This window comes from Empedobacter falsenii (genome assembly GCF_013488205.1).
Taxonomy (GTDB): domain Bacteria; phylum Bacteroidota; class Bacteroidia; order Flavobacteriales; family Weeksellaceae; genus Empedobacter; species Empedobacter falsenii_C.
This window is the reverse complement of record NZ_CP040908.1, coordinates 1,738,603-1,796,273: the sequence shown is the minus strand read 5'-3', so window position 1 is coordinate 1,796,273 and position 57,671 is coordinate 1,738,603. Positions and strand designations below refer to the sequence as shown.

Annotated in this window: 63 protein-coding genes (2 of these 63 only partly in view); 22 read left to right on the top strand and 41 right to left on the bottom strand. The window is 32.3% G+C overall.

The features are described from left to right. On the top strand, positions 1-338 hold the end of the coding sequence (locus tag FH779_RS08330; RefSeq protein WP_180906713.1) for an alkaline phosphatase. Its footprint begins 1,063 nt before the window's first position; 338 of the gene's 1,401 nt are visible here — the last part of the coding sequence; its start codon lies beyond the left edge, outside the window; its stop codon occupies positions 336-338. A 51-nt stretch (positions 339-389) separates the two neighbouring features. Here FH779_RS08330 and FH779_RS08325 read toward each other — a convergent pair whose 3' ends face one another. Genes FH779_RS08325 through FH779_RS08290 form a run of 8 tightly spaced genes read right to left on the bottom strand, consistent with a single transcriptional unit; the run spans position 390 to position 4,663 of the window. Then, positions 390-836: a VOC family protein gene (locus tag FH779_RS08325; RefSeq protein WP_135836490.1), complete on the bottom strand. Its 447-nt coding sequence runs from the start codon at positions 834-836 to the stop codon at positions 390-392. A gap of 27 nt (positions 837-863) precedes the next feature. Next, complete coding sequence (locus FH779_RS08320; RefSeq protein WP_180906712.1) at positions 864-1,520, bottom strand: DUF2461 domain-containing protein; 657 nt, start codon at positions 1,518-1,520, stop codon at positions 864-866. 3 nt (positions 1,521-1,523) lie between these two features. Beyond that, complete coding sequence (locus FH779_RS08315) at positions 1,524-1,988, bottom strand: DUF1801 domain-containing protein (RefSeq protein ID WP_180906711.1); 465 nt, start codon at positions 1,986-1,988, stop codon at positions 1,524-1,526. Beyond that, positions 1,988-2,968: a DUF1801 domain-containing protein gene (locus FH779_RS08310; RefSeq protein ID WP_180906710.1), complete on the bottom strand. Its 981-nt coding sequence runs from the start codon at positions 2,966-2,968 to the stop codon at positions 1,988-1,990. The genes FH779_RS08315 and FH779_RS08310 overlap by 1 nt, the downstream gene beginning before the upstream one ends. Further along, complete coding sequence (locus tag FH779_RS08305) at positions 2,923-3,378, bottom strand: SRPBCC domain-containing protein (protein ID WP_180906709.1); 456 nt, start codon at positions 3,376-3,378, stop codon at positions 2,923-2,925. Before FH779_RS08305 ends, FH779_RS08310 begins: the two co-directional genes overlap by 46 nt. A gap of 3 nt (positions 3,379-3,381) precedes the next feature. Then, positions 3,382-3,774, bottom strand: coding sequence for a VOC family protein (locus FH779_RS08300; RefSeq protein ID WP_180906708.1), 393 nt, complete (start codon positions 3,772-3,774; stop codon positions 3,382-3,384). A gap of 12 nt (positions 3,775-3,786) precedes the next feature. Further along, positions 3,787-4,194: an SRPBCC family protein gene (locus FH779_RS08295; protein ID WP_180906707.1), complete on the bottom strand. Its 408-nt coding sequence runs from the start codon at positions 4,192-4,194 to the stop codon at positions 3,787-3,789. Between the two features lie 22 nt (positions 4,195-4,216). Further along, positions 4,217-4,663, bottom strand: a complete 447-nt coding sequence (locus FH779_RS08290) for an SRPBCC domain-containing protein (RefSeq protein WP_180906706.1) — start codon at positions 4,661-4,663, stop codon at positions 4,217-4,219. Positions 4,664-4,836: 173 nt separating this feature from the next. Between FH779_RS08290 and FH779_RS08285 the strand changes: the two genes are divergently transcribed. Next, complete coding sequence (locus FH779_RS08285) at positions 4,837-6,687, top strand: CocE/NonD family hydrolase (RefSeq protein WP_244958047.1); 1,851 nt, start codon at positions 4,837-4,839, stop codon at positions 6,685-6,687. 53 nt (positions 6,688-6,740) lie between these two features. Here the strand turns inward: FH779_RS08285 and FH779_RS08280 are convergent, their stop codons facing one another. Both FH779_RS08280 and FH779_RS08275 read right to left on the bottom strand, forming a co-directional pair. Then, positions 6,741-7,157: an OsmC family peroxiredoxin gene (locus tag FH779_RS08280; protein WP_125350069.1), complete on the bottom strand. Its 417-nt coding sequence runs from the start codon at positions 7,155-7,157 to the stop codon at positions 6,741-6,743. A 245-nt stretch (positions 7,158-7,402) separates the two neighbouring features. Continuing rightward, positions 7,403-8,419 (bottom strand): YCF48-related protein, encoded by a 1,017-nt coding sequence (locus tag FH779_RS08275; RefSeq protein ID WP_180906705.1) that lies wholly within the window; start codon positions 8,417-8,419, stop codon positions 7,403-7,405. Positions 8,420-8,517: 98 nt separating this feature from the next. On the opposite strand from FH779_RS08275, the gene glsA reads away from it, so the two are divergent. The 5 genes from glsA to FH779_RS08250 all read left to right on the top strand — a co-directional run bounded on the left by glsA (position 8,518) and on the right by FH779_RS08250 (position 13,915). Continuing rightward, on the top strand, positions 8,518-9,546 hold the full coding sequence (gene glsA / locus FH779_RS08270) for a glutaminase A (protein ID WP_180906704.1): 1,029 nt from the start codon (positions 8,518-8,520) through the stop codon (positions 9,544-9,546). 6 nt (positions 9,547-9,552) lie between these two features. Beyond that, positions 9,553-10,446 carry a LysR family transcriptional regulator gene (locus tag FH779_RS08265; RefSeq protein ID WP_180906703.1) on the top strand — a complete coding sequence of 298 codons (894 nt, stop codon included), beginning with the start codon at positions 9,553-9,555 and terminating at the stop codon, positions 10,444-10,446. A 73-nt stretch (positions 10,447-10,519) separates the two neighbouring features. Continuing rightward, positions 10,520-11,479, top strand: a complete 960-nt coding sequence (locus FH779_RS08260; RefSeq protein ID WP_180906702.1) for a YeiH family protein — start codon at positions 10,520-10,522, stop codon at positions 11,477-11,479. Positions 11,480-11,531: 52 nt separating this feature from the next. Continuing rightward, positions 11,532-12,239, top strand: coding sequence for a peptidylprolyl isomerase (locus FH779_RS08255; RefSeq protein WP_180906701.1), 708 nt, complete (start codon positions 11,532-11,534; stop codon positions 12,237-12,239). A 29-nt stretch (positions 12,240-12,268) separates the two neighbouring features. Further along, positions 12,269-13,915 (top strand): B12-binding domain-containing radical SAM protein, encoded by a 1,647-nt coding sequence (locus FH779_RS08250; RefSeq protein WP_180906700.1) that lies wholly within the window; start codon positions 12,269-12,271, stop codon positions 13,913-13,915. A 35-nt stretch (positions 13,916-13,950) separates the two neighbouring features. Here FH779_RS08250 and FH779_RS08245 read toward each other — a convergent pair whose 3' ends face one another. Continuing rightward, positions 13,951-14,385, bottom strand: coding sequence for an FKBP-type peptidyl-prolyl cis-trans isomerase (locus FH779_RS08245; RefSeq protein ID WP_180906699.1), 435 nt, complete (start codon positions 14,383-14,385; stop codon positions 13,951-13,953). Positions 14,386-14,472: 87 nt separating this feature from the next. On the opposite strand from FH779_RS08245, the gene FH779_RS08240 reads away from it, so the two are divergent. Continuing rightward, complete coding sequence (locus tag FH779_RS08240; RefSeq protein ID WP_180906698.1) at positions 14,473-15,369, top strand: hypothetical protein; 897 nt, start codon at positions 14,473-14,475, stop codon at positions 15,367-15,369. Between the two features lie 11 nt (positions 15,370-15,380). Here the strand turns inward: FH779_RS08240 and FH779_RS08235 are convergent, their stop codons facing one another. The 18 genes from FH779_RS08235 to FH779_RS08150 all read right to left on the bottom strand — a co-directional run bounded on the left by FH779_RS08235 (position 15,381) and on the right by FH779_RS08150 (position 32,494). Then, a complete protein-coding gene (locus FH779_RS08235; protein ID WP_180906697.1) occupies positions 15,381-15,785 on the bottom strand; it encodes a hypothetical protein in 405 nt (134 codons plus the stop codon). A gap of 57 nt (positions 15,786-15,842) precedes the next feature. Next, positions 15,843-16,061 carry a hypothetical protein gene (locus tag FH779_RS08230; protein WP_180906696.1) on the bottom strand — a complete coding sequence of 73 codons (219 nt, stop codon included), beginning with the start codon at positions 16,059-16,061 and terminating at the stop codon, positions 15,843-15,845. A gap of 112 nt (positions 16,062-16,173) precedes the next feature. Next, the gene (locus tag FH779_RS08225; protein WP_180906695.1) at positions 16,174-16,929 is read right to left on the bottom strand and encodes an enoyl-CoA hydratase/isomerase family protein; all 756 of its coding nucleotides are present in this window, start codon (positions 16,927-16,929) and stop codon (positions 16,174-16,176) included. 77 nt (positions 16,930-17,006) lie between these two features. Then, positions 17,007-19,058, bottom strand: coding sequence for a phenylacetic acid degradation bifunctional protein PaaZ (gene paaZ / locus FH779_RS08220; RefSeq protein WP_180906694.1), 2,052 nt, complete (start codon positions 19,056-19,058; stop codon positions 17,007-17,009). Between the two features lie 60 nt (positions 19,059-19,118). Beyond that, on the bottom strand, positions 19,119-19,712 hold the full coding sequence (locus FH779_RS08215) for an acyltransferase (protein ID WP_180906693.1): 594 nt from the start codon (positions 19,710-19,712) through the stop codon (positions 19,119-19,121). 147 nt (positions 19,713-19,859) lie between these two features. After that, complete coding sequence (pcaF, locus tag FH779_RS08210) at positions 19,860-21,065, bottom strand: 3-oxoadipyl-CoA thiolase (protein ID WP_180906692.1); 1,206 nt, start codon at positions 21,063-21,065, stop codon at positions 19,860-19,862. A 71-nt stretch (positions 21,066-21,136) separates the two neighbouring features. Next, positions 21,137-21,550: a hydroxyphenylacetyl-CoA thioesterase PaaI gene (gene paaI / locus FH779_RS08205; RefSeq protein ID WP_180906691.1), complete on the bottom strand. Its 414-nt coding sequence runs from the start codon at positions 21,548-21,550 to the stop codon at positions 21,137-21,139. A 14-nt stretch (positions 21,551-21,564) separates the two neighbouring features. Further along, complete coding sequence (locus tag FH779_RS08200; RefSeq protein ID WP_180906690.1) at positions 21,565-22,722, bottom strand: 3-hydroxyacyl-CoA dehydrogenase NAD-binding domain-containing protein; 1,158 nt, start codon at positions 22,720-22,722, stop codon at positions 21,565-21,567. 3 nt (positions 22,723-22,725) lie between these two features. Beyond that, positions 22,726-23,511 carry an enoyl-CoA hydratase-related protein gene (locus FH779_RS08195; protein WP_180906689.1) on the bottom strand — a complete coding sequence of 262 codons (786 nt, stop codon included), beginning with the start codon at positions 23,509-23,511 and terminating at the stop codon, positions 22,726-22,728. Positions 23,512-23,517: 6 nt separating this feature from the next. Then, the gene (gene paaD, locus FH779_RS08190) at positions 23,518-24,006 is read right to left on the bottom strand and encodes a 1,2-phenylacetyl-CoA epoxidase subunit PaaD (protein ID WP_180906688.1); all 489 of its coding nucleotides are present in this window, start codon (positions 24,004-24,006) and stop codon (positions 23,518-23,520) included. After that, a complete protein-coding gene (gene paaC, locus FH779_RS08185) occupies positions 24,000-24,776 on the bottom strand; it encodes a 1,2-phenylacetyl-CoA epoxidase subunit PaaC (RefSeq protein WP_180906687.1) in 777 nt (258 codons plus the stop codon). The genes paaD and paaC overlap by 7 nt, the downstream gene beginning before the upstream one ends. 3 nt (positions 24,777-24,779) lie before the next feature. Then, positions 24,780-25,067: a 1,2-phenylacetyl-CoA epoxidase subunit PaaB gene (gene paaB, locus FH779_RS08180; protein WP_038335709.1), complete on the bottom strand. Its 288-nt coding sequence runs from the start codon at positions 25,065-25,067 to the stop codon at positions 24,780-24,782. 4 nt (positions 25,068-25,071) lie between these two features. Further along, entirely contained in the window at positions 25,072-26,037 is a 966-nt protein-coding gene (paaA, locus tag FH779_RS08175; protein ID WP_038335708.1) for a 1,2-phenylacetyl-CoA epoxidase subunit PaaA, read from the bottom strand. 22 nt (positions 26,038-26,059) lie between these two features. Continuing rightward, positions 26,060-27,142 carry a 1,2-phenylacetyl-CoA epoxidase subunit PaaE gene (gene paaE / locus FH779_RS08170; protein ID WP_180906686.1) on the bottom strand — a complete coding sequence of 361 codons (1,083 nt, stop codon included), beginning with the start codon at positions 27,140-27,142 and terminating at the stop codon, positions 26,060-26,062. Position 27,143: 1 nt separating this feature from the next. After that, positions 27,144-27,716 carry a TetR/AcrR family transcriptional regulator gene (locus FH779_RS08165; RefSeq protein WP_115000316.1) on the bottom strand — a complete coding sequence of 191 codons (573 nt, stop codon included), beginning with the start codon at positions 27,714-27,716 and terminating at the stop codon, positions 27,144-27,146. Positions 27,717-27,720: 4 nt separating this feature from the next. Further along, positions 27,721-29,058: a phenylacetate--CoA ligase family protein gene (locus FH779_RS08160; RefSeq protein WP_180906685.1), complete on the bottom strand. Its 1,338-nt coding sequence runs from the start codon at positions 29,056-29,058 to the stop codon at positions 27,721-27,723. 116 nt (positions 29,059-29,174) lie between these two features. Beyond that, positions 29,175-31,229: an alpha-ketoacid dehydrogenase subunit alpha/beta gene (locus FH779_RS08155; protein WP_180906684.1), complete on the bottom strand. Its 2,055-nt coding sequence runs from the start codon at positions 31,227-31,229 to the stop codon at positions 29,175-29,177. Positions 31,230-31,234: 5 nt separating this feature from the next. After that, entirely contained in the window at positions 31,235-32,494 is a 1,260-nt protein-coding gene (locus FH779_RS08150) for a dihydrolipoamide acetyltransferase family protein (RefSeq protein ID WP_180906683.1), read from the bottom strand. A 102-nt stretch (positions 32,495-32,596) separates the two neighbouring features. On the opposite strand from FH779_RS08150, the gene FH779_RS17715 reads away from it, so the two are divergent. Then, the gene (locus tag FH779_RS17715; RefSeq protein ID WP_115000325.1) at positions 32,597-32,800 is read left to right on the top strand and encodes a PLDc N-terminal domain-containing protein; all 204 of its coding nucleotides are present in this window, start codon (positions 32,597-32,599) and stop codon (positions 32,798-32,800) included. On the opposite strand, the gene FH779_RS08140 is transcribed toward FH779_RS17715, so the two are convergent. The 5 genes from FH779_RS08140 to FH779_RS08120 form a co-directional block, all read right to left on the bottom strand. Continuing rightward, positions 32,797-33,585, bottom strand: coding sequence for a phosphatase PAP2 family protein (locus tag FH779_RS08140; protein ID WP_244958046.1), 789 nt, complete (start codon positions 33,583-33,585; stop codon positions 32,797-32,799). The two genes, FH779_RS17715 and FH779_RS08140, sit on opposite strands and share 4 nt — an antisense overlap. A 143-nt stretch (positions 33,586-33,728) precedes the next feature. Then, a complete protein-coding gene (hppD, locus tag FH779_RS08135; protein WP_125350265.1) occupies positions 33,729-34,859 on the bottom strand; it encodes a 4-hydroxyphenylpyruvate dioxygenase in 1,131 nt (376 codons plus the stop codon). A 224-nt stretch (positions 34,860-35,083) separates the two neighbouring features. Further along, positions 35,084-36,241 (bottom strand): homogentisate 1,2-dioxygenase, encoded by a 1,158-nt coding sequence (locus FH779_RS08130; protein WP_038337326.1) that lies wholly within the window; start codon positions 36,239-36,241, stop codon positions 35,084-35,086. Between the two features lie 530 nt (positions 36,242-36,771). Beyond that, positions 36,772-38,868: a B12-binding domain-containing radical SAM protein gene (locus FH779_RS08125; RefSeq protein WP_317169026.1), complete on the bottom strand. Its 2,097-nt coding sequence runs from the start codon at positions 38,866-38,868 to the stop codon at positions 36,772-36,774. Between the two features lie 59 nt (positions 38,869-38,927). Beyond that, entirely contained in the window at positions 38,928-39,878 is a 951-nt protein-coding gene (locus FH779_RS08120; protein WP_180906681.1) for a M20/M25/M40 family metallo-hydrolase, read from the bottom strand. A 398-nt stretch (positions 39,879-40,276) separates the two neighbouring features. Here FH779_RS08120 and FH779_RS08115 point away from each other — a divergent pair, with 398 nt between their 5' ends. From FH779_RS08115 to FH779_RS08095, 5 genes are all read left to right on the top strand, one after another. Next, a complete protein-coding gene (locus tag FH779_RS08115; RefSeq protein ID WP_180906680.1) occupies positions 40,277-40,840 on the top strand; it encodes an RNA polymerase sigma factor in 564 nt (187 codons plus the stop codon). Then, entirely contained in the window at positions 40,833-41,660 is an 828-nt protein-coding gene (locus tag FH779_RS08110) for a hypothetical protein (protein ID WP_180906679.1), read from the top strand. Before FH779_RS08115 ends, FH779_RS08110 begins: the two co-directional genes overlap by 8 nt. Positions 41,661-41,681: 21 nt before the next feature. Further along, positions 41,682-42,491: a DUF4097 family beta strand repeat-containing protein gene (locus FH779_RS08105; RefSeq protein WP_180906678.1), complete on the top strand. Its 810-nt coding sequence runs from the start codon at positions 41,682-41,684 to the stop codon at positions 42,489-42,491. Continuing rightward, on the top strand, positions 42,488-43,213 hold the full coding sequence (locus FH779_RS08100; protein WP_180906677.1) for a hypothetical protein: 726 nt from the start codon (positions 42,488-42,490) through the stop codon (positions 43,211-43,213). Before FH779_RS08105 ends, FH779_RS08100 begins: the two co-directional genes overlap by 4 nt. Before the next feature lie 147 nt (positions 43,214-43,360). Beyond that, complete coding sequence (locus tag FH779_RS08095) at positions 43,361-43,774, top strand: OsmC family protein (RefSeq protein WP_180906820.1); 414 nt, start codon at positions 43,361-43,363, stop codon at positions 43,772-43,774. Positions 43,775-43,792: 18 nt separating this feature from the next. Here FH779_RS08095 and FH779_RS08090 read toward each other — a convergent pair whose 3' ends face one another. From FH779_RS08090 to FH779_RS08080, 3 genes are all read right to left on the bottom strand, one after another. Then, entirely contained in the window at positions 43,793-44,383 is a 591-nt protein-coding gene (locus tag FH779_RS08090) for a hypothetical protein (protein WP_180906676.1), read from the bottom strand. A 26-nt stretch (positions 44,384-44,409) separates the two neighbouring features. Continuing rightward, positions 44,410-47,214, bottom strand: coding sequence for an excinuclease ABC subunit UvrA (uvrA, locus tag FH779_RS08085; RefSeq protein ID WP_180906675.1), 2,805 nt, complete (start codon positions 47,212-47,214; stop codon positions 44,410-44,412). A 153-nt stretch (positions 47,215-47,367) separates the two neighbouring features. Beyond that, positions 47,368-47,706: a hypothetical protein gene (locus FH779_RS08080; RefSeq protein ID WP_180906674.1), complete on the bottom strand. Its 339-nt coding sequence runs from the start codon at positions 47,704-47,706 to the stop codon at positions 47,368-47,370. A 155-nt stretch (positions 47,707-47,861) separates the two neighbouring features. Between FH779_RS08080 and FH779_RS08075 the strand changes: the two genes are divergently transcribed. Together FH779_RS08075 and FH779_RS08070 are read left to right on the top strand one after the other, a co-directional pair. Continuing rightward, positions 47,862-48,836, top strand: a complete 975-nt coding sequence (locus FH779_RS08075; protein ID WP_180906673.1) for a bile acid:sodium symporter family protein — start codon at positions 47,862-47,864, stop codon at positions 48,834-48,836. An 85-nt stretch (positions 48,837-48,921) separates the two neighbouring features. Then, positions 48,922-49,908 carry a DUF3810 family protein gene (locus tag FH779_RS08070; protein ID WP_180906672.1) on the top strand — a complete coding sequence of 329 codons (987 nt, stop codon included), beginning with the start codon at positions 48,922-48,924 and terminating at the stop codon, positions 49,906-49,908. Between the two features lie 32 nt (positions 49,909-49,940). Here the strand turns inward: FH779_RS08070 and FH779_RS08065 are convergent, their stop codons facing one another. Next, positions 49,941-50,609, bottom strand: a complete 669-nt coding sequence (locus FH779_RS08065; RefSeq protein WP_038331627.1) for a head GIN domain-containing protein — start codon at positions 50,607-50,609, stop codon at positions 49,941-49,943. Between the two features lie 88 nt (positions 50,610-50,697). Further along, complete coding sequence (gene pepT / locus FH779_RS08060) at positions 50,698-51,939, bottom strand: peptidase T (RefSeq protein ID WP_115000674.1); 1,242 nt, start codon at positions 51,937-51,939, stop codon at positions 50,698-50,700. A gap of 64 nt (positions 51,940-52,003) precedes the next feature. On the opposite strand from pepT, the gene FH779_RS08055 reads away from it, so the two are divergent. Both FH779_RS08055 and FH779_RS08050 read left to right on the top strand, forming a co-directional pair. Then, positions 52,004-52,870, top strand: a complete 867-nt coding sequence (locus FH779_RS08055) for a beta/alpha barrel domain-containing protein (RefSeq protein WP_115000675.1) — start codon at positions 52,004-52,006, stop codon at positions 52,868-52,870. Positions 52,871-53,006: 136 nt separating this feature from the next. Then, on the top strand, positions 53,007-54,377 hold the full coding sequence (locus FH779_RS08050) for a peptidylprolyl isomerase (protein WP_244958045.1): 1,371 nt from the start codon (positions 53,007-53,009) through the stop codon (positions 54,375-54,377). A 58-nt stretch (positions 54,378-54,435) separates the two neighbouring features. Here the strand turns inward: FH779_RS08050 and FH779_RS08045 are convergent, their stop codons facing one another. Next, entirely contained in the window at positions 54,436-54,978 is a 543-nt protein-coding gene (locus FH779_RS08045) for a lipocalin family protein (RefSeq protein ID WP_038331617.1), read from the bottom strand. A gap of 125 nt (positions 54,979-55,103) precedes the next feature. Between FH779_RS08045 and FH779_RS08040 the strand changes: the two genes are divergently transcribed. From FH779_RS08040 to FH779_RS08025, 4 genes are read left to right on the top strand one after another with little or no spacing between them, the layout of a single operon-like run. Then, positions 55,104-55,376 carry a DUF2089 family protein gene (locus FH779_RS08040; RefSeq protein WP_180906671.1) on the top strand — a complete coding sequence of 91 codons (273 nt, stop codon included), beginning with the start codon at positions 55,104-55,106 and terminating at the stop codon, positions 55,374-55,376. Next, positions 55,369-55,854 carry a PH domain-containing protein gene (locus FH779_RS08035; RefSeq protein WP_180906670.1) on the top strand — a complete coding sequence of 162 codons (486 nt, stop codon included), beginning with the start codon at positions 55,369-55,371 and terminating at the stop codon, positions 55,852-55,854. Before FH779_RS08040 ends, FH779_RS08035 begins: the two co-directional genes overlap by 8 nt. Further along, positions 55,835-56,431 carry a hypothetical protein gene (locus FH779_RS08030; protein WP_180906669.1) on the top strand — a complete coding sequence of 199 codons (597 nt, stop codon included), beginning with the start codon at positions 55,835-55,837 and terminating at the stop codon, positions 56,429-56,431. Before FH779_RS08035 ends, FH779_RS08030 begins: the two co-directional genes overlap by 20 nt. Further along, positions 56,428-57,354 carry an alpha/beta hydrolase gene (locus tag FH779_RS08025; protein ID WP_180906668.1) on the top strand — a complete coding sequence of 309 codons (927 nt, stop codon included), beginning with the start codon at positions 56,428-56,430 and terminating at the stop codon, positions 57,352-57,354. The genes FH779_RS08030 and FH779_RS08025 overlap by 4 nt, the downstream gene beginning before the upstream one ends. A gap of 44 nt (positions 57,355-57,398) precedes the next feature. Here the strand turns inward: FH779_RS08025 and FH779_RS08020 are convergent, their stop codons facing one another. Beyond that, on the bottom strand, positions 57,399-57,671 hold the 3' portion of the coding sequence (locus FH779_RS08020; RefSeq protein WP_180906667.1) for a hypothetical protein. Its footprint extends 219 nt past the window's final position; 273 of the gene's 492 nt are visible here — the last part of the coding sequence; the start codon falls outside the window, past its right edge; its stop codon occupies positions 57,399-57,401.

Here is a 57,671-nt window from a genome sequence, read left to right as displayed (position 1 = left end):
TGAATGAAATTCACGAAGATTTTAACTTACAAGAAATCAAAGATTGGATTGTCGAAACAAATGGTTTTAGTTTGACAGATGATGAAGCAAAACATATGTTAGATTTTTACAAAGGTTTGGATAAAGAAGAAGGATTGTATAATTTCAAAAAACTTCCATTCAAATTTTTCTCTGAAATTCAGAAAAAACGCAACAATGTTGGTTGGATAAGTATGGATCACTCGGGCGATTACGTAGAATTGGCAATGTATGGACCTGGAAGTGATTTGTTAAAGCCATTTGTAAAAAATACAGATCTTCATCAACTTATGTTACAAGCAACAAATGTAAATGTATAAACAAAAACCTCTCAAAGTTGAGAGGTTTTTGTTATTTATCTATCTTAATAATTACATCGAATGTGCTTTATTTCCTTCAAAATGAATCATCCAAGGTGTTCCAAATTGATCAATAAAAGACGCATAAAGCTCAGCAAAAAACTGTTCTGCCAAAGGCATTTCTAATGATTTTGCATTTACCGAAAGACGATCATATAATTGATGCGCTTCTGCAGGATTATCGACATCAAGCATAATGTAATTGTTATTTCCAGCTTTGTATTGATGTCCAAATTCTTCAATAATATCAGAACCCATTAACATTGTTGTTTCATTAATAAACAATGCCACATGCGAAACTTTATCCTTTGCACTATCTGGAATCTGAAATTCTGGACTTGGCGGCATATCACCCATTTTATACATCCCAATATTTTGCGTTTCAAAAACAGTTTCATAAAACTGAAATGCCTTTTCGCAATCTCCGTTAAAATTTAAGTAAGCGTGTACTTTAGCCATAATATTGTATTTTTTGTGATTATTTTTTTAATATAATGGTTGACCATTTTCATCGGTTGTTAAAACCTCGGTCATATAATCTAAAAATGGTTGAAGAACTTGAATTGATTTTGCTACTTTTTGTGGAAAATCTTTTGCTAAAACTTCTTCATCTGTAAAATTCTTAATAAACAAATATTGCTTTTTACGCAACAACTCAATTCTTTCATGATCTTTAGAAAATCCTTTTGGCGCAGATTTCACTTCATCTCCTTGCATTTCTCCAAATTCTTTCTGAATCATTTTTGATTGCAAAATCTTTGCTAATTCATCCGAAACTTCAATATCTTTTCTAATACGAAGCAAATCTTCACGTTCTGGTCCCCAAAAACCAACACCAATAAAATTATGATTCGGTTGAATATGAAAATAATATCCACCTCTATTAAGTGGTTTTTTACGACCTGTTTGTGCAGAAAAATGAGTTTTATAAGGAGTTTTATCGTGAGAAAAACGAACATCTCTGTAAATTCTATAAATTTTGAGCGGTTCTAATTCTTTCTTTTTAGTTAATTCTTGGTAAATCGCATTGAAAATTGAATCTGCTTCAGCTTTCGCCGTATCAAATTCAACTTTGTGCTCCGTAAACCATTCGCGGTTATTATTTTTTTCTAATTTTTTTAAAAATTTAACGATTTGTGACATGATTTATTTTTTTCGAGTAAGTAGTACTTTTTCATAATTTTCTATCCATTGTTGTGGCGTAATTCTTTGCGCTAATTCTCCGATTAATTCGAATGGAATATCCTCCACTTTTTTGAAACGAATACAACTTTTTCCCATATCTAATTTACGTTTCGAGTATTTTGGATATTCGGCGACAAACCAATTCAGCAATTTGTCGTCCATATAAATTCCCATGTGATATAACGCAATAAAATTCTTTTGAGAAGCGATATTGATAAACGGCAACGGCGATTTCGGATCGCAATGATAACCATTCGGATAAAGTGAATGCGGCACAACAAACCCAAGATGACCATAGCTCAACTGCAACTCGAAACCAACGGGTAAATTATCTGCCAAAATTTTAATTAATTTCTCAATAGCTTCTTTTCTTTCTACAGGAATTGACGTTAAATATTCTTCTAAATTTGCGACTTCGTATTGCATTATTTTCGGTATTTATCATTCAAACCTTTGCCTTCCATAATCATAGGTTTTATTTTTTCGATGCGAGAAATTTTCGTTTTTTCTTGTTTTGCTTCATCAATATATTCGATGTATTCTTTTTGCTTTCCAGGACTTAAAATTTTAAATGAAGTAAATAATTTATCATCCTGATTTAGAGTTTCTTTCAAAATTCCATTAACTTCTTTTGGTACAGATTTTTGAGGCTTTATTTCCTTTCCATCTTTCAGCAATTGAATCGCTTCTAAGACATATTCTCTTACTTTTTCGACATCAATTTCATCAGCAGAATTAAATCTCCATTGACGTAAAGCTTTCGTTTTTTCCACATTTGCGTTCACCAAAACTTTGTATTGATCTTTCAAGAAAACGCCATTGTGAAACCACAACGCAAAATGATTTTTAAAACCACTAAATGCCAACACATTTTTCTTGTTGAACGTATAAATATCTCCACCCCATTTAAACTCTTTTACCAATTCTGTTTCATTTACAACTTGTTGAATTTTCTCATTCGCTTCAACCCAATTACCATTGTATTTTGTCCATTCTCCAGATTTTTGATTCTTCATCAAATTAACTTTATACAACACAATTTCCTTCAATAACTTCTTTGGTAAAGCCTTATCCAAAGGAAGTTGTATTGCTCCTTTTGATGTTTTATAATCGGTTAAATCATTTTGAAAATGTTCGATTGTTTCTGCTCCAGGATAAATTCCTACATGATTTTTGAACATCGCAAAATGAATTACATTTCCATTCAATCGGAAAGTGGGCATTTTATAATTAATCGTTTCTGTTGCTTGTGGTACAGCTTCGTGAATAATTTTTCTTACGTTTTCTAAAATATCTTGTTTGGCTTGATCAAACCCAAGAATATATTCATCAATAGTTGTAAAATTATTTGTCATCATCATTAATCCTCGCAAATCTCTTTCAGCTTGCGTAGTGCATTTATCCACATTTCTCTGACTTGAGTTTCTGGAAAAACCTGATCATCTATTTCTACCGAACAAGTTAATCGTGTATGACCTTCTACATCTTCCAATTTATACGTTTCTTCTGTATTTTTCCACACATCAATTTCTGGTCCATCAAAAATCTCTTGACCATCTTCGTTCAGCTTTCCGATATGACGCATTTTGATTGATTTTCCTACAATATTTTCATCTATTGTAGCAATCATCGCAGCCGAACCTTTTTCGGTTTCATAAGTGAAATAAACATGAGAACCTTCGGACCAATCTCCTTTGAAATCTGAAGTTTCACTAAACGGCGTTGTCCAAATTTTATACGAATCTGGTGCAATCATTACTTTATGCACATGCTTAGGCTGCGCATAAATAACTTCTGTAAACGATACTTTTTTCATATTTTAAGCATTTGCTAATCCAAAAACAGCTCCAGCAGGATCTTCTACAATTGCAAATTGAAGATTTCCTTCTTTATTTTTAATCTCATGAATAGATTTCCCTCCCATTTCCAACGCTTTTTGCAAACTTTCCGCAACATTATCTACACTAATGTACATAATCCATTGTGATGGAATTCCTTTATTCATGCCACGTTTCGTACAAACTCCACCAGCCGCATTTTCTGAAGAAGACATCATTGTATAATCATTGTATTCCTCTTCATCATCTTTCATCGCAACATTTTTGACTTCCCAACCAACAACTTCTTTGTAAAAATCTTTTAATTCAGTCGAATTTTCAACAGTTAAATCAGCCCAAACCATTTGACCAATTTTCGATTTATTTTCATCCATCTTCAACTATTTTTAGCTTTTCGATTCAACATAATTCTTGAAACTATTCAAAATAGCTTGCCAACCTTGTGTCTGCATTTCAGTAGGATTTTGACTTTCTGGTTCAAATTTTTCTGTGATTTTGGTTAAATTATTCTCTTCATGAAAATTTATTTCAACCTTGCGACCATCTGCAATGTAATAACGAATAAATTTATTTGGAATGATTTCGTCATATTTAGCTTCAAATTCGAATTGAAAACTACCATCTTTTGCAGCCATCGTACTGTTTAATTTTCCACCAACTTGCAAATCATTTTCTGCTTTAGGACAATGCCAATCATCAGAAGCTTGATTCCATTTTACAATATCTTCAGGAGAATTAAAAGCTTTCCAAACCTGATCTATTGGAGCATTTATTATTGTTTCGATTGTAATCATACGTATAGTTTTTTGTTGATTTTTAAGGTTTCATAAAATCAAAAGCACCTTTGCGCAAATTAATTCCGTATTCGAGATAAGCTTTCAGACAAGCCAAGAAATTCGCCCAACCTTCTGTTTGTCCCATCAATTGCTTAATTCCAGCTTCATCATCATTCATTTCATGTTCAATGACTTTAACAATTGTCGAATCATTTTCTCCTTTTTCGAGAAAAATCTCCACCAGCATATCATCAACTCCACCGCTCCAATCAAAAGAAATGTATTCATCTTGTTTTAAATCGCCTCCCATTACAGGAAAAATATCATCAAACTCAGGAAATTTCCATTCAACAATTTTTCCAGTTTCGATAGCTCCTGATGAAGAAGCAATAAAATATTGATTCATTTTATTTGGATTAACAATCGCATCAAAAACTTCATTTTTAGATTTCTGAATTTGAATTGTTGCTTTTGCAGTTAACTTCATTTCAATTAATTTTGGCTAACTAATTTAATCAAAAAAAGTGTTCGAATTTTCGAATTCATAAAAAATAATTAAAACTTTATCGATATTGAAATCATTTATAGAAAATAATTCGATTTGTACTTTTAAAAAATAAAAGTTTTTTACATTTATAGTATTGTAAAATTGATAAACACGTGAAAAAATTTACTCAAAAAGCAACTCTACTTAGTCTTATTTTGATGAGTGGAATTAGCTATGCGCAAGATGCAAAAGCAGATTCTGCCTATGTTAGAGAGCATTATGAAAAGACCGAACAATTGATTCCGATGCGAGATGGAACGAAATTGTTTACAGCTATTTATACGCCAAAAGATCAAACCAAGAAATATCCTGTTTTACTTAATCGAACGCCTTATACAGTGGCGCCTTACGGAGCAAATGAGTATAAAAAATCGCTTGGAAATTTCCCTGCAGAAATGCGCGAAGGATTTATATTCGTATACCAAGATGTGAGAGGAAAATGGATGAGCGAGGGTGAATTTGAAGATGTACGACCAGTTAATAAAACGAAAAATAAAAAGGCAATAGACGAAAGTACAGATACGTACGACACGTTGGAATGGTTGGCAAAAAACATGAAAAATTACAACCAAAAAGCTGGAATTTATGGAATTTCTTATCCTGGTTTTTATTCGACAATGAGTTTGGTTAATTCGCATCCAACGCTGAAAGCTGTTTCACCACAAGCACCAGTTACGAATTGGTTTTTAGGCGACGATTTTCATCACAATGGTGTTTTATTTCTAAATGATTCTTTCAAATTTATGTCATCATTTGGTGTTAAACGTCCGCAACCAATTACACCAGATAAAGGTCCGAAATCTTTAGAATATCCAATCAAAGATAATTACCGTTTTTATTTGGAAGGTGGATCTGTAAAGGAATTGAAGGATAAATATTTCCAAGATAATATCAAATTCTACAATGATTTGTTTGCACATCCTGATTATGATCAATTTTGGCAAGATCGAAACCCTTTACCACATCTTACCAATGTGAAACCTGCTGTGATGACGGTTGGTGGTTTCTTTGATGCAGAAGATGTTTATGGTGCATTTGAAACCTATAAAGCAATTGAAAAGCAAAATCCGAATGCAACAAATATTTTGGTAGCTGGACCTTGGTTTCATGGTGGTTGGGTTCGCTCTAAAGCCGATACATTTGGTGATATGCAATTTGGAACGCCAACAGGAGAATATTATCAGCAACAAATTGAGTTACCTTTTTTCAATTATTATTTAAAAGACAAAGGAAATTTCAAACCAACAGAAGCGCAAATTTTTATCACAGGTTCTAATGAATGGAAACAGTTTGATAATTGGCCTCCAAAGAATGTGACAACGCAGAAAATGTATTTACAAGCTAACGGAAAAATATCTTTTCAACAGACTAATAACGCAAGTTTTGATGAATATGTAGCAGATCCAAATAATCCAGTTCCGTATCAAGGTGGTGTTTTAGAAAGTCGTCCGCGAGAATATATGGTCGATGATCAACGATTTGCGTCAACTCGTCCTGATGTTATGGTTTATCAAACCGACATTTTAACTGAAGATATGACGATTACAGGTCCAATTATCAATCATCTATTTGTTTCATCAACGGGAACAGATGCTGATTATGTAGTAAAATTGATTGATGTTTTCCCTGAAGACACACCAAAATATAATGGAAAATTGATGGCTGGATATCAAAATTTGATTCGTGCCGAAATTATGCGAGGAAAGTACCGCAATAGTTTTGAAAAACCTGAAGCAATGGTTCCTAATCAGAAAACAAATGTGACGTATTCTATGCCAGATGTTGGACATACTTTCAAGAAAGGACATCGTATCATGATTCAAGTTCAGAATACATGGTTTCCTTTAGCCGACCGTAATCCGCAACAATTTATGAATGTTTACGAAACAACTGCGAAAGATTTCTTGAAACAAACACAACGAATTTATCACGATTCTTATATCGAAATTCCAGTTTTGAAATAACAAAAAAATCCAACAAATTACTTGTTGGATTTTTTATTTTTGGACCCAACAATTTATTCAACTAAAACTGCCGAAACCAATACTTTTTCGAAGCTAAATGAAACACTTATCGGACAAGTTTCTTCTGCTTCTTTTGCTATTTTCTGAAATTCTTCATCTGTAATCGAAGGAATTTTTGCTGTTAAACTTAATTCTGAGCGAACAACTTTCCCTCCTTCAAAAACAATTTTACAATCGGTTTCTAATTTTTCTGCTGTATATCCTGCTTCTCCTAATAAACCTGATGTTTTCATTGTAAAACAACCTGCATGAGCTGCTGCCAAAAGTTCTTCTGGGTTTGTTCCTACTCCTTCTTCAAATCGACTTTTGAACGAATATTGTGTATTATCTAATACTGTACTTTGTGTGGTTAGTGTTCCTGATCCTTCTGTAACCGAACCATTCCAAACTGCTTTTGCACTTCTTTTCATTTTGAATATTTTTTAGATTGAATTTTATTAAAGTTAAAAATTATGAAATCATTAGAGGAATTAATTCTCAACTTTATGAATAATTTTAACGAAAAAAGTTCAGATAAAATTTATCTGAACTTTTACTAAAAAAACTACTAACCACCCTTTACTATGAATTGTATTAGGTTATTCAAATTTACAAAGAAACTAGTATTTATAAAATTGAAAATCAATTTCTAATCTAATTTTAATTTTAGAAACTTTTAAAACGTAATTTTTCCAATCTTTCCTTTATTTCCCACCAAAATCACATATTTCTTATCTGGCGAAACTGTACACGTATTGTAACTATCTTGTGTAATAGTTGTCCAATTATGTCCTCCATCTGCAGAATAATCTACTCCAGAATAACCACAAACCAAGACTTTATCTTTTGAAATAATTGTTACACCAGATTTATATCCTTTTGGATATTTCCATGAATCTTGAAAATCAATTTTACCATTTGTCAACTTAAATTTATAGAAATTATAGCTCGAATCTTCTGGTTTTGTAAAATCTCCACCAACCAAGTATCCAACATTATTTGTCGCGTCATAAGCCATTCCATTAATTCCAGAAGTAGAACTTTTCGTTTTCTCCAACGCATACATTTGTCCACCTTTTGGCGTATAATAGTATAAATTCGACAACTCTCCTCCTGTAACAATCAAGGTTTGCTTCCCATCTACATACAAATTACTTCCACTTGATGCAAAAAAAGCTTCTTTCGGATTTTTCAATCGCAAAGGTTGACCGTGAAGCGATTTTGCAACTTCCCATTTAGTAGGATCAGTAATCGAAGACGTTAATACAAATGGTTTATCTGGCGACATTGGATCTCCTAAAACAGTAATTTTCTTCGAAGTTTTATCCACATAAATTACATCTAAAAAAATACCTTTTTCATTATTCTCATACAATTTATTCCACGATTTTCCGCCATCTTTCGTCTGCAAAATATAAGCAGGAGAATCAATTCCTAAAGCCAAATAATTATCTTTTCCTAAAACCTCTACATCTCTAAAATCTCTATTCTCTACAACTTTCGGATTAATCCAACTAAATGTTTTTCCTCCATCTGTCGTTCTACCAATTGTATTTTTTGAGCCAGAAACGATAAACGTTTTTGCATCCTGAAACGCCAAACCTCGGTAACTAACAGACGAATTTTCCTCATTAATCACTTGATAGGTTTGCGCAAAAGACAAACTCGATAACAATAGGACGAAATATTTCATTTTTTTTATAAATTTTAGATTCTACATTTTATATAAAACTATTTTATCTCGGCGAATCAACCAAATATTTTTTAAGTTTGTGTTTTACATCAAATAAAATGAAACGATATACATTCTCAACATTACTATTAAGCCTTACCTTAACGTGTTTTAATCCAATCAATCATACGGTTTATGGACAAAATACGTCAAAAAATAGTTCGAAAAACTTACAGATTAATGAAAAAACATTAAGCGATATTTTGGAGAAAAATAAAGCTTTTTACAAAGAAGGAAAAGTTGCCGATTATATTCCAGAATTAGGAAAAATGCAAGCAGATAAAATTACTTTTTCTGTAGTTAATGAGAATGGTAAAGTGATAAATGTTGGCGATGTCAACCAAAAATTTACGATTCAAAGTATCTCAAAAATCATTGCATTAATGATTGCTGTTACGGAAAAAGGTGAGAAAAATGTATTTTCTAAAATAGGTTATTTCGGAACGGATAAACCATTTAATCACTACGCAAATCTTGAAACGACAGGAAAACCTCTTAATCCGATGATGAATGCAGGTGCGATTTTAACAACTTCTATGATTGAGGGTGAAGGTGAAATTCCTTTCAAAAAAATCCTTGAAATGGTTCGTTACATCACCAAAAATAATTCGATAGATTATAGTAAATCGGTTTATAATTCTGAAAAAGAAACGGGAAACAAAAATCGTGGAATGTTTTATTTGATGAAAAATAATGGCTTGATTGAAGGTGATGAAGAAAAGTTGAACAACTATTTCAAACAATGTTCTATCGAAGTAACTGCCGAAGATTTAGCTAAAATTGGTTATTTCTTTGCTCATCAATGCACACGTTTTGATGGTGATACAACGTATAAAAATGCGGAAGTTTCACAATTAATTCAATCTCAAATGTTGACTGCCGGAATGTACGAATTTAGTGGCGAATATTCTCGCACCGTTGGATTACCAAGCAAATCTGGCGTTGGTGGCGGAATTACCGTTTCCGTTCCAAACAAAATTGGTATTGGCGTTTTCAGTCCTGCACTCGACAAACACGGAAATTCTGCGGCTGGTTATCACATGATTTTGGATTTGGTAAAGCAATACAATTTAAGTTTATTTCAATAATTTTTTATGTTCGATTTTAGATTAAAAGTTTTTGATACGGTTGCTAAACGCTTGAATTTCACAAAAGCAGCAAACGAATTAAATATAACACAACCAGCTGTTACAAAACATATTAAAGAAATCGAATTAAATCTTAACATTAAGTTATTCGAGAGAAATGGAACGAAAATAAAATTGACCAAAGCTGGCGAAATTCTATTAAAATATACAGAAGAAATTTTTTCTGTTTATCAAAAAATGGAATTTGAAATTGGTCAATTGCAAGAAAAACAAAAAGGAACTTTGCGTTTGGGTGCGAGCACTACAATTGCGCAATATGTGTTACCTCCTATTTTAGCAGAATTTCGAAAAAGATTTCCTGAAATTCAGTTGAGTTTGGTGATTCAAAATTCGGAAAAAATTGAAGATTTATTAGCAGATCATAAAATTGATGTCGGTTTAATTGAAGCTCAAATCAAAAATAGAACGTTTCATTATTTTCCGTTTATGAAAGATGAAATTGTGTTAGTTTCTCGTCAAAATCATTCTATTTCGACTAAAAACAATATCAAATTAGATGATTTAAAGAATATTCCGTTGGTTTTTCGGGAACCTGGTTCTGGAACTTTAGAAACTATTGATTTGGCTCTAAAATCGAAAAATATAAAGCTAAATGAGCTCAATATAGAAATTCAATTGGGAAGTACTGAAAGTATAAAATCGTATGTACTACATTCTGATGCATTGGCTTTTTTATCGATTCAATCTATTTTACAAGAACTTAAAAATCAAACTTTAACCATAATTGACATTAAAAACCTTGTAATAGAGCGTAATTTCAATTTTATCATTCCAGAAGGTGAACAATCTAAATTGGTGAATTTATTTATTGATTTCTGTAATCGTTATAACTTAAAGTAATAATAGATTACTTTTTATCATTTCTTTTTGAATAATAAGTACAAGAAATTTGTACCATAAAATTATTCAAATCATGAAAATTATACATTCAGAAAAAGGTTTATTTCAACAATTCACTACGCAAAAAGTTATCTTTTTAATATGTGCATTTCTATGTTTAATGCCTTTTATAAGCTCTCCTATCGCATTAGTTTTAGGATTTGCTGTTGCTCAAATATTTGGAAATCCATACGAAATACAATCACGAAAAGTATCAAGCACTTTATTGAAAGTTGCTGTGGTAGGTTTAGGATTCGGAATGAATATCTTTTCGGCTATACAAGCTGGAAAAGAAGGAATTGTATTCACCGTTGTAAGTATTTCTACGTTGATGATTTTAGGATTTTTATTTACCAAACTCTTCAAAATTGAAAAAGCTACAGGATACTTAATATCAGCGGGAACAGCAATTTGCGGTGGAAGTGCAATCGCAGCAATCGCGCCGATTACAAAAGCAAAACCCAATCAAATTTCGGTTGCTTTAGCAGTGGTTTTCACTTTAAATTCAATTGCCTTATTGATTTTTCCACCACTTGGACATTTATTCAACTTATCTCAACACGAATTCGGTTTGTGGTGCGCCATCGCCATTCACGATACAAGTTCAGTCGTTGGAGCAGCAAGTAAATACGGAGAAGAAGCTTTACAAGTCGCTACAACAGTGAAATTAGCGCGTGCACTTTGGATTATTCCATTGTCGTTTTTAACCTTATTGTTTTTCAAAAACACCACATCAAAAATTAATATTCCGTGGTTTATTGGTTTATTTTTAATCGCCATTTGTGTCAATACCTATGTACCTTTTGTTCATCAATTTAGCCCAATTATTATTGATTTATCAAAAGCTGCACTTACGCTTACATTATTCTTAATCGGAACAAGTTTATCATTCAAAATGATAAAAAATATCGGTTACAAACCACTATTAATGGCTATTATTTTATGGGTAATTATTGGAGTTGGAAGTTTAATTATGATTATGAATTTAGCTTAAAATCGTTCTGATTTCTATATTTGTTGCTATCTTTAGAACAAGAAAATTTATAATGAATCATAGATTATTAAAAAATATTGCACTCGGAATTGGATTTTCAATTTCGAGTTTTGTTTCTGCACAAACCTATACTTTAAAATTCAAAACGAATTACGGAAAATTTGATGTGATGTTATACGATTTCACACCAAAACATCGCGATTTGATTTTGAGTGAAATTAATAAAGGAACTTATACAAATGCGCAATTTAACAGAATTGTGAAAGATTTTGTGATTCAAGGAGGAGAATTAGATGACCCTATTTTGGCACGAGAAGCCGAACATCCAGAACAAAAACCGATTCGTTTAGCACCAGAATTTAATCCGAAAGCTTTTCATAAAATGGGTGCTCTAGGCGCTGGTCGAGATGGAAATAAAGAGAAAGCATCGTATTACAATCAAATTTATTTTGTTGTTGGAAAGAGAATTACAGAAGAAGAATTAGATAACTTAGAAGCTAAAAAAGGAATCAAATTTACAGCAGAACAACGCGCTGAGTATTTGAAAAATGGTGGTCAGCCTCGTTTAGATCATGATTTTACAGTTTTTGGAGAAATTACAAAAGGCTTAGACAAAGTCATGAAAATTAGTAATGTTGAAACGAAAAACGAATTACCATTAGAACCTGTTATTTTTTCAATCAAAGTGAAAAAGAAAAAAACGCCTACGAAATATAACAAAACAAGTGTTTCTTTGGGCGGTACAGCGATTGGTTTTTAATTATTATTTTTGTACCTCAATTATAAATTATGCAACCATCAATTTTATTAACGACTTTAAACGCAAAATATATTCATCTCAATTTGGCGATTCGTATTTTGTACGATTTGAATCATCATCGAGGAAATATTTTTTGGAAAGAATTCACGATTAAATCTGACTTTGATGAAGTTGCAGAAAAATGTGCTAAATACGATATTATCTGTTTTAGTTGCTACATTTGGAATATTACGCAGACGTTAGAAGTTTGTAAACGTATCAAACAAATTTCTCCTGAAACTAAAATTTTGTTGGGAGGACCAGAAGTTAGTTACGAATATGATGATGTGATTGCAAATAATTATATCGACTATATTATTGTAGGTGAAGGAGAAATTCCGTTCGAAGAATTTGTTGCTAACTATCCATCAATAGAAAATGTACCGAATTTAGTTTACAAGAAAGAGAACAAAGTTGTTTTCAATGCGCAAAATATTCAGTTTGATATCAAACGATTAAAAGGTAGAAATCCTTATCAATACGATAATCCAGCGGATTTGGAAAAGAAGGTTTGTTACATCGAAACTTCTCGTGGATGTCCTTATAAATGTGAGTTTTGCTTGGCAAGTTTAGACAATAAAATGCGCTATTTGCCGATGGAAACCATCAAAGAAAATTTGTTGTATTTGATGAAACATGGGAAAACTATCAAATTTTTGGATCGTACATTTAACATAAAACGTGATTTTACAATTGAATTGTTTCAATTTATTTTGGATCATTATCGTGAAGGAAATGTTTTTCAGTTCGAGATTACAGCCGATATTGTTCATCCAGATATTATTAAATTCATCAACGAAAAAGTTCCGAAAAATCTTTTTCGTTTCGAAATTGGGATTCAAACCGTTAATCAACAAAGTAATCGAGAGGTTTCGCGCAAACAAAATTTTGAGAAAACATCAAATGTCATCAATCAATTAAAAGACAGAATTGAAATGCATTTGGATTTGATTGTTGGTTTGCCTTTAGAGTATATTGATGATTTGAAGTTTAGTTTCGAAGAAACTTTCAAGCTTTATCCACCCGAATTACAATTAGGTTTTTTGAAATTTTTGAAAGGAACGCCAGTTCGTCAAAAATACGAGAATTATGGCTATCATTTTGATCAATTACCTCCGTATCAAATTATAAAAAGTGATTTTTTAAGTGAAAAAGATTTAGAAAATATTACGGCTTTAGAAAATGCTTTGGAGATTTATTGGAACAAACCAAGAACACCCGAAACGTTGAAATATATTGCACAAAAGTATTCTATTTTTGATTTTTTAATGGGATTAGGACAATATTTTGAGCAACATCATTTGTTCCACAAACATACATTGAATGATGTTTTTCAGACGATATTTGATTTTGCAAAAACATTTACAAACGATAAAATTGTGTTAGAATTGATCGCGATTGATTATTATAGTTTTCATAAATCAAAGCCAAAAGATTTGTTTGAAATGGAACAAAAAATAGAAGAAGATTTGAGTGAACTTGCCTCGCATCCGAAAAGTAAATTCGTTTCGATTCCGATTTCATTTGATTATCAAATTTGGAAAGACGAAGATCGTATCGAAAAAACAACAGAAAATTGGTTAATCGAATTTGTAGGAACTTCACATAATATTATTCATTGCGAAGTGTTTGAATAACAAAAAAGATGTCTTTGCAGACATCTTTTTGATTTTTATAAAATCCCCATCAATTCTACTTCGAAAATCATAGTAGAATAAGGTCCTAATTCTTTAGAAATTTCACGATCTTTGTAACCTATTTCTGGTTTAACAACGAACCTAAATTTGCTTCCGACAGGCATTAATTGCACTCCTTCTGCCCAACCTTTTATTACATTTTCCAAAGGAAAAGCAGCAGGTTTCTTGCGTAGAACCGAACTATCAAAAACTTCTCCATTGATATTTGTTCCATGATAATGACACAAAACGGTATCTGACAAAGTTGGTTTCACTCCTTCTCCCATTGTGATTACTTCGTACAATAATCCACTTTCGGTTTCGGTTACACCTTCTTTCAATTTATACTCTTCTCGAAAAGCTAAACCTTCAGTTTTGTTCTTTTCAATCAATTCTTGTTTACGTTTTAATAATAATTCAGCTACTCCCATAGCGCAAATTTAAAAGGAAAATTTTTAATTATAGTATATTAATCGTTACTACAAATTAGTTTACTTTTAAAGAAACAATACAACTAAATGAAAAAGACAATTTTCACATTACTTTTTACTATTATTTCAATTGTAATTTTCGGGCAGAATATGGTAAAAGAGATTCCATTTCAATTAACAAAATACAATAATATTTTAGTGCCAGTTATCATCAATCAAAAAGATACGGTGCAATTGATGTTACATACAGGTTCTGATTATATTACGATTATTGAAGATTCATATAAAAAAATGAAATCGATTTCGATTTCTGATACTTTAAACAATGTGACATCTTGGGTGGGATATTCGGATATGAAAATGAGTCAAAACAATGTAATTAAATTTGGTAATGAAGGGTTTAGCAAAATTCCGATTTTTATCGATAAACAATCTGGACATGAGAGTGATGGGAAAATTGGTTTGAAGTTTTTCGAAGGAAAATATTTAGAAATCAATTTTGATGTGAATAAATTATTTGTCTATGATATAGCTCCTAGCAAACTAAAAAAGTATACAAAATTAAATTCGAGATATTCTCAAGAAACGCTGTATATAAAAGCTTTTCCATTCATTGACAAAAAACCGGTTGAAACAGAATTTATGATACACACAGGTTTTTCTGGTGCTTTGATGATTTCAGATGATTTTGCAAAAGAATATAAATTATTAGAAAAATTTGAAATTATTGGAGACTCTAAACTAAGTGATGCTGCTGGAAATGTAATTCTTTCCAAAAAATCAATTTTACCAAATTTCGAATTAGCAAATCAAACATTCAAAAATGTACCTATGTCATTTTTTGATAGCACAATAAAAATTCAACACAAAAATATTATGGGAGGCGATTTGATCAAACGTTTCAATCTAATTCTCAATTCAGAAAAAGATATTTTATATGTAAAGAAAAGTAAATATTATAAAGATGAGTATTTTAAATTGTAAAACTATAAAAATTAATTCTTAATCTCAATGTAGCCCTCGTCAATTAATAAAGAATTGTCATCAATTTGCTTAAAATTCAATAATGAGATTGGTAAAGAATCTACCAAAACAATATTTTTAGCACTGACTTTATATAAATCTGAACCCAATGGTAATTCAGCCCATTCTTTGGTAAGATGATAACCACTTTGTATTATTTTATCTTTTACTTCAATTATCATTAAATCATGAAAGTCCTTGAATTTTCCAGTAAATGATTCTCCTTTAAATTGAGCAACAAAATGATAAACAGTATTTTTTCCTTTCTTTACTTTTAATTTATTATCTTGAAAATCATTATAACATTCAAAATTCATTGAATTCAAACATTTTATTGAAGCAAAATCAATTTCCGAATTATCTTCTTTTGCAATCAATTTATAAACCTTTGTTTTTGGAGTATATTTAATCTTTACAGTTGCATTAAGTTTATTTTAATGCAAATCTTTTGAATTAATGAAAAGAACTTCTTCAATTAAATCTGGATTTTCATCTAAATAATTAAAAACTTCACTTACATAAATACTATCACTCTTAGAAAAGTATTTATCATTTATAATAAACTTCCCGTAATTCGTACTAAGATGTTTTAAGTCATTCTGACTAAATCCATATATACTTAAAAATAAACTAAGAAGTAATAAATATTTCATGAGTTTTCATTTTTAACTAATTTATAGAAAATTTATAAATCATTAGTGATCTTTACTATAAAAAAATCCACTTCAAATGAAGTGGATTTCTTATATAAACTACAGTTGTCTTTTATTTTGCTTTGAATTTGTTAATCGCGTTAATCGTAAATTCCGATAAAACTAATTCACCCGAAATTTTTGCACGATCAATTAATAATTCGTCCCAATTTTCTGTTCCTTCCCACGCAACACGTTTTAAATATTTCATAGCTTCTGGATTTGAATTGGCTAATTTTTTAGCTAAAATATCGATTCCTTCGTCCATTTCAACTGCATTTGCAAAAACTTCTGCATACAAACCTTTTTCTTTCGCCCAATCAGCTGATTGAAATTCAGTTGCATTAATCGCCATTTGTGTAAAAGCAGAATTTCCAACTTTACGTTCTACTGCTGGTCCAACTACAAATGGTCCGATACCTACAGCCAATTCTGATAATTTTACAGATGCAAATTCTGTTGCAAAAGTATAATCTGCTGCCGATGCAATTCCAACACCACCGCCAACTGCTTTTCCCTGAATACGAGCTAAAACAAATTTTGGTGCTTTGCGAATCGCATTAATAACGTGTGCAAATCCAGAGAAAAATTCTAATCCTGTTTCACGATCTTTGATTGAAATTAATTCGTCAAAAGATGCACCAGCACAAAATGTTCTATCTCCAGCACTTCTCAAAACAATAACTTTTACTTCGTCATCGTTTCCTAATTTTTCAATTTCAGTTGCTAAATTTCTTAATTGAGAACCTGGCATTGAATTACTTTGTGGATGAAAGAATTCAATTGTACCAATTCCGTTTTGTATATCTGATTTTACGTAAGCTTTCATAGTAATTTGAATATATGTTAATGTGATAATTTGAAAATTATTAGCTAATTAACAAATTATCACATTATCTAAATAAATTAATCTTGATTTAATTTTTTAACCATTGTTAAGATCGTTGCAATACCAACTGTTTCTCCTGTTTCGTCGTAAATATCAACCAACCAACGAACAATTCCTTTTGCCACATCGTTTTCGTCTTTTTTCTCTTGATCGATTTTTTCTTTACATGTAAAACGAACTCCAATTGTAGAACCTGGATAAACAGGCTTCACAAAACGACATTCATCTAAACCATAGTTTAACAAAACAGGACCTTTTTTAGCTAAAACGAATAAACCAGCTGCTTTAGATAATAAATAGTATCCGTGTGCAACATTACGTTCAAAAATAGTTCCTTCCAAAGAAGTTGCATCAACGTGAGCATAGAAATTATCGCCAGATAAAGCTGCAAATGCATTAATATCTGATTGTTGAATCGTATGTTTCGCTGTGATTAATGTATCACCAACTTTTACTTCTTCAAAATATTTCGCGAATGGATGTTTATCTTCTTCGATATAATCTGCTCCGTATTGGTATTGTTGCGTAACTGCCGTCAATTTATTTGGAGAACCTTGGATTGCTGTACGTTGCATATAGTGTAATACACCACGCTTCCCTCCCATTTCTTCTCCTCCACCTGCACGACCTGGACCTCCGTGAACTAATAATGGAAGTGGTGATCCGTGACCTGTTGATTCTTTGATACATTCAGCATCTAAAATTACGATACGCCCGTGTAAAGAACCTGCATTTAATACAAATTCTGTAGCGATATCATTATCAGCAGTAACAATCGAACAAACTAAAGATCCTTTCCCCATACGAACTAACTCAATTGCTTCAGCAGTTCCGTGGTAAGGAATAATTGTAGAAACTGGTCCAAAAGCTTCGATGTTGTGAACATCAGTTTTATTGAATGGATCGTTGTTTAAAAATAAAATTGGAGAAATGAAAGAACCTTTGTTTTTATCAGCACCTTTCACTTCGAAATTATCTAAGTTTCCAAAAATAATTTCTTGCGAGTTAGCTAATTCTTCTACTTTCTCACGAACTTCTTTAACTTGCGCTGCTCCCGCCAAAGCTCCCATACGAACACCTTCCACATTTGGGTCTCCAATTGTAGTCGTTGCCAAACGTTGTCCTAAAGCAATTTGTACATCCTCAACCAAATGAGCTGGAACCAACGCACGACGAACCGCAGTACACTTTTGCCCTGCTTTTGTTGTCATTTCACGCGTAACCTCTTTAATGAAAATATCAAACTCTGCTGATCCAACTTGTACATCTTCTCCTAAAACACAAGCGTTCAAAGAGTCAGCTTCTAAATTGAATGGTACACCTTCTGAAGTAATTCTTGGATGCGCTTTTAACATTTGTCCTGTCCAAGCAGAACCTGTAAATGTTACAACATCTTCTGACTCAACATTATCTAAAATTCCGTTTGCAGAACCTGTGATTAATTGTAAAGCACCGTCAGGTAAAATTCCAGATTCGATGATTGCACGAACAACAGTTTCCGTTAAGAAAGATGTGATTGTCGCAGGTTTTACGATAGCGGGAACTCCAGCCAATAAGTTAACCGCAACTTTTTCTAACATTCCCCAAACTGGAAAATTGAATGCATTAATATGAATTGCAACACCTCGTTTTGGTGTTAAAATATGTGTACCTAAGAATGTTCCATTTTTTGATAATTTATGCGTTTCACCTTCCACATAAAATGGTTGATCTCCGAATTGACGGCGTAAAGATGCATTGGCAAATAAGTTCCCAATTCCTCCTTCAATATCAACCCAAGAATCTGCACGTGTTGCTCCTGTTGCCCAAGATACTGTGTAAAATTCTTCTTTACGATCCATTAAGTATAAGGCTAATTTTTTCAACATTAAACCTCTTTCTTGGAACGTCATTTTACGTAAAACTGGTCCACCAACTGTACGTGCATAATCCATCATCGCACCGAAATCTAATCCAGCTGATGATGCAGTTCCTATTTCTTCGCCATTGATGGCGTTATATAACATTTGCCCTTCAGACGAACCTTTTGTCCATTGTCCTAAAGCATAATTTTCCAATTGTTTAGCCATTTTTATGTTGTTTGTGTATTTTATTATACGTTCAACGAAATTCGAATTTCGAAATCCGTTTTACTTTGTTTCGTTCCAAGTCTTGTAATTACTTGCCATTGACTCGTAATAATAATCTGGAACTTCTGTTAATGGTTCACAAGCTTTCAAACTCTCATGACAATCACTTGGTAATTGCATATATTGTTGAGTACCTTGATCTTTCCATTCTATCATTTGATCCGAAACTTGTTTTACGATTTTGGCAGGATTTCCAACCACAACACTTCTTGTCGGAATATGCGTATCAGCTTTTATAAATGTTAAAGCACCAACGATACATTCGTCCTCCACTACAACATTATCCATTACAACGGCATTCATCCCTACCATACAATTACGACCAATTGTTGCGCCGTGAATAATTGCTCCGTGACCAATATGTGCTTTTTCTTTTAATCGAACAGTAGTTCCCGGAAACATATGAATCGTACAATTTTCTTGTACATTACAATTATCTTCGATAATAATTTGTCCCCAATCACCACGTAATGCACAACCTGGACCGATATATACATCTTTCCCGATAATCACATTTCCTGTTACCACTGCCTGTGGATGAATAAAAGCTGTTGGATGAACAACGGGTTTATATCCTTTGAATTCGTAAATCATAATTTATAGATTTGAGATAGTAGTATTGAGTAATGAGATTTTGTTTAATTGTCATCCTGAATTCATTTCAGAATCTCATTAAATTGATATGATGATGAAACAAGTTCAACATTTCTAAGATCTAATTTCTCAATACTAAAATCTATTTTATGCTCTTTCAATAATTACGGCATAACCTTGCCCTAAACCGATACACATTGTAACTAATGCATAACGTTTTCCTGTTGCTTGTAATTCGTAAGCTGCAGAATTTAAGATACGAGCTCCAGACATTCCAAGTGGATGTCCTAAAGCAATTGCTCCACCATTTGGATTAATACGAGAATCGTTATCCGCTAAACCTAAGGCACGCGTACATGCTAAAGACTGTGCTGCGAAAGCTTCGTTTAATTCGATAATATCAATATCATTCATTGTTAAACCAGCTTTTTCTAACGCAATTTTCGTTGCATTAACTGGACCAATCCCCATGATACGAGGCTCAACACCTGCAACACCAGAAGAAACAATACGAGCCATTGGTGTTAAACCAAAATCTTTAATCGCTTGTTCTGAAGCTAAAATATTAGCAGCTGCACCATCATTAAGACCAGATGCATTACCAGCAGTTACTGTACCATCTGCTTTGAAAGCTGGACGTAACTTTGATAAAATCTCCATAGTTGTATTATTCTTTGGGAATTCATCAGTATCAAAAATGATTGCATCACCTTTACGTTGTGGAATAATAACAGGAACAATCTCTTTCGCTAAACGTCCATTAGCTTGTGCAGCAGCCGTTTTTTGTTGCGACCAAACGGCAAATAAATCTTGATCTTCACGCGAAATATTATCACGCTCCGCCAAATTTTCTGCTGTATTTCCCATTCCATCAACACCCCACATTTCTTTCATTTTAGGGTTGATAAAACGCCAACCAAAAGTTGAATCATAAATTTGCGCATCACCACCAAATGGAGAAGCTGATTTAGAAACTACTAAAGGGGCACGTGTCATCGATTCTGCTCCACCAGAAATCATTAATTGTGCATCACCAACTTGAATTGCTCTTGATGCAGCAATTGCAGCCGATAATCCAGAAGAACATAAACGGTTTACCGTTTCACCCGGAACTGTATAAGGTAATCCTGATAACAAAGCCGACATACGTGCAATATTACGGTTATCCTCTCCTGCTTGATTTGCATTTCCTAAAATTACATCGTAAAATGCAGCAGGATCGATTGATGGATTTCTTTTTAATAATTCGGCGATTACCATTGCGCCCATATCGTCTGGACGAACAGCTGATAATCCACCTTTTAATTTACCAATTGGAGTTCTAACTCCATCTATAATATATGTTTGGTTCATTTTTATACGTTTTACGTGATACGTTTTACGCTTAACGTTCAAAGAACTTATAACGTAGAACTTATAACATTTTACTCTTCAATCAAAGGTTTACCTGTTCTGAAACAAGTTCCTTTAAATAAAGCAATTAACTCATTGTTTTGATTCGTAACTTTGATATCGTAAATACCTGTTCTTTTTGTCGAAGAAACTTCTTGCGATTCGATTGTAAATACATCACCTTCGTGTCCAGCTTTCGTAAATGAAATATGAACATCTAAAGCAACTGAAATATTATTGTACATATTGCACGAAAAAGCAAACGCAGAATCTGCCATCGCAAAAGTAACGCCTCCGTGAACAGAACCTACTCCGTTCATCATTTCTGGACGAATTGCTGCTTGTAATTTTGCATATCCTTCTCTAACTTCAATTACTTCTAAACCTAACCATTCACTAAATTTATCGTGATCAAGCATTGCATTTAATAACTTTTGTGGTTCCATGTTTTGATATTTTTTTAGTAGAATGTTTTGTTTTCTTTGACGTAATTTCTGATAATTGGACTTAAACGATAACGGTCTTCGTGGTAATAATTGTACAATTCATCTAAATCGTCTTGTACTTTTTCCAAACCATATTCATCCGCCCATTTCAATAATCCTTTTGGATAATTTACACCTTTTGTCATCGCTGTATCTAAATCTTCACGGTTTGCAATGTTTAAAAATAAAGCATCAGCTGCTTCGTTGATTAACATCACTAAAACGCGTTTGTAGATTTTTTCTAATAAAGCTTGATCTTGAGATGGTGCTTTTTTCTCCACTCCTTCTGCATAATTGTAGAATCCACGACCAGATTTACGTCCGTAATATCCCGCTTCGAATAAACGTTTTTGAGAAAAAGATGGTTTGAAACGAGGATCATAAAAGAATGATTCGAAAACAGATTCGGTTACACGATAATTCACATCATGACCGATAAAATCCATTAATTCGAAAGGTCCCATACGGAAACCTCCAACAGAAGTCATTGCAAAATCGATTGTTTCTGCATCGGCTACGCCTTCTTCTAATAAACGAATCGATTCGCTGTAGAATGGACGAGCCACACGATTTACAATAAATCCTGGTGTATCTTTTGTGATGACTGGTAATTTACCAACAGATTGAATTAATGCTTTTACTTCGTCTGCTAATCCTTCGCGTGTTTGCACAGCTGGAATAATTTCTACCAAAGCCATTAATGGTGCTGGATTGAAAAAGTGAATTCCGATTACACGTTCTGGTTTTGAACACGCAGATGCAATTGATGCAATTGATAAAGAAGAAGTGTTTGACGCTAAAATACATTCGTCAGAAACGATTTCTTCCACTTGTTTGAAAACTGATTTTTTGATATCTAAGTTTTCAATAATTGCTTCAATCATTAAATCGATTGATGCAAAAGCTGTTAAACTATCTGCATATTCGATCTTGTTTTGAATTTCTTGTGCTTTTTCAGCAGTATATTTTTCTTTCGCCACTAACTTCTCGAAAGTCTTCGCTAAGTTTTGTTTAGAACGATCTAAAGCTTCTTTATTTGTGTCATATAAAACAACAGAATGACCAGATTGAGCAAAAACTTGCGCAATTCCAGAACCCATTGCTCCACCACCAATAATTCCTATTTTTTTCATTTCTTACTCGCCTTTAAAAACTGGATTTCTTTTCTCGATAAATGCGTCTACACCTTCTTGATAATCCGATGTATTCCCTGATTTAGCTTGAAATAATCCTTCTTGAATTAATTGTTCTTCGATTGAATTATTAAATGTTTGATTCAATAATTTCTTTGTATAAGCCAAACCTTTTGTTGGAAGATTGGCTAATTTATCTGCAATCTTTGCAACTTCAGTATCGAAAATATCATCAGCAAAAAACTCATAAATCATTCCGATTTCTTTAGCTTGAGCCGCCGAAACTTTATCCGCCAGCATCATTAAAGCAGTTGCTTTTTGAAGTCCAATTAAACGAGGTAAGAAATAAGTTCCTCCACAATCTGGAATTAAACCAATTTTAGAAAAAGCTTGAATAAAATTTGTCGATTCTTTCGCGACAACAATGTCACAAGCCAAAGCTAAATTTGCTCCTGCACCGGCAGCAACACCGTTTACAGCAGCAACAACTGGTTTGTCCATGTTTCTAATTTTAAGAACCAATGGATTGTAATTTTCTTGAACGATTTTATTGAAGTCGATTTCTTTTTCTTCTAAAACTTCGCCTAAATCTTGACCAGCGCAGAATGCTTTCCCCGTTCCAGTTAAAACCACTGCACGAACAGAAACATCTTGAGCTGCAACATCCAAGTGATGTTGAAGAGATTTAATCATTTCCTGATTAAAACTGTTAAAAACAGAAGGACGATTCAACGTAATCGTAGCAATTCCTCCCTCTTGTGTGTATAGGATTGATGTTGAATTTTCCATAATTTTTTAGTGATGACATTTGAAATAATCAAATGGTTCGTGGCAGCTATTGCATTGATACATAGCTTTGCAGGCCGTAGAACCAAATTGACTGATAAGTCTGGTATCTGTAGAGCCACATTGTGGACATTCTACATTTTGTTCATCCGAAAAAAGCGCATCAGACGAAGGATTTTTGGTTGGCGGTGCAATTCCATAAGCCTTCATTTTTTGCTTTCCTTCTTCTGTCATCCAATCAGTTGACCATGAAGGGCTCAACTGATTAATGACATTGATATTTTTGAATCCTTTTTCGATTAATTTTAAACGAACAGAAATTGAAATTGCACTCATAGCAGGACATCCTGAATATGTTGGCGTAATTGTAACATTGACACTTTGTTCGTCAATTAATTCAATTTTACGCACAACACCAAGATCGATTACACTAATCACAGGAATTTCTGGATCAGCGACTTCCTCCATGTATTGCCAAATTTCTTTTTCGGTTACCATTGCGAATTAGGATAAGTTCTTTGTAAATATTGTAAATCTGTTAAGATAAATCCTAAATGCTCTGTATGAACACCTTCTTTACCTCCTTTTTGTACAAATGCATTTTCTACATCAGCTTCGATTGTAGCTTCGTCTAAAATTGCTTTTACATTTGCGAACCAAGTTGTTTGAAATTCTTCTGGACTTGAAATTAATCCTTCTTCAACTAAAGCTTTTTGGTAAGGCGCTAATAAAAACGCTTCTTTTACATAAGGTAAAATATTGTTTACAGCTTCCTGAATTTTATCGTGAGATTCTTGTGTTCCATCACCTAAACGAATCATCCATTCTGATGACCATTTTAAGTGATATTTTACTTCTTTCAATGATTTTTCAGCGATGGCTTGTAATTTAAGATCTTTTACTTTCAAGAATTGTTCTAACAATAACGCATGGTAAGAATCATAAAAGAATTGACGTGCAACCGTATCTCCGAAATGTCCGTTTGGTAATTCAACCAACAATAAGTTTTTATATTCACGCTCTTCACGTAACATTGCTAACGTATCTTCAGTTGCTCCATTCCCGATCATTTCCGCAGCATAGTCATAATAATTAGAAGTTTGACCTAATAGATCCAACGCCATATTAGACATTGCAATGTCTTGTTCTAAAATTGGACCATGACCACACCATTCGCATAAACGTTGCGCCAAAATTAGATTTGTATCCGCTAAATGCAAGATAAAATCGATGTAATTTTGATTGTTTTGATAAACTGTACTTGTCATAAATTACATGTTTTTAATTTCTTCTGGTACATCATAAAAAGTTGGATGACGGTAAACTTTGTCTTCTGCAGGGTCAAAAAATTGTTCTGCTTCATCAGGATTAGAAGCATGGATATTAGCAGATTCTACCACCCAAATACTTACACCTTCTAAACGACGTGTATATACATCGCGTGCATTTTCTAGTGCCATTGTAGCATCAGCAGCATGTAAGCTCCCAACGTGTTTATGGTCTAACCCTTGTTTACTTCTAATGAATACTTCCCATAAAGGCCAATCTCTATTTTCCATCTTTTTATGCGTTTTTGCGTTGTTCTTTTTCTAATTCTCTTTGTTTTCTTTTTTCGTGGTAAGCTGTTGCTGCATCACGAACCCAAGCTCCTTCGTTGTGTGCGTTACGGCGAGCATCCAAACGTTGTTTGTTACATTTACCGTTTCCTTTCACAACATTCCAGAATTCTTCCCAATCAATTTCTCCGAATTCGTAGTGCCCTGTTTCTTCGTTGAATTTTAGATCTGGATCTGGAATAGTTAATCCTAAATATTCGGCTTGAGGAATAGAAATATCTACGAAACGTTGACGTAATTCGTCATTCGAGAAACGTTTGATTCTCCATTTCATTGATAATTCTGAGTTTGATGATTCTTCGTCTTTTGGTCCAAACATCATTAATGTAGGCCACCACCAACGATTCATTGCATCTTGCAACATCGCTTTTTGTTCTGGTGTTCCTTTTGATAATACCACTAATGCTTCATAACCTTGTCTTTGGTGGAAAGATTCTTCTTTACAAACACGCACCATTGCACGAGCATAAGGTCCGTAAGAAGTTCTACATAATGGAACTTGATTCAGAATCGCAGCTCCATCTACCAACCAACCAATCATTCCGATATCTGCCCAAGTAAGGGTTGGATAATTGAAGATTGATGAATATTTTGCTTTACCTGAATGTAAGTCATTTAATGTTTGAATACGAGAAACACCTAACGTTTCAGCAGCACAGTATAAATATAATCCGTGACCAGCTTCGTCTTGAACTTTCGCTAACAAAATTTTCTTTCTATTTAACGAAGGCGCTCTTGTAATCCAGTTTGCTTCTGGTAACATTCCAACAATTTCTGAGTGAGCATGTTGAGAGATTTGTCTGATTAATGTTTTACGGTATGCATCTGGCATCCAGTCTTTTGGTTCGATACGAACTTCATTTTCAATCTTATTATCGAAGATTTCTTGAAAATCAATTTCTTTTGCACTCATTTCTAAACGTTTTTAAAGTTGATTATTTGGCATCAAAATCTACCACTACTTCTGCAGAACGAGGATGCGCTTGACACGCTAATACAAATCCTCTTTCTAATTCATCTGGCTCAAGTGAGTAGTTGATGTCCATTTCTACCTCACCCTTCTCTACTTTACACTTACAAGTTGCGCAAACACCACCTTTACAAGCATAAGGTAAATCAGCTCCGTTTTGTAAAGCCGCATCTAAGATTGTGTCGCCATTGTAACCCAAATCAATCTGTAAAGCTGTTGCATCTAATTTGATGGTAACTTTACTCATTGTGTCATCTGATTGTTTTACAGCTTTTTGACGCTCTACCTTTTTCGCTTCTGCAGATGCACTATAGAATAACTCGAAATGCAAATGTTTTGCATCAACTCCTGCTTCTACAAAAGCGTCACGACCGCTTAAAATCATTTCTTCTGGTCCACAAAGGAAAACTTCGCTTACTTCTTTTGGATCGATGATATTTTGCAAGAAATATTCAATTTTTGCTTTATCAATACGACCACTCAAAATCTCAGCATCAGCCGTTTCGCGACTCAAGATATTGTAAACGCTAATGCGTTCCATGTATCTATTTTTTAATGCTTCAATTTCTTCTTTAAAAATAATCGAACCTTTGTTTCTGTTTCCATATAACAGCACAAATTGACTGTTAGGTTCTGTTTGTAGAACTGTTTTGATAATCGAAAGTACTGGTGTAATTCCTGATCCCGCCACAATTCCTACATATAATTTTTTGTTGTCTTCGTGTACTTCTGTAAAGAAATTTCCTTGTGGAGTCATTACATCAAGAACATCGCCAACTTTGATTGTATCGTTAACAAATGTCGAGAAAATTCCATCCTCAATTTTCTTTACAGCAACTCTTAATTCATTATCCAAAGGACTTGAACAAATTGAGTAAGAACGTCTAATTTCTTCGTTATTGTGAAGATTTTTGAACGTTAAATATTGACCATGTTTGAATTTGAATTCTTGGTTTAATTCTTCTGGCACTTCAAATGTAACGGATACACAATCTGGTGTTTCCTTTTTTACATTTTTAACGCGTAATTGGTGAAAATTTATAGCCATATTATTTTTGAAATCCGTTAATTAATAGTGTCATTAAGTCATTTTCTAATTGCTCTGGTGAGATATCTCGTCCAGGTTTGTACCACAATTCTATCCAACGTAATGATGATAATAAAGTAAATAAAGCAACCGAAACATTCAAGTCTTTAAATTCGCCTGCTGCAATTCCTGCTTTAATAAGATTAGCGATTCTTTTTTCGTATCCTTTTCGAATTGTTTTGTACAATTCTTTTTTCGTATCCGAAAGATTTTTCCAATCATTATTTGCAACAGAAACTTCGTTTGGCTCATCAATAATCATTCTGACGTGTAATTGAATTAAATCTCTCAATTTCTGAACATTTGATTCGTCAGTATCTTCAATCGAACTAATGTGAGAAACATATTGATTGGCAACTTTAAAACAAATCTCTTCTAAAATTTCGTCTTTCGAACGAATGTGATTGTATAAACTTGCCGCTTCCATTCCAACTTTTTCAGCCAGTTCGCGCATTGATGTAGCCGAATATCCTTTTTGTTTAAAGATTAATGCAGCTTCTTGAATAATCAGTTCTTTTTTACTTTGTTTAGGCATATATTTATAAATGTCTGTTATCGATGATTCGGTTTAATTTTCCTCCTTCACTTTTCGGAAGTCCATCAACTTGATACAATTTAACATTCATTCCTAATCCAATATTGTCTCTAATCTTTTTGTGAATGTTAGAGATTAATTTGCAACATGCATGATTAGATTCGTCGTTCAAATTATCACAAGTGAAACCTTGGCTTGCAAAATAGTCAGGATTAATTTCAAATCCAACTTCTACAGCATCCATATTTTTAGGTTTTGTTAAAACTACTTGATAATTTGGTGATAATTCTGGGAATTCTGGAATAAAATCAGCGATTTGCGTGTGAAAGAAATTTACACCTCTAATAATCATCATATCATCTGCACGACCAATAATCGGTCCCATTTTGATATGTGTTCTTTTCTTAGAATGTTCGTACGTAAGGGTTGTAATATCTCCAGTCCAATAACGCACCAATGGTAAAGCTTCTTTTGTTAACGTTGTAATCACTAAAACTCCAGGTTGTCCGTAAGGTACAGGCTCACCTGTTTTCTCGTCTACAATTTCTGGAAAGAAATGATCTTCCCAAATGTAAGATCCTGTTCCTTGCTCTTCGTAATCTTCGTTAGACACACCAGGTCCGATAATTTCGCTCAATCCATAGATATTAGACGCTTTGATGTTTAAACTTCCTTCTACTTCTTGACGTAATGCTTCTGACCAAGGTTCTGATCCTAAAATCGCAAACTTAAGGTTTAAGCTTTCTAACGATTCTCCTCTTTTTTTGATTTCCTCTGCTACTGTTAATGCATACGATGGTGTTGCACAAATAGCATCAGCTTGAAAATCTTTCAACAACATGATTTGTTTTTCAGTATTTCCACCAGAAATAGGAACAACTGTCATTCCTAATTTTTCTGCTCCATAATGTAATCCCAAACCTCCTGTAAACAAACCATAACCATAGGCATTTTGTAATGTCATTCCTGGTTCGCATCCAGAAGCTGCTAAAGAACGTGCTACTACTTCTGAAAATAATTCGATGTCGTTTTTGGTATAACCTACAACAGTTGGTTTTCCTGTTGTGCCGCTTGAACAATGTAAACGGATTACGTTGCTCTTTGGTTCTGCAAATAATCCGAACGGATAGTTCTCTCTTAAATGTGTTTTTTTGGTGAAAGGTAATTTGTGTAGATCTTCAACACCTTTGATGTCTTCTGGCTTTATTCCAGCTGCATCAAATGCTTCTTTGTAAAAAGGTACTCTGTTATACACTTTTTGTAACATGTTTTGAAGTCTTTCGTTTTGAAGAACGCGCAATTTTTCAATTGGCATTTGTTCTATCTCGGGATTAAATATCATAATTTTTGCAGATTTTGATTTTTGATAATAACAAATTTAATCAAAAAAAACAAAAAAACTAACAAACGTTAGTTTTTTTAGTGTAAAAAATACAATTATTATTAATTATTGCCTTTTTAATAGGATAAAATACTATTAATCAATGTTTTTAATTTTTCAGCATTTGGTAACATTTCTGCTTCTAAAGTGGAATTTAATGGAATTGCTGGCATATCTTGTGCTCCTAACACACGAATTGGAGCATCTAAGTACTCAAAACATTCTTCATTAATTAAGCCTGCAATGCTCTGTGCAAAAGAGTTTTGCTTCGCTTCTTCTGTCAAAACAATACAACGATTGTGTTTTTTTACACTATTAAAGATTGACTCCTCGTCTAACGGAACTAAAGTTCTTAAATCAATAATTTCGACTTGATTAGGAAAATCTTTTGCCGCTTGTTTCGCCCAATACACTCCCATTCCGTATGTAATAATTGAAACAGAATTATGATTTTGAGAAGATTCAGCTGTTAAAACTTCACGTGCTTTACCAAAAGGCAATACATAATCTTCGTCTGGCTCAACAGTCGCCGCATCTTCTGTTCCTTTTATTTTACTCCAATACAACCCTTTGTGTTCTAACATTACCACAGGATTTGGATCATAATATGCTGCTTTCATCAAGCCTTTCAAATCCGCTCCAGTAGATGGATATGCAATTTTAATTCCTTTGATATTCGTCAAAACACTTTCTACTGAACTTGAATGATAAGGACCTCCGCTTCCGTACGCACCAATTGGTACACGTAAAATCATCGAAACTGGCCATTTACCGTTTGATAAATAATTAGAACGCGCCACTTCTGTAAACAATTGATTAAGACCTGGCCAAATATAATCTGCAAATTGCACCTCAACAATTGGTTTTAAGCCAGCTGCAGACATTCCAACTGTAGATCCAATTATAAACGCTTCTTGAATTGGTGTGTTAAATACACGATTTTTACCATATTGTTTTGCTAAAGTTGCCGCTTCACGAAAAACTCCACCTAAACGCAACCCAACATCTTGTCCATATAATAAAGCTTCTGGATGCTCTGCCATTAATTCACGAATCGCAAACAATGCAGAATCTACCATTACTGTTTTTTCTTTTCCTTCTGGAGAACGATTTCCTTTTTCTTCTGTAATCGGTGTTGACGCAAAAACATGCGTATATAAATCTTCAGGACGAGGATCTTCTGCTTTTAAGGCTTCTTGATATTCAGTCTGTACTTGTTCTCTTATCTTATTCTCAATTTCGATTAAATCATTTTCATCGAAACCTTCATTTAATAACGTATTTTTTAATTTATCATAAGGATCACGAGATTGTGCTTCCTCCAAATCATCTCTGTACCATTCTTTACGAACGCCAGATGTATGATGATTCAATAAAGGAACTTTTGCATGAACTAAAATCGGACGACGTTCTGTACGAATAATTTCAATTGCACGTTGAACCGTTTCATAAGAAGCCAAGAAATCTGTTCCATCAACCACAAAAACTTCCAAACCATTGAAACCTTTCGCATAATGAGAAATATCCTGCGCACGAATTTCATCTGCCGATGCCGAAATATCCCATTCATTATCTTGAACCAAATATAAAATTGGTAATTGTTTCAAAGCTGCCATTTGGAAAGCTTCTGCCACTTCGCCTTCTGTACAAGACGCATCTCCTAACGAACAAACCGAAATTGGTTTTACTTTTTCGTCACAAAGACCTTCTAACTCTTTGTATTGCATTCCCATCGCAATTCCTGTTGTTGGAATCGCTTGCATTCCAGTTGCACTACTTTGATGCGGAATTTTTGGCATATTATCACGACGCAAACTAGGATGAGAATAATACGTTCTTCCTCCAGAAAAAATATCATCACGTTTTGCCAATAATTGCAACATCAATTCATAAGGTGTTATTCCTATTGATAATAACATTGCATCGTCTCGGTAATATGCACTTAAGTAATCTTGTGGTAATAATTGTAATCCTGTTGCAATTTGAATTGCTTCGTGTCCACGCGCAGTTGCGTGTACATATTTGCTTGTTACAGCTTTATTTTCTTCGTATAATTCGGTTAAAGATTTTGCAGTAACCAATAATTCGTATGCTTTTTTAAGTAATATTGTTGTTGATAATATGGTTTCCATTCTGATTAAATTTGCGTGTTAACATCCCAATTCTCCATATAATCTGAAATTCGTTTCAAGAAAACGCCTCCCAAAGATCCGTCTATCACACGATGATCAAACGAAAGTGACAAATACATAAATTGTCTTGCCACGATAATATCTCCAAATTCAGTTTCCAAAACCGCAGGTTTTTTCTTGATCACACCAGTCGCTAAAATTGCCACTTCTGGTTGATTGATGATTGGCGTTCCCATTAAATTACCAAAAGTTCCCACGTTACTTATTGTGAACGTTCCTCCACGAACATCATCTGGCGAAAGTTTGTTGTTTCTCGCTTTATCTACAATAGAATTTACAGCTTTTGCTAAACCTTCTAAATTCAATTCATTAGCTTGATGAATAACAGGAACAATCAAATTATTACTTGGCAAAGCAGTTGCAATTCCAATATTTATCTCATTGTGTTTGATGATTTTAGTCTCAGTTTCATCAACCGATACATTAACCATTGGAAAATTTTTTATTGCACGAACAACACAATCTACAATTAACGGCGTAAACGTTAATTTTTGTTTATATTTTGCTTCAAAAGCAGCCTTATTTTCTTCGCGCCATTTCACAAAATTAGTAACATCAGGTTCTACATAAGCCGTCACATGAGGCGAAGTTTGTTTACTCTTTTTCATGTGTTTCGAAATCAATTGACGCATTTTATCCATCTCAATGATTTCATCTTTCGCTCCAAAAGAAGAGCTTGAAACTACATTATTCTCAATTAAAGTATTGCTTGAATTATTAGATGTAAATAGTTTATTTTGGATATAATTCAATACATCATTCTTCGAAATTCTCCCATCACGACCAGAACCTTTTATTTGTAAAATATCAGATGATTGAAGATTTTCTTTTTGCATGATACTTTTTACCAAAGGTGATAAAAATTGATTTGTATCGATTGAATTTATAGTTTGTGAAGTTGTAACAGTCTCAATCTTTTTTTCTTCAACATTTTCAGTTTTTTGAGCTGATTGTTGTTGATTTTCTGAAGGCTCAATTAAAGCGAAAACTTCTCCGATTTTTATTTCATCTCCTTCATTAAATCTAAACTCAATAATCTTTCCAGTAATTGTAGAAGGCACATCAGAATCTACTTTATCCGTCGAAACTTCGGCAATTACTTCATCCTCTTGAATGAAATCACCAATGTTTTTTGTAAAACGAACCAATTGTACAGACTCAACACTTTCTCCCAATTTTGGAATCGTTAGTTCTATATTCTTCATTTTATTTGTTTGCAGTTTTGAGCGTTGAAGATAATGATTTTTTATAAAAACTAATGAATGTTAGTTGAAATATTCATTAGTTTTATGCAAATTAATTAAACAATGGAAGATATTTTTGTTGGGATATGGTTTCTTTTTGCATTAACAATGGCCTTTTTACCAATAATGTGTTTAATACATATTATTACACATCAGTTTAGAAATTTAAAAACAAAATTTCTATGGATTTTTGTTGTAGTATTAATTCCGTATTTAGGTTCTATTTTATATTATTTAAAAGGTCGAAATATGGTTATAAATAACTAAAATCTCATCACCAAACCAATTCCCGCTTGATTATTTTGATAAACAGGAAAAACCATTGTTGCGACTTTAGATTCTTTATTTTTTGGAGAAAACCAATTGTTAATCGTAGGAAATAACCAATACGCCAATTCCGTCGATAAAATTCCTATTCCCGCTCCAGCAACAACATCTCCAACCCAATGACGATTGTTGATAACACGATAAACACCCGTAAAAGCAGCCAAAGGAAATCCAGCTAAACTCAACCAAAAATTAGAATCTTGATATTCTCGAAACATAAATTGAGCCGTAGAAAACGCATTTGCCGTATGTCCAGAGGGAAAAGAAAGATTGTTTGTACCATCGGGTCTTTCTTCTTGTACAGTGTGCTTTAATCCCATCACCAAACCTGTATTAATGATTTGAGAAGTTGCAAAAATTATTGTCCGATCTCGTAAATTATGTTTCCCTTGAACGCCAGCTAAGTTCAATCCATAGACCGCTGCAGCAGGTAAATATTGTGTATAATTATCAAATTTATTTCCTTTTGTTTTATCTTCTAAAATTTCATTTTGAGTAGATTTATTCAAATTATCCAACGCTGGAATTGCCAAACTCAAACTTCCATATGTAATTAAAGTCGCAGGAATAATCAACTTTTTGGCGTTAAAATGATAAACTTTATCTTCTGGATTAAATGTTTGCTTTGGAATAGAATCAAGTTGAATTGAATCCGTTTTAGTTTGCTGAATTGTATCTTGTGCATTTCCTTTTATCGAAAATATTGAAAGTAATACACAATTCATTAGTATCGTTTTTGTTTTAATTTGGTTCATTTTCACATTCATTTTATTGAACAAATGTATTTGAAACCTGCTTACGCAAAACTTAAGATTTGATTAAGAAAAAAGCCATTAGAAATAATCCAATGGCTTTTAAAAATATCTATTTATAAATTTCCTCGACGTTCTTGTTCTCTTTCTAAGGCTTCAAACAATGCTTTGAAATTTCCTGCTCCAAACGATTGCGCTCCATGACGCTCGATAATTTCGTAGAATAATGTTGGACGATCTTCGACTGGTTTTGTAAAAATTTGTAACAAATAACCTTCTTCATCACAATCAACCAAAATTCCTAAATCTTGTAACTTCTTGATATCCTCATCAATTTCACCCACACGTTCTGGAATCATATCGTAATAAGCCTCTGGTGGCGCAGATAAAAACTCAACTCCGCGAGATTTAAGCTCTGTAACAGTTTTTACAATATCCTTAGTTGCAACTGCAATATGCTGCACACCTTCTCCTTCGTAAAAATCTAAATATTCTTCAACTTGAGATTTCTTTTGACCTTCTGCAGGCTCATTAATAGGGAATTTTGAATAACCATTTCCGTTACTCATCACTTTCGACATTAATGCTGAATATTCTGTATTGATTTGTTTGTCATCAAATGATAAAATATTTACAAATCCCATTACATCTTGATACCAAGCAACTGCCTCGTTCATGCGATTCCAACCTACATTACCAACGCAATGATCCACATACAATAAACCACAATCTGTTGGTTGATATGTTGATTCAGATTTCACATAACCGGGCATAAAAGGACCTTCATAATTTTTACGCTCAATAAACATATGAATCGTTTCACCATATGTATAAATTCCAGACATTTTTACTTCACCAAACTCATCTGTAATCGTAGTTGGCTCCATATACGGTTTTCCTCCACGTTTCGTTGTTTGTTCAAAAGCATCGTATGCATCATCCACCCAAAGTGCCAAAATTTTAACCCCATCGCCATGTTTCATTGCATGTTGACAAATTGGAGAATCTGATTTTAAACCAGAAGTTAATACCAAACGAATCTTCCCTTGTTGTAAAACATAAGAAGCTCTATCTCTCACTCCTGTTTCTGGCCCTGCATACGCAACTTCCTGAAATCCGAAAGCTGTTTTGTAATAATGTGCAGATTGTTTTGCATTACCAACATAAAACTCGATATAATCTGTTCCATTAATTGGAAGAAAATCTTGTGCTAATGCTATTTTTTCTGCAAATGTTTGTGTACTCATTTTTATTGTGTTTTTATTTTTATGTATTATGTAAAAAGTAAAATGTATTAAGTTTTACTGTATATGATTTATTCAGCTTCTATTTATTTAAAATATTTGATTTTGAATCAAGTTCATAATGACTTTTATTAAATCCTGTCTTAGATTCTTCGACAAGCTCAGAATAACAACGAACTTAGAACTTAGAACTTAGAACTTAGAACTTAGAACAAAATTAAAATCTCTTAATAAAGCCAAGATTTATAATAATCTGGATCTTCTATTTCTAACGCTTGTTCAGTTAACATCAATGGACGAAAAGGATCAATCATCACTGCTAATTCGTGTGTTTCTTTCGCTCCAATTGATTTTTCAACTGTTCCAGGATGTGGTCCATGTGGAATCCCAGCTGGATGTAATGTAATTTGCCCTTTCTCAACCGATTTTCTAGACATAAAATCTCCATCCACATAATATAAAATCTCATCAGAGTCTACGTTACTGTGATTATAAGGCGCTGGAATCGCATTCGGATGATAATCAAAAAGACGTGGAACAAAACTACAAATTACAAAACCTGCACCTTCGAAAGTTTGATGAACAGGTGGCGGTTGATGAATACGTCCTGTAATTGGCTCGAAATTATGAATAGAAAAAGCCCATGGATAATGATAACCATCCCAACCTACAAAATCAAAAGGATGGGTTCCATAAACATATGGATAAATTAATCCTTCTTTTTTGATCATAATCTTGAAATCTCCGTGTTCATCATTGGTTTCAAGATTTTGAGGACGTTTAATATCGCGCTCACAAAAAGGCGAATGTTCCATTAATTGACCAAAATGATTGCGATAACGACGAGGTGTTTCAACTGGACTAAATGATTCTGTAATAAACAATCGGTTATTAGAATCATTAAAATGAAGCTGATAAATGATTCCGCGTGGAATCACTAAATAATCTCCATATTCAAATTCAATTTGTCCATAACCAGTTTTCAGAACTCCAGAACCTTCGTGTATAAAAATTACTTCATCCGCCATCGAATTTTTATAGAAATAATCAGTCATTGATTCTTGTGGCGCAGCCAATGAAATATGCAAATCATTGTTAACCAAAACTGGCACACGAGATTCTAAATAATCTTTCGTTGGTTTTACTTTGAAACCTTTTAAAGATGTATGTTTTAAATGTTTTGCGCGAGCAATCTTAGGTTCTACCGAATAAGGTTCGCTAATCGCTTTTACCAAAGTTGGCGGATAACAGTGGTAAACATTGGAATACGTACTCGAAAATCCATGCGTAGAAACTAATTCTTCTGCATATAATTCTCCATTTGGTTTTCGGAATACCGTATGTCGCTTTTGTGGGAATTCTCCCAAATGATGATAAAGTGGCATATCGTATTTTGTTTGTTATTTTGATGAAAAGGTAGATAGATGACGAGATTCGTCAACAAATAATCTGCAATATTCTAGTGTGAATATTGAGCAAATACAATTTTGGAAAGTAAAGCAGAAGTTTGCTTATTCATTCCAACAAATAAAGGTTTAATATTTTCCTTAATTTTTTGCATTTCTTTTCTGTGGTTATCTCAAAGATAGAAACATTTTTTGATTGTACAAAATACACTTTAAATATATTATCAACTTTAAGGCACAATACAAATTAAACAAACTCCCTATTTTCAGTGATTGTATAACGTTATTTAGCAAATTAGATTTGTAAGTATAAAAACACAAACATATGGTTCTTTAAAATCATTTGATCAAAATTAATACAAATTCATATTTACCAAAAAAACCTTGAATAATTCAAGGTTTTTTTTATGTTTATACAATTAGTAAAACTGTTTCTTTTAATTTTTCGGCTTGTTTTGAATAGATAAAAATCTCAAAATCAGTTTGTATTTTTTCTTCAAAACTTTGTTTCATTTGTAGTACGAAACTGCTTTTGGACTTTCTTTTAGATGTTGTACAAAATCAACCAACCATTCTCCAATCTCTTTGTCCACAACAATTTCAAGACAATCTTGTTTGGTATGAAATTGTAAAACAGTATTCTCAAAAGTCTTCCCTTTTTTGGTTTTCGTAACAAATTCTATTTGAGGCTTCCCTCCTAACCAAACTACTTTTTGCGTTGGTTTATGCGTTATGAAAGTTTCATTATTTAAAACTGTTTCAATATAATTTGGTTGAATTGACGTTCTCGGAACTTTAAAATCAAACCATTCATTCAGCGACAACTCAAAACCAACACCGTGCATATAGTTAAACAATGATTTCTTTAATCCATACGAAAATTGATCATGAATTAAGCCTGATTTTTCTTCGTGAATCATATCATTATTCGCAAAAGTTCCTAATTCAGTACTGTGATTAATCACTTGATATTTCTCTGGATTCAATCCAACTGGACTATGTGCTGTCATCGCAAATTGATGCCAAAATCCTGATTGAAGAATTCCCAATTCGAACATTTGACGAACCATTTCCAAACTATCAATAGTTTCTTGCTTCGTTTGCGTTGGAAAACCATACATCAAATACGCATGAACCATAATTCCAGCTTCTGTAAAATTGCGATTTACAATGGCAACTTGTTCCACCGTTACACCTTTATCAATCAGTTTTAACAATCGATCCGAAGCCACTTCCAAACCTCCAGAAACCGCAATACAGCCCGAAGCTTTTAGTAATCGACACAAATCGTATGTAAAACTTTTCTCGAATCTTATATTTGTCCACCACGTTACGGTCAATTTTCTTCGAAGAATTTCTAACGCAACTTCTCGCATTAATGCTGGTGGAGCAGCTTCATCCACAAAATGAAAACCTGTATTTTGAGTTCTTTCAATCAACTCTTCCATTCTGTCCACAATTTGTTTTGCTGCAATTGGTTCATAAATTTTGATATAATCTAACGAAATATCACAAAACGTACATTTTCCCCAATAACAACCATGCGCCATCGTCAGCTTATTCCAACGTCCATCACTCCACAAACGATGCATTGGATTAACCACTTCGATGACAGAAATATATTGATCTAATTTGATATCCGTATAATCTGGCGTTCCAACTTCGCTAAATTTATAATCGCGAACAGTTTGATTGTTGATATAAGAAACTTGTTGATTTTGAAGGGCAAAAGTTCTTTTCAAATCAGAAATTTCAACTTCTTGATTGATGTATTTTAACAATTGTTCAGTTGGTGCTTCACCATCATCTAATGTAATAAAATCGAAAAACTCAAATACTCGTAGATCGCTTAAAGAACGTAATTCCGTATTCGGAAAACCACCTCCCATATCCACCACAATTTCAGGATAATTTGCTTTAATATATTGTGCACAACGGAAAGCCGAATATAAATTTCCAGGAAAAGGAACCGAAAAACCAATCATTTTTGGATTCGTTTTCTGAATTAATTTCTCTAATTCCGAAAGTGTTATTTTATCAATATAAGTTGGATCTTTCGCTAATTCTTGATACAATTCATCAAAAGAATTTGCTGATCTTCCCAAACGTTCAGCATAACGAGAAAAACCAAAATTTTCGTCAACCGCTTCAATAATTAAATCGGATAAATCTTCTAAATATAAAGTTGCCAAATGCTTCGCTTTATCTTGAAAAGACATCGAACCAAAGGCCCATTCCAAATCTTCAACCTCAGCAAAACGAGAAGCTTCTGGTAAATATCCATCTTGAACAATAGAATCAGCTAAAGTCGAATTTTTACCTTGTAGAAATCGAATAACAGGATCAATAGTTGCGATATATTCATCGCTTAACATCACCATTCTTTTACTATTATCACCTAATTCAATTTCTTGATTTTGAATAAATTGAAATAAATCAATTAAACCTTTTCTTGAGAATAATTGTAAGATGACATCTAAACCTAAATCAGCTTGAAAAGTTGAATATGAAAGTGTGTTTAGAAATCCTTTTAAATAAACTGTTCCAGGATATGGTGTATTTAATTGCGTAAAAGGTGGTGTGATTAATAAAAGATCCGTTTTCAATCGTTGAAATTTGTTGCAAAAATACGGATTGAAAAAAAATAATTTTAGATTTTTATCAATTATTTTTCAGTTTTATCAGTGCTTCTAAATGGCATTGTTTCAATTTTGAAACTTCCTTCAATCACAGCTTTTTCGAGATTAAGAATTCCTTTCAACGATTCATAATCTACTTTATCTGCATCATCTGTTGGTTTGTGATAATCGTCGTGGCCGCCTGTATGAAAAAATAAAACTGGAATATCTTTCTCATAAAACGAAGTTTGATCCGAGCCGCCTCTACCTTCATAACCTGTATAAAATTTGACAAAATCAGTCGGATTAATTTCGTTAAAAATCGTTTCAAAAGCTGGAGAAGTTCCATAACCTATAATAGAAACACCAGATTCTTTGTTCAAACGACCAATCATATCCATGTTTAACATCCAATGTACTTTCGATAAATCATACGTTGGGTGTTTCACAAAATAACGTGAACCGACCAAACCTAATTCCTCAGCACCAAAAGCAATAAATAAAAAATTAACAGGTTCTGTCACTTTATTTTTACTGTAAAATCTTGCCAATTCTAACAAGCCTGCAACGCCAGAAGCGTTATCATCAGCACCATTGTGAATCATTCCATAGCTATCTTTCGCCAAAGAACTTCCTTGCTTTCCTTCTCCCAAATGATCGTAATGTGCACCAATCACAATCGTTTTATCCGCTTTATTATCTAAAAAAGCAATCACATTTTTTGCAGAACGAATACTGTCAACAACTTTCACTTTTTTCACTTTCGCCTCAAATCCCTGAAAATAACCATCTTCTCCTAAAGGTTGAAGTTTATATTTTTTAAATTCTTTCGCAATATATTTTGCAGCTTTCAAATTTTCTTCACTTCCGGTTCCTCTCCCTTTCATTTTGTCATCTGCCAAAAAATAAACGTGTTTTTTAAGGTTTTTGACTTCAATTTCTTGCGCAAAAGACTTGGTTCCTACAACCAAAGATAAGATGATAACTATTTTTTTCATATTCAATTTCGACTAAGTATACGTCTAACAAAAATAGAAAAATAATCAAGAATATAGTATTGTGCATTTTGAATTAAAATTCGTCAATTCGAGTGATTTTCAGGAATGAAATGAATAAAAATTGTATCGAGAATAGAATTTTATCAACTAAAACCTTTTTCTCGATACAAAATTCTAAACGAATTTCACTCGAAATGACGGTTTTATTATAAGCAAATTAAAAATATACAATAAAGACCATTTTAAAATTTATATTCAAAATTTCGTTTATTATCACTGAAAATCAGGGTGAATAATTCAATAATTGTTAAATTTCAAAAACTTTTTTAAAAATTGATGCAACATTCAAAAACTTACTGCGTCTATACAATAGAAACAACAATGAAACCTTGAAAATTTTGGAGAAAGAAAATTTTTCAATAAATGATAAACAACTATTAGATTGGTGCGAATCTGGTGTAGAGGCTGGTTATACTCAGCTCTATCATCGCTATTCGAAATCAGTTTACAATTCTGTTTATCGTTTGGTGACAGAAGTTTCTGATGCGGAAGATTTGACACAAGAAATTTTTATTTCACTTTTTTCTGATATTCAAAAGTTGAAAAACATCGAGAATTTAGGAGCTTGGTTCAGTAGAGTTGCGATTAATAAATCGATTTCACATTTACGAAAAAACAAAGTTTATTTTTCGGATGTTGAAGGAGCAAATATTATTGATGACAGTGAAGAAAGTTTGGAAGAAAAACAAATGTTGGATGGTAAAATTGAAGAATTGCAACAAACGATTGAAGAATTACCAACGGATACAAGAACAATTGTGAATCTATTTCTGTTCGAAGACATGCCGCAAGAAGACATTGCTCAACTTTTAGGATTGAGCCACAACACGGTGAGAAGTAAATATCATCGTGCAAAAAAGAAAATTTACGAAACCTTACAACAAACCGTTTGCAATGAATGATTCTTTAAAAAAACATATTGATAATAACAGAGAAGCCTTTGAAAACAAAGAACCTTCTGCAGAATTATGGAAAAGAATTCAGGCTGAGATTCCTAAACAGGAAGAAAAAACTTTGGTAATTGAACAACCTAAGAAATGGAGAATTCAGAATTGGAGTATTGCTGCTTCTGCGCTTGTTCTATTGAGTGTTGGTGGATATTTTTTCTTGAAAAATGATGAAGTAAATTCGCCTAAAACAATTGAAGTTGTTAAGGAAAAACAGGTTAAAAAAGTAGAAGAAATTCAGCCAGAAATTATTCATCCAACTGATATTAATACTGAACAAAATGAAAAAGAAATTCAGTTTGTAAGAGTTCAGAAAGAGAAAAATTTCGAAAAAATTGTTCAACCAAAAGAAGAACTAATTGGTATAGATGAAAACCTTAAAAATGAAATTTTAAGTTCATTAAACGATCAAGAATCAACAAGTAATCGTATTAATGCAATTGCAAAAATAGCTGATTTACCAAGTATTGATCACAATTTAAAAGAGAGTTTATACAATTTAGCTTTAAATGACAACAATACAATTGTGCGACTAAATGCACTCGAAGCGCTTGCTTCAAAATTACCTAAATCAGACGTTTCAAAAGAGTTAACAGACATTTTTATGAAGCAAGATGATCCGATGGTACAAATGGAATTAATAGGAATGATTGCGCATATCAATAACGATCAAATCGATTTGAAATTAACAAATAAATTACAAGAAATGGTTTTGGATCCTACAACAAAAACGTTTGTGAAAGACGAAGCGTACGCGGTTCTTTTTAGAAAATAATAATTAACAAAAAATCAAAAAATGATAAGAAAAATATTTTTGGTAGCTACATCTGTTATGATGATGTCTACGTACACTTTTGCACAAAATGAATCGAAAAGTGCGAATGAAGATAATTCGAAAACGTACAAATTAGCTGTAAATAAAGGAAAACTGAACCTTGATCTTGGACGTGTAACAGTCGAAGGTTACAACGGAAACGAAATTGTTTTTTCTACAAAAACAAGATCGCGAGATAATGACGAAAGAGCAAAAGGATTGCGATCAATCAACTCATTAGGGCTTGAGGATAACACAGATTTAGGAATAAATGTTGTAGAAAAAAATGGTGTAATTGAGGTAAAACAACTTCAACAAATGACACCTCCAAATGTCAAAATATTAGTTCCAAAAGGTGTGAAAATTTCATTTAACCATCAATCTCAATTTGGAAGTACCATTACATTCAAAAATATCGAAAACGAACTTGAAGCAACTGCAAGTTACAACAATGTAGTGTTAGAAAATGTAACGGGACCTGCAACAATCAACACGATTTATGGTTCTATCGATGCGAAATTTAGTCAAAATGTAAAAGGTCCTTTGTCACTTGTGTCGATCTATGGTCACGTGGATGCTTCAATTCCGAAATCATCTAAGGCAAATGTAAAATTAACGACTTCGTTTGGTGATATTTTGATTGCACCTGAATTATCATTGAAATTAGAAGCGAATAATAGTTCGTCTGATATGATAAAAATTAACAACCAAGCAACTGGTACGTTAAATGGCGGTGGAACAAGTTTCCTTTTCAGATCAGATTATAGTAAAATTTATTTGAGAGCGTTATGAGAACAGTAGTTTTATCCTTAGCAATGGGCTTATTGGCAAATTTATCAATCGCTCAAACAAAAATTCAGAAGAGTTTTTCAGTTGAGAAAGGTCAAGAATTAACATTAAAATTTGATTATCCGCAAATCGTTAAAATCACCACTTGGAAACAAAACGAAGTGAGTATTTCTGGAAATGTAAATATCAATAATGGTAAAAATGACTCGAATTTCAGCTTAACTGAAAGCAAAAACGGTCAAGGAAAAACGATCGAAGGCAAAGTTGTTAACCTAAAAGATATTCCGCATCAAGTGACAGCGACTTTTGGAAGTGAAAAAAAACAATTTCAAACCAAAGAGGATTATCAGAAATATGTTGATGCAAATGACATCAAATCTTCTTCGGTTTCTACAGGAGTACAAATGGATATTGTATTGGAAATTAAAGTTCCTGAACATATGAAAACAACTATCGAATCAACGTATGGAACAATTGAAGTTATTAATTTTGAAGCACCAATTATCGCACAATCAACATATGGAAGTGTGGATGCAACAATGAATGCAAAACAAATTGGAGAAATAAAAGTGGAAACTTTTTTTGGGAAGATGTACACGAATTTAGATTTTGCAATCAAAACTATAAAATCAGATAATTTTCATTCAGTAATTGCGGCAAACGTAGGTAAACAGCCATTGCAAGAATTTTCTTCTAAATATGGAAATATCTATTTGAGAAAATAAATAGTAGATAAATTATAACATTTTTTGAAAGCACAATTGAGGATTCTCAGTTGTGTTTTTCTTTTAGAAAAGATTATTTTTGATAAAAATTAAGCCTTGAATCATTTATTTAAAGTTGCGCTAAATTGGATAAAGAAAGAATCGAAAATGGATTCTTCAACCAGAATTTATACAAAAAGTCATCACATTTCGATTGAAAGAAAACCTGATTTAGAGGTTTCTGCTGCGAAAGCTTTCAAAGGTGATCCAAATTTATACAATCCAGAAGATTTACTTTTGAGTAGTTTGACTTCTTGTCACATGATGTCGTATTTATATTGTTGTATACAACATAAAATTGATGTAATTTCTTACGAAGATCATTCAGAAGCTACACTGCAAGTGAATCCTGATGGAAGCGGAAAGATTATAAAAGTAGATTTATTTCCTAAAATTGTAATTGCAGATTCATCACAAATTGAGTTGGCACTTTCGCTACACAAAAAGGCAAACGAATTGTGCTTTATTGCGAATTCGTGCAATTTTCTTGTATATCATCACGCAAAATGTAGCGCAAAATAAAACGAGCTAAACTCGGTTTTAATAATTTATTATATTTCTAAAAATATCTGAAAAATTATTAATAAAATAATTTTCCTCATAAGACGTAATAAATTCTGGAGATTTAGTTAATGTTGTATTATTTAACTCAAAATTTCTTTGCTGAGAAAATAATAACTCTCTATTTTTTAAATTAAGAACCTGTAAAGCAATGTTATATCTACTTTTACCTTCTTCAGGTAATTTCGCTTTATTAAGACTTAGATAATGAGCTACTTGAATATACGGTTCTACTTTTAACTCTACAATAAATGCATAATCATAGTAAGTATCATGATTTATAAAATTCATAAATTCATCCGACTTATAGTATTTATCGTAAAACTCTAATGAATTAACAATCGTATTTTCATCATTGAATAATCCTTTTACAGATTGGTCAATTTTTTCATGAAGTTTATCTGACCCCTCAGGAAAATCATTTTTTATAATGACATAATTTTTTCGTTCCTCTAAATTAAGCTGAACAGTATTATTTTCATTTAAAGAAACATTTTTTTCGAGACGATTTACATTATACGAATTACACGAAGTAAAAATAATTATTAAAAGTAAAAAGCTATATTTCATAAACATAAATATAGCTTTTTTTATTATTATTTCAATTTCTCTTTCAAGAATTGAGCAGTATACGATTCTTTTACTTTGATAATCTCTTCTGGCGTACCTTCGGCAACCAAATAACCGCCTTTCTTCCCTCCTTCTGGACCAAGATCTATCACCCAATCTGCTACTTTGATAATATCCATATTATGTTCGATCACAAAAACCGAATGTCCCAAATCAATCAAAGCACGTAATGCTTTAATCAATTTCTGAATATCGTGGAAATGCAGACCAGTAGAAGGCTCATCGAAAATAAACAAGGTTTTGTTAGTCGTTTCTCCTTTCGTCAAAAAGAAAGCTAACTTCACACGCTGCGCCTCTCCACCAGAAAGTGTATTCGACGATTGCCCAAGTTTTACATAACCCAAACCAACATCTTGCAATGGTTTTAGTTTTTCGACAATTTTATTTTGTTGATGAGTTGTAAAAAAGTCAATTGCTTCATCAATTGTTAGATTTAAAATATCTGAAATAGATTTTCCTTCGAACTTAACTTCTAAGATTTCTTTCTTGAAACGTTCTCCATGACAATCTTCACAAACCAGCTCAACATCAGCCATAAACTGCATTTCGATGGTAATCGTTCCTTCTCCTTTACATGTATCACAACGTCCTCCATCTACGTTAAACGAAAAATGTTTTGGTTGAAATCCCATCACTTTACTCGCTTTTTGATTAGCAAATAAATTTCGTATATCATCGTAGGCTTTTACGTAAGTCACAGGATTAGAACGCGAAGATTTTCCAATTGGATTTTGATCGATTAACTCAACACCTTCTAATTGTTTCAAATCACCAACTAACTCATCAAAATCACCGATTTTATTTCCAAAAATCTCGAAATGACGCTGAACGGCTGGTGCTAAAATATCTTTCATCAACGTCGATTTTCCTGAACCCGAAACTCCTGTAATCACAGTTAATTCGTTCAAAGGAAATTTAACATCAATATTTTTTAGATTATTTTCTCTTGCTCCAATAATTTTTAGATAATTAGGAGATTTTAGACGTTTTTTAGGAACTTCAATTTCTAATTTTCCGTTCAAATATTTAGATGTTAATGTATCACCTTTTAATAATTCATCATAGGTTCCTTCAAAAACTACTTCACCTCCATTTGTTCCTGCTTCAGGACCAATATCGATGATATAATCGGCAGCTTTCATAATATCTTCATCATGTTCTACCACAATCACTGTATTGCCTAAATCGCGTAAACGATGTAAAATCGTAATAAATTTCGCTGTATCACGCGAATGTAAACCAATCGAAGGCTCGTCTAACACATACATCGAACCAACCAAACTACTTCCCAAAGAAGTTGCTAAATTGATACGTTGTGATTCTCCACCAGACAACGTATTCGAAGCACGATTTAGCGTTAAATATTCTAAACCAACATCTAACAAAAACGTTAAACGCGACTTAATTTCGTATATAATTCGACCCGCTATTTGCTGGTCATATTCATTAAATGTAATACTTGTGAAGAAATCATTCAACTCATTCAAAGGTAAATCAACCAAATCATTAATTGATTTATCTGCAATTTTCACGTAATTTGTTTCTTTACGCAAACGCTTTCCTTTACAAGTCGGACAAGTTGTTTTACCACGATAACGCGACAACATTACACGATATTGAATTTTGTATGTATTCTCCTCAACCATTTTGAAGAAACCATCCAATCCTTCCCAATCATTATCTCCGTGCCACAAATAATCTTTTTGCTCTTCGGATAACTCAAAATAAGGTTTATGAATTGGAAAATCTACTTTTTGAGAAAGTTTGATAAAATGATTTTTCCACTCACCCATTTTCTCACCTTTCCAAGCTACAACTGCATCTTCGTAGATTGACAACGATTTATTTGGAACGACAAGATTTTCCTCAACTCCGATTACTTTCCCATAACCTTCGCAAGTTGGACAAGCCCCATAAGGATTATTGAAACTAAAGAAATGAATCGTTGGTTCATTGAAAATCAGACCATCTGATTCGAATTTATTAGAAAAATATTTTACCGAATTATCTTCTGCATTTACAATCGCTATTTCTCCTTTTCCTTCGAAAAAAGCTGTCTCGATAGAATCTGCCAAACGATGATAAAAAGATTCTTCATCTTCTGTTGGCAAAGCGATACGATCAATGACAAGATGAACATCATTTTCGGGTTGAGGTTCGAAATTAAATGAAATTAAATCTTCAATTTTCACTTGATTTCCATCGACACTCAAACGTGTAAACCCCTGTTGTTGAAGAATATTCAAATGCTCTGCAAACGAACGTTCCTCTGGCACAACCAATTTTATTTGAAGAATAAATTTAGTTTCAGCCCCAAAAGTTTGTAAATAATCAATCGCATCCGTTACCGAATCTTTTTGAACTAATTCTCCTGTAATCGGCGAATATGTTTTTCCAATTCGTGCGTACAACAACTTTAGATAATCATAAACTTCTGTTGTTGTCCCAACTGTAGAACGTGGATTTGTTGAATTTACTTTTTGCTGAATCGCTATTGCTGGTGCTATTCCTTTGATATAATCAACTTGCGGTTTATCTAATTTTCCTAAAAACTGACGTGCATAAGACGACAAACTTTCGACATAACGACGCTGACCTTCCGCATACAGCGTATCAAAAGCCAAAGTAGATTTGCCAGAACCAGACATCCCAGTAATCACGACCAATTTATTTTTTGGAATCGCTAAATCAATGTTTTTTAAGTTGTGCAATTTTGCACCTTTAATCAGAATAAATTCTTTCGGATCAAGTTGATTGATATCTTTTTTCATCGTGGCGCAAAGTTAAGTTATTTTAGAAAGTTAAACTTAATTACCACAGAAATTAGTCATATAAAATATAACGAATAAAAAAGAATAGATTTAGTTAAAATATAAAAGCGCATCAACATGTTGACGCGCTTTTTTCAATAAAAAAATAAAAATTTATTCCTGAAATAATAAATAATTTTCTTCGTTTAACTCTTGGTATCCAACATCGTACACATAAAAAATCGTGCCGTTTTTTGATTCATCTACATTTGTAATGTACTTAAAATCAAAGTTTCTCAAACTCAATTCGGTTTTATTTACCGAACGAATTCCTTCATCTAATAAAGTTTTCAATATACGATTATTCTTTCTTAATCTGTTATTAATATTACGAACAATTTCAACTTTATCTCGATTAAGATTATTATTATAAGAATTACGACAAAAATCATTGCAGAACTTTTTGTCTTTTCGACCAAATAGTGTTTGGTTGCACTGTAGGCATGTATTCATAAGTTAGTTTTAAGGTATGTAAGTACAAATATAAAAAAAAGTTATTGAATTTACAAATAGTTAACGTTATACAGTTACTGTGTTTAAGTAAAGTCATAAATATTTAATAAATGTTTATAATCTTATTTATTATTTTTGTTTAAATTTTATTGATTTTGAAAATTTTAAACAAATTACCCGACCCTTTTATTCTATTTTTATTTCTAGCCATTGTTGTTGCCTATTTTTTCCCTGATATTAGTTTGTGGTCTTACAAAGATTTTAATCTGAACACAGTAATTGATATTGGCGTTATTCTAGTATTCTTTTTTTATGGGTTAAAACTTAATTGGAAAGAAGTTTTCAAGGATTTAGCAAATTGGAAAATGCATGTCTTGATTCAATCTATTACATTTATCTTTTTCCCATTATTAGTCTTGTGTTTTTATCCGTTGGTAAAAAGTTACCCAGTTTATTTTACACTTTATGTCGCAATATTTTATTTAGCCGCGTTACCAAGTACCGTTTCTTCGTCAGTTGTAATGGTTTCGATTGCAAAAGGAAACATACCAAGTGCTATTTTTAATGCAAGTATTTCTGGATTAATAGGTATTGTTGTTACACCACTTTGGATGAGTTTGTTTTTATCAAAAAATAATGGTGAATTTGATTTATTAGCTACTTTTTTGGATTTGGTTCTTAAAATTATTTTACCTGTTTTTGTTGGCGCACTTTTACAACCTTATTTAGGATTCTTTTATAATAAATATAAAAAGCAATTCGGGAATTTAGATAAACTTACCATTGTACTTATTGTTTACAACAGTTTTAGTCATACTTTTTTAGATGGATTATTTACAAAATTAGGCGTTCTTCCGTTGTTGGCTGTTTTCATAATTGTAGTTGCGTTGTTCTTTTTCTTTTTTAATCTTTCAAAATGGATTGCTAAGAAAATGAATTTTAATCGAGAAGATGATATCACCATTCAATTTTGTTCGACAAAAAAATCATTGGTTCATGGCTCGGTAATTGCAGCAGTTATTTTCACGGGAGATATCGGTATTTATTTGATTCCGATTATGCTTTACCACACTTTTCAGTTAATTTATATCAGTTATATCGCCAATCAATATGCTAAAGAAGTTGAATAAAACTTATCGAAGTATCCTTATCTTTCTATTTCAAATTATTTTATTTTCGGTACTATTTTCAATAGAAAGCGTTGAAGATTTTATCGTGAATCATCTTACATTTCCAATTTCAGGATTTATTGCAAAAATCACGAATTCAGTTCATTTTCCTGTTGGAGAATTATTTTATTTAATCATTGGAATAATCGGCTTTGTACTGATTTTTAAATTGATTCGAAGTTTTTTTAAATCAAAAGAAAAAGTTTCGCATTCAATTTATTACATTATGATTTTTGTAAATTGTATTTACTTTATTTACACGTTTGCTTGGGGCGTGATGTACAAAAAAGAAACATTAACAATTGACAAAGAAAAAATCGTTATTCAACCTAAAATTCTGAAAGAAATCTATTGCTACGAACTTGATAAAGCAATATCAGCAAGAAATTTAATCGAACACAATGATTCGACAACCACTATAAAATTCAAATCAGATTTAGAAGAATATAACCAAGAGTTTTTTGCTTTACAATCTCAAGTAAAAAATGTAAAATGGTTGAAAAATTATCGATTATTAAGTGATACACATTACAAATTATCTTGGATTTCGGAAATGCAAAATTATATGGGAATTTTGGGATACTATAATCCTTTTACGGTAGAAGCAAATCTGAATCGATACAATACAAATTTAAAACAACCTGCTACACTTTTTCACGAATATGGGCATCAAATGGGATTTGCATCAGAAAGTGAAGCTAATTTTTTGGCTTATTATTTAGGCACAAAATCTAAAAATCCTGAAATTAATTATTCAGTTTATTACAAAAGTATTTACACACTTTTAGGCGCTATTTACAAATCTGATCCGTATTTTGTAAAAATGGAATTGGATAATATGCATTCTAAAATAAAGCAAGACAGAAAAGCCGAATTAAAACATTATTTGAAATATGAAGGCGCTACGAGCGATACTTTTTCTGAATTAAATAATCAGTTTTTGAAGGCAAATAACCAAGAAGGAACGATAAGTTATAGCAAATATGTCGAATTGATTTACTTGTTATATCAAACAAAAAAAGCAACGAATTAATCGTTGCTTTTCTATTATTGTTAAAGTTCTAATTATTTAAAATTAATTTTTCCGCCAGCTAATTTTTTCTGATTACGCTGCGTAGGATTACCATAAATATCAATCACTCCACCTGCTCTAGTTTTTGCATCTACAGATTTCTCTGCTCTCGCTTCTATTACTCCTCCAGCATTTGTTGTTAAACTTGCTGTATCAGAATTTAATGTTTTCGAATAATATTTTCCTCCAGAATTTGCAATTACAGTCTGAAATTCAGTATCACCAGTTAAAATTACTTCTGCACCAGAATTTATTTTGACTTCTAATTTTGAGGTTTCGATTGGTAATTTGATAGATGAACCTTCGTTAGATGTCAAATACAATGCTTGTGATTTTACGACATCATCAGAATAAATACGAGAACCTTGACTTGCCTGAATTTCGTATAACGATTTGTAATAAACCTTAACCGTTGCTTCTCCTCCTTGCATCAATTTGGTTCCTGTCATTTTCAATTTCAGTTCACCTTTGTTATTTTCAACTTGAACATCGCTCGCATTAACTCCATCTATTTTTACTAAGTTTTCGTTCGAAGAAATTAACTCAACCGGAATTTTATCATAAACTTTTAAGATATTAAAATCTCCAACATTTATCTCTTCTTGCGCAAACGCAAAAGTTGAACAAAATATAGCGGCTGCTGACAATACGATATTTTTCATAAAAAAAGTTTTCTAATTTGATTTGAAATTACACAAAATTTAAACCAAAAAAGAAAACTTAAGTTATTTTTAAGATATATTGTAAGAATTATTTCGCTCCTTCAGCTGTTAATTCTGCAATACGTACAATAATTTCTGTCGCTTTTTCCATAGATTCTACTGGAACATATTCGTAAGGTCCGTGGAAATTGTGACCTCCAGCAAAGATATTAGGACAAGGTAATCCCATAAAAGATAAACGAGCTCCGTCTGTACCACCACGAATTGGTTTGATATTTGGCGTAACTCCACAATCTTTCAAAGCTTGTTCTGCGATTTCAACTGATTGAAATTTCTCTTTTACTTTCTCAATCATATTAAAATATTGATCAGAAACTTCTGCTGTAATTACTTCATGATCAAAACGCTCTTGAATATCAGCAGCAATTTGTAAAAATAAAGCTTTACGCGCTTCATATTGCTCCATATCGTGATCACGGATAATGTACACCATTTTTGCTTCAGATACATTTCCTGTAATTTTAGCTAAATGGAAAAATCCTTCGCGACCATCAGTTAATTCAGGAACTTCGTCGTTTGGTAATTGTGCAGCAAACTCCATTGCAATATTAGATGCATTAATCATCTTATCTTTCGCATAACCTGGGTGAACAGATTTACCTTTGATTGTAACAATACCAGATGCAGCATTAAAGTTTTCGTACTCTAATTCTCCAATTTCAGAACCATCCATTGTATACCCCCATTCAGCTCCAAATTTCTCTACATTAAAAAAATCTGCTCCACGACCAACTTCTTCGTCAGGTGTAAATCCAATAGCGATACGTCCATGTTTAATTTCTGGATGAGCAATCAAATATTCTGCAGCTGTTACAATTTCAGCAACACCAGCTTTATCATCAGCACCTAATAATGTTGTACCATCAGTTGTAATGATTGTTTGACCTTTATATTGAGATAATTCAGGGAATTCGTTTGGTGATAAAATCATTGATTCGTTCAATTTGATATCTCCACCATCGTAATTTTCCCAAATTTGAGGTTGTACATTTTCTCCAGAAAAATCTGGCGATGTATCCATATGAGAAACAAAACCAATAGTAGGCACTTCGTGATCAACTGTAGAAGGAACATATCCAAAAACATACCCGTTTTCATCTATTGAAACATCTTCTAAACCGATTTGTTTTAACTCTTCAACCAAATAATTTGCTAAATCCCATTGACGGTCTGTACTTGGAAATTTATCTAAAAAAGCTTCACTTTCAGTGTAAGTTTTAACATATTTCAAAAAGCGTGTTACCAACTTTTCTCTCCATTCTGTTTGCATTGCGTTTTAATTTTTGTCAAAATTACTAAATTATCTACCTTTAAGGCGCAAATAAACCAAAAAAATGAGTGAGCTAACTTTTAAAATTATTGAATGTCCACGTGATGCGATGCAAGGACGCAAAGATTTTATACCAACTGACAAGAAAATTGATTACTTAAATCGTTTATTGACTGTTGGTTTTGAAGCGATAGATTGTGGAAGTTTTGTTTCGCCAAAAGCGATTCCACAGATGGCGGATACGAAAGAAGTTTTAGATAATATTGATAAAACCAATTCAAAATCGAAATTGTCTGTTGTTGTTGCCAATAAAAGTGGCGCAATAAAAGCTGCTGAACACGAAAAAGTTGATATTATTGGATTTCCTTTTTCTATTTCAGAGAATTTTCAGCAATTCAACACGAATAAAAGTCGTGAAGAAGCATTTGAAATGGTGAAAGAAATCAACCAAATTGCAAATGATAATGGTAAACATATGTTAATTTATTTATCGATGGCGTTTGGAAATCCTTATGGAGAAACTTGGAATGAAGAAATCGTAAAAGAATGGTCGAAAAAAATGGCTGATATCGGAATTTCTTCAATCAATTTATCAGATACAATTGGCGTTGCAGACGAAAAAACAATTGTTGATTTGTTTCAAAATTTGATTCCTCATTATCCAGAAATTGAATTTGGTGCACATTTTCATACCGTTTATACCGAATGGCATTCTAAAGTACAAGCCGCTTATGATAATGGTTGTCGTCGTTTTGATGGTGCTATAAAAGGTTTGGGCGGTTGTCCAATGTCAAAAAGTGATATGGTCGGAAATATGCCAACCGAAAAGTTAATTAGTTTCGCAAATGAGCACAAAGAAAAACATGGTTTGAATCTTTTTGATTTCGAATCTGCTTGGAATGTTTCTTTGCGTACATTTGGCTTAGTTTAATCTTAACAATAAACTAAAAAATCAATTCTTTTGTTAAAGGAAATTAAAATATGTTGGACTTTAACAAAAAAAGTTAAATTTGCTCATCGGTAAGTTTTTTTATCGAGCTTAGAATATTAAAATGAAATTAAAGTATATGAAATTTAAATCGAGTATGATGTTGCTAATTGCAGCATTATTTACGGTAAATACTTTTGCACAAACAGCAAAACCAACACCAAAACGTCTTGCTAAAGTAGATGGTATAGCTGCTGTTGTCGGAGATCAGATTGTTTTAGAGTCTGATGTAGATCGAGATTATTTAATGTCAAAACAACAAGGGATGCAAGTCGAAGACAAATGTGATTTCCTAAACGACATTATGTTAGACAAAATGTTGGTTGATCGTGCAAAACAAGATACTTTAATCAAAGTGACACAAGATGAGGTAACTCGTCAATTAAATAGCCAAATCGAAGGTTGGATTGCTCAAGCTGGAGGAGAAAAACAAATTTTAGACTATTTCGGATTCCGTACAATGGCGGAAATGAAAAACGAAACTAAATATATCGTTGAAGATAATATTTATGCGCGTAACAAAAGAGAAATGGTTGTAAAAGGTGCTGATGCAACACCAGAAGAAGTTCGTATGTTTTTCGAAAAACACCAAGGTGAATTACCAGACGTGAAAGACGAAGTTTCGATTAGCCATATTGTAACTTATCCTGAAGTTTCACAAGAAAATCAACAAAAGATTATCGATCAATTAAAAGAAATCAAAAAAGAAATTGAAGAAGGTGCCTCTTTTGCAACGAAAGCAATTTTATATTCAGAAGATCCAGGTTCCGCAAGTAACGGAGGTGAATACAAAAAAGTTTCTCGTGGTAAAATGGTAAAAGAGTTTGATGCGGTTGCGTTTAACTTACAAGAAGGTGAAATTTCTGATCCATTCAAAACTGATTTTGGATATCATATTATTAAGTTAGAAAAACGTCGTGGACAAGAATTAGATTTGCGTCATATCTTGATTACGTTGAAACCAACGGAAGAAGAAATAAAAAAGGCTTATAATAAATTAGATTCGATTCGAGTTTTAATTAACGACGGAAAAATGACATTTAAAGATGCTGCATTAAGATTTTCTGATGATAAATACACAAAATTTAACTCAGGAAATATCATGAACCAAAATTCTGGTGACGATCGTTTCGAGAAAATGGCTTTACCTCTACCAATGTTTACAGCGATTGCAACATTGAATGAAGGAGATATTTCTCAAGTTTTCGAAGATGATTTTGATAACAGAAAAGCTTTAAGAATCTTAAAAATCAATAAATTTTATCCAGAGCATAAAATCAATTACCAAGATGATTACTATAGAATTCAAAAATTTGCAGTTCAAGATAAAGAACGTACATTGTTGATGGATTGGGTAAAACGTCAAGTTGGTGATGCTTACATTAAAATTGGAAAAGAATACCAAAGTTGTAATTTCCCGATCGATTGGGAAAAGAAAAACCAAAAATAATAGAACAAAAAACCTCGAGAATTTCTCGAGGTTTTTTTATGTCTAAAAATAAATAATCTTATTTCGCAATCGGAACTTGAGAAGGCCAAATTAATTTACTTGGATCAAACCCTACTTTCTTTGCCGAATCAGAAAATCTGTCTTTTACCTTATCCGAAATCTCTTTCTTACGTGATAGAATCCATAACTTTTTATAATCTTCACTTGCAACTAATACATTATTGTAATCTTTATCAAAATCGATAACATATAATTTCTTTGCAAAAATTGGTAAAAACGTAGTCGAGAACAACCCAACATTTTCGATGTCTTGCGTTGCAATTCCTTCAATCTTTTCCCACCCTTTTTTCTTTGCATTATATCCTCGCACAATTACTTCTAACTGTCCATTTTCTTCGTTCAAATTAAAACGATGCGTCACATTTGTTTGTCCTTTTTGCGCTTTATTTTCTAAACGTGCAATTTCGTACCAACGTCCTAAAAATCCACCTAAATCAAAATTTTGAGCAGGTTTGTATTTTACATTTTTCTTATTGTGATTAACGATATATGCTGTTGTCCCTAACGCCAATGCTGCAAGGGCTAATTTCTTAAAATTCATTTTACTAAAACTTAGGTTGCAAATGTATCAATAATATTAAAGTTGAAAAAATATGATTTTACATTTTGAATTAATTAAAGTTTTATTTAATTTTATTAAAACTAATTTTAATATTATTTAATCTAATGAAAAAACTTCCTGTTATATGCCCCAGTTGTACCGAAGAATTAGCTGTCGAAAAATTAATTTGCAACCATTGCGAAACACAAGTTGTAGGAAACTATGAACTTCCTTTATTTCTGAAACTTACAAATGAAGAACAAGCATTTATTATGCAATTCTTTGTCAATTCAGGAAGTTTAAAAGACATGGCAAAAGAATTTGAAGTCAGCTATCCAACGATGAGAAATAAAGTAGATGATTTGATTAATAAAATAAAAACAATGTCCGATGAATAAAGAATTTTCAGTATCGATGTCGCCATTTTTTAAGGTAACTACATATATATTAATTGTATTTCTAATTTTAATCGGTTTATCTGTAACATATAATGAAAAAAATTTTAACCCTACATTACTTCTCTATTGGGGAATTGTAATTCCAATAATTATTGGATGTTATCTTTTTTCGTTAAATAAAATTAAAGTTGATTTGAATAATATTTATCTTGTTTCAAAAATTAAAACGATAACTATTCCGATAAATGAAGTAAAAATTATTACAAGAAAATCTCAAAATAATTTGATTATTATAGGTGCACGAGGCATTTATGGATTGATGGGAATTTCTATGGATAATTATCGATGCAATATAAAAAATCGTACAAAACTTATTGCGATAGAATTAGAAAATGTAAAATATTTGGTGAGCTGCGACGAGCCTGATGAATTTGTTAACACAATAAATACACTAAAAAATGATAAAGAAACTCCTTAATCCATTTGCATATTTCGATGAAAAAATCTTGTTCATTATTGGGCTATTTTCCCATTTCTTTTTCACATACATCGCTAAAATAACGGAATCTTTTTTCCCTGATTTTTTAAGCATCAAGAAAAATGGAATTTCTTATTCTTATCTCGATTTGTTGTATCAAAACACAAGAAATTTAGCAATTGCAATCCTCCTATTTTACATTTTAGGAAAAATCATCAATAACAGAACACGAATTATAGACATTGTAAACGTCGTTCTAATCTCAAGAATCGCTTATTACATTGTATTCATCACCGATTTTATTCCAATTGTAAACAAAAGTATGGACAAGGTTTTGAAAGGAATTACAGCAAATAATCTCGAAGTTTTGCACGAAGCTTCTACAATGATTGTCATTGTAATTGTAGCTTTTATCGCAATATTTTTCTTGTGTATGATGTTCTATTATTTATACATCGGTTTCAAAACGGTTACAAACATGAAAAGCATCAAACAAGTTCTTGCTTTCATTGCTGTCTTATTATTCATCATTATTTCAACCTCAATATTATCATTATTAATACCACAAAAAATATGAAAAAAGTTTTATTTGTTTTTATAATTATTTGTTCTACAGTTTTTGGTCAATCAACAAATAATTTCACAGAATCAGATATTCAACTTAACGAAAATCAAATTAAATTATTTGGAACATTATGTTTACCTCAAAACGTAAAATCTAAAACAACAATTGTTTTATTAATTTCTGGCTCTGGACCAACGGATAGAAATGGAAATAATAATATGATGATTAATAACTCTTTGAAATATTTAGCTCATAGTTTAGCTGAAAAAGGAATTGCATCTATTCGCTATGACAAAAGAGGAATTGGAGAAAGTTCTATTGCTAATTTGGACGAATCTAAACTTACATTTGATGATTACGTTGAAGACGCAAGTAATTGGGTAACTTTCTTAAAAAAAGATAAAAGATTTAGTTCTATTTCAATAGCTGGACATAGCGAAGGTTCATTAATTGGAATGCTTGCTTCAACAAAAAATGTCGACAAATTCATCTCAGTTTCTGGTCCTGGAGAACCTATCGACCAAATACTTAAGAAACAATTAACTCAACTTCCTGAAAAATTAAAAACTGAATCGTATGCTATTATAGATTCTTTGAAAAATGGAAATACTGTAAATAATATTAATCCTAATTTATCAGCATTATTTCGTAAAAGTGTACAACCTTATTTAATTTCTTGGATTAAATATAATCCTGTAAATGAAATCAATAAATTAACTATTCCTTTTTTAGTGATTCAAGGTGATATGGATATACAAGTTGATACGGACAATGCTAAAAACCTTTCTCCTAAATCTGCTGTTATTATCAAAGGGATGAATCACGTTTTAAAAAACGTTACTTCAAAAGATGATTTATCTTCTTACAATAACCCAAAACTTCCAATAAATACAGAATTAGTCGAAGTCATTTCTAATTTTATCTTCAAAAAATAATCATAAAAGACAAAGCAAATTGCTTTGTCTTTTATAGTTAGTGACTAACAAGCAGTTCCTCCTTCAAAGTTTATAGTTGTAGTTTCTTTATCCGATTTTCGAGTGATTGTCATTGTTCCATTAGCTAAAGCTGAATCAGATTCAATATTTTGTTCTCCAATTTTTGCATGAATTTCGATTATATAATCATCATTTTCTAAACGCAACGTATATCCATTGTCATTTTCAGTAGATTTGGTATCATCATTTTTAGAAGAAAAAACTTCTCTTTTTCCATTAATCGAAATATAATTTACCCAAGTTAACTCGTCTTTAGA

Bases quoted from the DNA above. Each gene is read 5' to 3' on its own strand.
- FH779_RS08325 (WP_135836490.1), bottom strand. From the start codon at position 836: ATGGCTAAAGTACACGCTTACTTAAATTTTAACGGAGATTGCGAAAAG.
- FH779_RS08320 (WP_180906712.1), bottom strand. From the start codon at position 1,520: ATGTCACAAATCGTTAAATTTTTAAAAAAATTAGAAAAAAATAATAAC.
- FH779_RS08315 (WP_180906711.1), bottom strand. From the start codon at position 1,988: ATGCAATACGAAGTCGCAAATTTAGAAGAATATTTAACGTCAATTCCT.
- FH779_RS08305 (WP_180906709.1), bottom strand. From the start codon at position 3,378: ATGAAAAAAGTATCGTTTACAGAAGTTATTTATGCGCAGCCTAAGCAT.
- FH779_RS08300 (WP_180906708.1), bottom strand. From the start codon at position 3,774: ATGGATGAAAATAAATCGAAAATTGGTCAAATGGTTTGGGCTGATTTA.
- FH779_RS08295 (WP_180906707.1), bottom strand. From the start codon at position 4,194: ATGATTACAATCGAAACAATAATAAATGCTCCAATAGATCAGGTTTGG.
- FH779_RS08290 (WP_180906706.1), bottom strand. From the start codon at position 4,663: ATGAAGTTAACTGCAAAAGCAACAATTCAAATTCAGAAATCTAAAAAT.
- FH779_RS08280 (WP_125350069.1), bottom strand. From the start codon at position 7,157: ATGAAAAGAAGTGCAAAAGCAGTTTGGAATGGTTCGGTTACAGAAGGA.
- FH779_RS08275 (WP_180906705.1), bottom strand. From the start codon at position 8,419: ATGAAATATTTCGTCCTATTGTTATCGAGTTTGTCTTTTGCGCAAACC.
- glsA (WP_180906704.1), top strand. From the start codon at position 8,518: ATGAAACGATATACATTCTCAACATTACTATTAAGCCTTACCTTAACG.
- FH779_RS08265 (WP_180906703.1), top strand. From the start codon at position 9,553: ATGTTCGATTTTAGATTAAAAGTTTTTGATACGGTTGCTAAACGCTTG.
- FH779_RS08260 (WP_180906702.1), top strand. From the start codon at position 10,520: ATGAAAATTATACATTCAGAAAAAGGTTTATTTCAACAATTCACTACG.
- FH779_RS08255 (WP_180906701.1), top strand. From the start codon at position 11,532: ATGAATCATAGATTATTAAAAAATATTGCACTCGGAATTGGATTTTCA.
- FH779_RS08250 (WP_180906700.1), top strand. From the start codon at position 12,269: ATGCAACCATCAATTTTATTAACGACTTTAAACGCAAAATATATTCAT.
- FH779_RS08245 (WP_180906699.1), bottom strand. From the start codon at position 14,385: ATGGGAGTAGCTGAATTATTATTAAAACGTAAACAAGAATTGATTGAA.
- FH779_RS08240 (WP_180906698.1), top strand. From the start codon at position 14,473: ATGAAAAAGACAATTTTCACATTACTTTTTACTATTATTTCAATTGTA.
- FH779_RS08230 (WP_180906696.1), bottom strand. From the start codon at position 16,061: ATGAAATATTTATTACTTCTTAGTTTATTTTTAAGTATATATGGATTT.
- FH779_RS08225 (WP_180906695.1), bottom strand. From the start codon at position 16,929: ATGAAAGCTTACGTAAAATCAGATATACAAAACGGAATTGGTACAATT.
- paaZ (WP_180906694.1), bottom strand. From the start codon at position 19,058: ATGGCTAAACAATTGGAAAATTATGCTTTAGGACAATGGACAAAAGGT.
- FH779_RS08215 (WP_180906693.1), bottom strand. From the start codon at position 19,712: ATGATTTACGAATTCAAAGGATATAAACCCGTTGTTCATCCAACAGCT.
- pcaF (WP_180906692.1), bottom strand. From the start codon at position 21,065: ATGAACCAAACATATATTATAGATGGAGTTAGAACTCCAATTGGTAAA.
- paaI (WP_180906691.1), bottom strand. From the start codon at position 21,550: ATGGAACCACAAAAGTTATTAAATGCAATGCTTGATCACGATAAATTT.
- FH779_RS08200 (WP_180906690.1), bottom strand. From the start codon at position 22,722: ATGAAAAAAATAGGAATTATTGGTGGTGGAGCAATGGGTTCTGGAATT.
- FH779_RS08195 (WP_180906689.1), bottom strand. From the start codon at position 23,511: ATGGAAAATTCAACATCAATCCTATACACACAAGAGGGAGGAATTGCT.
- paaD (WP_180906688.1), bottom strand. From the start codon at position 24,006: ATGGTAACCGAAAAAGAAATTTGGCAATACATGGAGGAAGTCGCTGAT.
- paaC (WP_180906687.1), bottom strand. From the start codon at position 24,776: ATGACAAGTACAGTTTATCAAAACAATCAAAATTACATCGATTTTATC.
- paaB (WP_038335709.1), bottom strand. From the start codon at position 25,067: ATGGAAAATAGAGATTGGCCTTTATGGGAAGTATTCATTAGAAGTAAA.
- paaA (WP_038335708.1), bottom strand. From the start codon at position 26,037: ATGAGTGCAAAAGAAATTGATTTTCAAGAAATCTTCGATAATAAGATT.
- paaE (WP_180906686.1), bottom strand. From the start codon at position 27,142: ATGGCTATAAATTTTCACCAATTACGCGTTAAAAATGTAAAAAAGGAA.
- FH779_RS08165 (WP_115000316.1), bottom strand. From the start codon at position 27,716: ATGCCTAAACAAAGTAAAAAAGAACTGATTATTCAAGAAGCTGCATTA.
- FH779_RS08160 (WP_180906685.1), bottom strand. From the start codon at position 29,058: ATGATATTTAATCCCGAGATAGAACAAATGCCAATTGAAAAATTGCGC.
- FH779_RS08155 (WP_180906684.1), bottom strand. From the start codon at position 31,229: ATGGAAACCATATTATCAACAACAATATTACTTAAAAAAGCATACGAA.
- FH779_RS08150 (WP_180906683.1), bottom strand. From the start codon at position 32,494: ATGAAGAATATAGAACTAACGATTCCAAAATTGGGAGAAAGTGTTGAG.
- FH779_RS17715 (WP_115000325.1), top strand. From the start codon at position 32,597: ATGGAAGATATTTTTGTTGGGATATGGTTTCTTTTTGCATTAACAATG.
- FH779_RS08140 (WP_244958046.1), bottom strand. From the start codon at position 33,585: ATGAATTGTGTATTACTTTCAATATTTTCGATAAAAGGAAATGCACAA.
- hppD (WP_125350265.1), bottom strand. From the start codon at position 34,859: ATGAGTACACAAACATTTGCAGAAAAAATAGCATTAGCACAAGATTTT.
- FH779_RS08130 (WP_038337326.1), bottom strand. From the start codon at position 36,241: ATGCCACTTTATCATCATTTGGGAGAATTCCCACAAAAGCGACATACG.
- FH779_RS08120 (WP_180906681.1), bottom strand. From the start codon at position 39,878: ATGAAAAAAATAGTTATCATCTTATCTTTGGTTGTAGGAACCAAGTCT.
- FH779_RS08110 (WP_180906679.1), top strand. From the start codon at position 40,833: ATGAATGATTCTTTAAAAAAACATATTGATAATAACAGAGAAGCCTTT.
- FH779_RS08105 (WP_180906678.1), top strand. From the start codon at position 41,682: ATGATAAGAAAAATATTTTTGGTAGCTACATCTGTTATGATGATGTCT.
- FH779_RS08100 (WP_180906677.1), top strand. From the start codon at position 42,488: ATGAGAACAGTAGTTTTATCCTTAGCAATGGGCTTATTGGCAAATTTA.
- FH779_RS08095 (WP_180906820.1), top strand. From the start codon at position 43,361: ATGGATTCTTCAACCAGAATTTATACAAAAAGTCATCACATTTCGATT.
- FH779_RS08090 (WP_180906676.1), bottom strand. From the start codon at position 44,383: ATGAAATATAGCTTTTTACTTTTAATAATTATTTTTACTTCGTGTAAT.
- uvrA (WP_180906675.1), bottom strand. From the start codon at position 47,214: ATGAAAAAAGATATCAATCAACTTGATCCGAAAGAATTTATTCTGATT.
- FH779_RS08080 (WP_180906674.1), bottom strand. From the start codon at position 47,706: ATGAATACATGCCTACAGTGCAACCAAACACTATTTGGTCGAAAAGAC.
- FH779_RS08065 (WP_038331627.1), bottom strand. From the start codon at position 50,609: ATGAAAAATATCGTATTGTCAGCAGCCGCTATATTTTGTTCAACTTTT.
- pepT (WP_115000674.1), bottom strand. From the start codon at position 51,939: ATGCAAACAGAATGGAGAGAAAAGTTGGTAACACGCTTTTTGAAATAT.
- FH779_RS08055 (WP_115000675.1), top strand. From the start codon at position 52,004: ATGAGTGAGCTAACTTTTAAAATTATTGAATGTCCACGTGATGCGATG.
- FH779_RS08050 (WP_244958045.1), top strand. From the start codon at position 53,007: ATGAAATTTAAATCGAGTATGATGTTGCTAATTGCAGCATTATTTACG.
- FH779_RS08045 (WP_038331617.1), bottom strand. From the start codon at position 54,978: ATGAATTTTAAGAAATTAGCCCTTGCAGCATTGGCGTTAGGGACAACA.
- FH779_RS08040 (WP_180906671.1), top strand. From the start codon at position 55,104: ATGAAAAAACTTCCTGTTATATGCCCCAGTTGTACCGAAGAATTAGCT.
- FH779_RS08035 (WP_180906670.1), top strand. From the start codon at position 55,369: ATGAATAAAGAATTTTCAGTATCGATGTCGCCATTTTTTAAGGTAACT.
- FH779_RS08030 (WP_180906669.1), top strand. From the start codon at position 55,835: ATGATAAAGAAACTCCTTAATCCATTTGCATATTTCGATGAAAAAATC.
- FH779_RS08025 (WP_180906668.1), top strand. From the start codon at position 56,428: ATGAAAAAAGTTTTATTTGTTTTTATAATTATTTGTTCTACAGTTTTT.